This window comes from Pseudomonas sp. BCA17 (assembly GCF_004519405.1).
Classification (GTDB): domain Bacteria; phylum Pseudomonadota; class Gammaproteobacteria; order Pseudomonadales; family Pseudomonadaceae; genus Aquipseudomonas.
Map to the genome: position 1 here is coordinate 1 of NZ_SGWI01000010.1, position 56,519 is coordinate 56,519.

General features: G+C 60.0%; 50 protein-coding genes and 3 pseudogenes (1 of these 53 running past the window's edge). 25 read left to right on the forward strand and 28 right to left on the reverse strand.

Annotation, left to right across the window (positions count from 1 at the left end; genetic code table 11):
- Positions 1-114 precede the first annotated feature (114 nt).
- The 3 genes from queD to EXW71_RS27250 form a co-directional block, all read right to left on the reverse strand.
- Entirely contained in the window at positions 115-471 is a 357-nt protein-coding gene (queD, locus tag EXW71_RS27235) for a 6-carboxytetrahydropterin synthase QueD (protein ID WP_003190259.1), read from the reverse strand.
- A 350-nt stretch (positions 472-821) separates the two neighbouring features.
- Positions 822-1,331, reverse strand: a complete 510-nt coding sequence (locus tag EXW71_RS27245) for a DUF4142 domain-containing protein (protein ID WP_123715266.1) — start codon at positions 1,329-1,331, stop codon at positions 822-824.
- Positions 1,332-1,543: 212 nt separating this feature from the next.
- Positions 1,544-2,623 carry a patatin-like phospholipase family protein gene (locus EXW71_RS27250; protein WP_134660668.1) on the reverse strand — a complete coding sequence of 360 codons (1,080 nt, stop codon included), beginning with the start codon at positions 2,621-2,623 and terminating at the stop codon, positions 1,544-1,546.
- Between the two features lie 149 nt (positions 2,624-2,772).
- Between EXW71_RS27250 and EXW71_RS27255 the strand changes: the two genes are divergently transcribed.
- From EXW71_RS27255 to EXW71_RS27265, 3 genes are read left to right on the forward strand one after another with little or no spacing between them, the layout of a single operon-like run.
- Entirely contained in the window at positions 2,773-3,096 is a 324-nt protein-coding gene (locus EXW71_RS27255; RefSeq protein WP_134660669.1) for a PepSY domain-containing protein, read from the forward strand.
- Positions 3,096-3,764: a response regulator transcription factor gene (locus EXW71_RS27260; protein ID WP_134660670.1), complete on the forward strand. Its 669-nt coding sequence runs from the start codon at positions 3,096-3,098 to the stop codon at positions 3,762-3,764. The genes EXW71_RS27255 and EXW71_RS27260 overlap by 1 nt, the downstream gene beginning before the upstream one ends.
- Positions 3,761-5,080 (forward strand): sensor histidine kinase, encoded by a 1,320-nt coding sequence (locus tag EXW71_RS27265; RefSeq protein WP_134660671.1) that lies wholly within the window; start codon positions 3,761-3,763, stop codon positions 5,078-5,080. The genes EXW71_RS27260 and EXW71_RS27265 overlap by 4 nt, the downstream gene beginning before the upstream one ends.
- 24 nt (positions 5,081-5,104) lie before the next feature.
- Here the strand turns inward: EXW71_RS27265 and EXW71_RS27270 are convergent, their stop codons facing one another.
- Entirely contained in the window at positions 5,105-7,252 is a 2,148-nt protein-coding gene (locus tag EXW71_RS27270; protein ID WP_134660672.1) for a methyl-accepting chemotaxis protein, read from the reverse strand.
- Positions 7,253-7,490: 238 nt separating this feature from the next.
- Here EXW71_RS27270 and EXW71_RS27275 point away from each other — a divergent pair, with 238 nt between their 5' ends.
- The 3 genes and pseudogenes from EXW71_RS27275 (at position 7,491) to EXW71_RS29515 (ending at position 10,561) form a co-directional block, all read left to right on the forward strand.
- On the forward strand, positions 7,491-8,810 hold the full coding sequence (locus EXW71_RS27275; protein WP_167659701.1) for a Na+/H+ antiporter family protein: 1,320 nt from the start codon (positions 7,491-7,493) through the stop codon (positions 8,808-8,810).
- Positions 8,811-8,881: 71 nt separating this feature from the next.
- A pseudogene (locus EXW71_RS29510) lies at positions 8,882-9,703 on the forward strand (cache domain-containing protein); the annotation flags it as partial.
- 102 nt (positions 9,704-9,805) lie between these two features.
- Complete coding sequence (locus EXW71_RS29515) at positions 9,806-10,561, forward strand: methyl-accepting chemotaxis protein (RefSeq protein ID WP_372241348.1); 756 nt, start codon at positions 9,806-9,808, stop codon at positions 10,559-10,561.
- On the opposite strand, the gene yegQ is transcribed toward EXW71_RS29515, so the two are convergent.
- Positions 10,558-11,877 (reverse strand): tRNA 5-hydroxyuridine modification protein YegQ, encoded by a 1,320-nt coding sequence (gene yegQ, locus EXW71_RS27285; RefSeq protein WP_134660675.1) that lies wholly within the window; start codon positions 11,875-11,877, stop codon positions 10,558-10,560. The two genes, EXW71_RS29515 and yegQ, sit on opposite strands and share 4 nt — an antisense overlap.
- 266 nt (positions 11,878-12,143) lie before the next feature.
- On the opposite strand from yegQ, the pseudogene EXW71_RS27290 reads away from it, so the two are divergent.
- Positions 12,144-12,593, forward strand: a pseudogene (locus EXW71_RS27290) (thioredoxin family protein); the annotation flags it as partial.
- A gap of 80 nt (positions 12,594-12,673) precedes the next feature.
- Complete coding sequence (locus EXW71_RS27295; RefSeq protein ID WP_134660677.1) at positions 12,674-13,741, forward strand: AI-2E family transporter; 1,068 nt, start codon at positions 12,674-12,676, stop codon at positions 13,739-13,741.
- Between the two features lie 3 nt (positions 13,742-13,744).
- Here EXW71_RS27295 and EXW71_RS27300 read toward each other — a convergent pair whose 3' ends face one another.
- The 3 genes from EXW71_RS27300 to EXW71_RS27310 form a co-directional block, all read right to left on the reverse strand.
- Positions 13,745-13,927 carry a hypothetical protein gene (locus EXW71_RS27300; protein ID WP_123715277.1) on the reverse strand — a complete coding sequence of 61 codons (183 nt, stop codon included), beginning with the start codon at positions 13,925-13,927 and terminating at the stop codon, positions 13,745-13,747.
- Between the two features lie 91 nt (positions 13,928-14,018).
- A complete protein-coding gene (locus EXW71_RS27305; protein ID WP_123715278.1) occupies positions 14,019-14,213 on the reverse strand; it encodes a hypothetical protein in 195 nt (64 codons plus the stop codon).
- A 231-nt stretch (positions 14,214-14,444) separates the two neighbouring features.
- Entirely contained in the window at positions 14,445-14,798 is a 354-nt protein-coding gene (locus EXW71_RS27310; RefSeq protein ID WP_060752428.1) for a hypothetical protein, read from the reverse strand.
- 156 nt (positions 14,799-14,954) lie between these two features.
- Here EXW71_RS27310 and EXW71_RS27315 point away from each other — a divergent pair, with 156 nt between their 5' ends.
- Positions 14,955-15,773, forward strand: coding sequence for a shikimate 5-dehydrogenase (locus tag EXW71_RS27315; protein ID WP_123715279.1), 819 nt, complete (start codon positions 14,955-14,957; stop codon positions 15,771-15,773).
- A 113-nt stretch (positions 15,774-15,886) separates the two neighbouring features.
- On the opposite strand, the gene EXW71_RS27320 is transcribed toward EXW71_RS27315, so the two are convergent.
- Positions 15,887-16,534, reverse strand: coding sequence for a YceH family protein (locus EXW71_RS27320; RefSeq protein ID WP_123715280.1), 648 nt, complete (start codon positions 16,532-16,534; stop codon positions 15,887-15,889).
- A 117-nt stretch (positions 16,535-16,651) separates the two neighbouring features.
- Between EXW71_RS27320 and EXW71_RS27325 the strand changes: the two genes are divergently transcribed.
- Positions 16,652-17,161, forward strand: a complete 510-nt coding sequence (locus EXW71_RS27325) for a DUF1993 family protein (RefSeq protein ID WP_123715281.1) — start codon at positions 16,652-16,654, stop codon at positions 17,159-17,161.
- A 63-nt stretch (positions 17,162-17,224) separates the two neighbouring features.
- Here the strand turns inward: EXW71_RS27325 and sstT are convergent, their stop codons facing one another.
- Positions 17,225-18,445, reverse strand: a complete 1,221-nt coding sequence (sstT, locus tag EXW71_RS27330; RefSeq protein ID WP_134660678.1) for a serine/threonine transporter SstT — start codon at positions 18,443-18,445, stop codon at positions 17,225-17,227.
- A 240-nt stretch (positions 18,446-18,685) separates the two neighbouring features.
- On the opposite strand from sstT, the gene EXW71_RS27335 reads away from it, so the two are divergent.
- Positions 18,686-19,843, forward strand: coding sequence for an MFS transporter (locus tag EXW71_RS27335; protein ID WP_134660679.1), 1,158 nt, complete (start codon positions 18,686-18,688; stop codon positions 19,841-19,843).
- 4 nt (positions 19,844-19,847) lie between these two features.
- Here EXW71_RS27335 and nhaR read toward each other — a convergent pair whose 3' ends face one another.
- On the reverse strand, positions 19,848-20,750 hold the full coding sequence (nhaR, locus tag EXW71_RS27340; RefSeq protein ID WP_134660680.1) for a transcriptional activator NhaR: 903 nt from the start codon (positions 20,748-20,750) through the stop codon (positions 19,848-19,850).
- Between the two features lie 134 nt (positions 20,751-20,884).
- On the opposite strand from nhaR, the gene EXW71_RS27345 reads away from it, so the two are divergent.
- From EXW71_RS27345 to mnmH, 4 genes are all read left to right on the forward strand, one after another.
- Positions 20,885-21,136, forward strand: coding sequence for a hypothetical protein (locus EXW71_RS27345; RefSeq protein WP_123715285.1), 252 nt, complete (start codon positions 20,885-20,887; stop codon positions 21,134-21,136).
- Between the two features lie 31 nt (positions 21,137-21,167).
- The gene (locus EXW71_RS27350; protein WP_134660681.1) at positions 21,168-21,917 is read left to right on the forward strand and encodes a TerC family protein; all 750 of its coding nucleotides are present in this window, start codon (positions 21,168-21,170) and stop codon (positions 21,915-21,917) included.
- A 93-nt stretch (positions 21,918-22,010) separates the two neighbouring features.
- A complete protein-coding gene (gene selD, locus EXW71_RS27355; protein ID WP_134660682.1) occupies positions 22,011-23,045 on the forward strand; it encodes a selenide, water dikinase SelD in 1,035 nt (344 codons plus the stop codon).
- Positions 23,045-24,139, forward strand: coding sequence for a tRNA 2-selenouridine(34) synthase MnmH (gene mnmH, locus EXW71_RS27360; RefSeq protein ID WP_134660683.1), 1,095 nt, complete (start codon positions 23,045-23,047; stop codon positions 24,137-24,139). The genes selD and mnmH overlap by 1 nt, the downstream gene beginning before the upstream one ends.
- Before the next feature lie 29 nt (positions 24,140-24,168).
- On the opposite strand, the gene EXW71_RS27365 is transcribed toward mnmH, so the two are convergent.
- On the reverse strand, positions 24,169-25,224 hold the full coding sequence (locus EXW71_RS27365; protein ID WP_134660684.1) for a permease: 1,056 nt from the start codon (positions 25,222-25,224) through the stop codon (positions 24,169-24,171).
- Positions 25,225-25,268: 44 nt separating this feature from the next.
- Positions 25,269-25,970 (reverse strand): histidine phosphatase family protein, encoded by a 702-nt coding sequence (locus EXW71_RS27370; protein ID WP_134660685.1) that lies wholly within the window; start codon positions 25,968-25,970, stop codon positions 25,269-25,271.
- 166 nt (positions 25,971-26,136) lie between these two features.
- Here EXW71_RS27370 and EXW71_RS27375 point away from each other — a divergent pair, with 166 nt between their 5' ends.
- The 3 genes from EXW71_RS27375 (at position 26,137) to hemB (ending at position 28,792) form a co-directional block, all read left to right on the forward strand.
- Positions 26,137-26,835 (forward strand): glutathione S-transferase N-terminal domain-containing protein, encoded by a 699-nt coding sequence (locus EXW71_RS27375; protein ID WP_134660686.1) that lies wholly within the window; start codon positions 26,137-26,139, stop codon positions 26,833-26,835.
- An 18-nt stretch (positions 26,836-26,853) separates the two neighbouring features.
- Positions 26,854-27,696 carry a PhzF family phenazine biosynthesis protein gene (locus tag EXW71_RS27380; protein WP_134660687.1) on the forward strand — a complete coding sequence of 281 codons (843 nt, stop codon included), beginning with the start codon at positions 26,854-26,856 and terminating at the stop codon, positions 27,694-27,696.
- A 121-nt stretch (positions 27,697-27,817) separates the two neighbouring features.
- Entirely contained in the window at positions 27,818-28,792 is a 975-nt protein-coding gene (gene hemB / locus EXW71_RS27385; RefSeq protein ID WP_123715293.1) for a porphobilinogen synthase, read from the forward strand.
- A 1,214-nt stretch (positions 28,793-30,006) separates the two neighbouring features.
- On the opposite strand, the gene EXW71_RS27390 is transcribed toward hemB, so the two are convergent.
- Positions 30,007-34,602, reverse strand: a complete 4,596-nt coding sequence (locus tag EXW71_RS27390; RefSeq protein WP_167659699.1) for an RHS repeat-associated core domain-containing protein — start codon at positions 34,600-34,602, stop codon at positions 30,007-30,009.
- A 302-nt stretch (positions 34,603-34,904) separates the two neighbouring features.
- Here EXW71_RS27390 and EXW71_RS27395 point away from each other — a divergent pair, with 302 nt between their 5' ends.
- Positions 34,905-35,990, forward strand: a complete 1,086-nt coding sequence (locus EXW71_RS27395) for a DUF1615 domain-containing protein (protein ID WP_134660688.1) — start codon at positions 34,905-34,907, stop codon at positions 35,988-35,990.
- On the opposite strand, the gene EXW71_RS27400 is transcribed toward EXW71_RS27395, so the two are convergent.
- Positions 35,991-36,776 (reverse strand): DUF4349 domain-containing protein, encoded by a 786-nt coding sequence (locus EXW71_RS27400; RefSeq protein ID WP_134660689.1) that lies wholly within the window; start codon positions 36,774-36,776, stop codon positions 35,991-35,993.
- A 154-nt stretch (positions 36,777-36,930) separates the two neighbouring features.
- Here EXW71_RS27400 and EXW71_RS27405 point away from each other — a divergent pair, with 154 nt between their 5' ends.
- Positions 36,931-37,350: a PaaI family thioesterase gene (locus EXW71_RS27405; RefSeq protein WP_123717723.1), complete on the forward strand. Its 420-nt coding sequence runs from the start codon at positions 36,931-36,933 to the stop codon at positions 37,348-37,350.
- 186 nt (positions 37,351-37,536) lie between these two features.
- On the opposite strand, the gene EXW71_RS27410 is transcribed toward EXW71_RS27405, so the two are convergent.
- Genes EXW71_RS27410 through EXW71_RS27420 form a run of 3 tightly spaced genes read right to left on the reverse strand, consistent with a single transcriptional unit; the run spans position 37,537 to position 40,123 of the window.
- Positions 37,537-38,718 (reverse strand): acetyl-CoA C-acetyltransferase, encoded by a 1,182-nt coding sequence (locus EXW71_RS27410; RefSeq protein ID WP_123717722.1) that lies wholly within the window; start codon positions 38,716-38,718, stop codon positions 37,537-37,539.
- Between the two features lie 11 nt (positions 38,719-38,729).
- Complete coding sequence (locus EXW71_RS27415) at positions 38,730-39,389, reverse strand: CoA transferase subunit B (RefSeq protein ID WP_032886654.1); 660 nt, start codon at positions 39,387-39,389, stop codon at positions 38,730-38,732.
- Positions 39,390-39,424: 35 nt separating this feature from the next.
- Complete coding sequence (locus EXW71_RS27420) at positions 39,425-40,123, reverse strand: CoA transferase subunit A (RefSeq protein WP_010211319.1); 699 nt, start codon at positions 40,121-40,123, stop codon at positions 39,425-39,427.
- Between the two features lie 133 nt (positions 40,124-40,256).
- On the opposite strand from EXW71_RS27420, the gene EXW71_RS27425 reads away from it, so the two are divergent.
- Positions 40,257-41,159: a LysR family transcriptional regulator gene (locus EXW71_RS27425; protein WP_134660690.1), complete on the forward strand. Its 903-nt coding sequence runs from the start codon at positions 40,257-40,259 to the stop codon at positions 41,157-41,159.
- A gap of 67 nt (positions 41,160-41,226) precedes the next feature.
- On the opposite strand, the gene EXW71_RS27430 is transcribed toward EXW71_RS27425, so the two are convergent.
- From EXW71_RS27430 to EXW71_RS27455, 6 genes and pseudogenes are all read right to left on the reverse strand, one after another.
- Positions 41,227-41,556, reverse strand: coding sequence for a hypothetical protein (locus tag EXW71_RS27430; RefSeq protein WP_060756451.1), 330 nt, complete (start codon positions 41,554-41,556; stop codon positions 41,227-41,229).
- Between the two features lie 461 nt (positions 41,557-42,017).
- A complete protein-coding gene (locus EXW71_RS27435) occupies positions 42,018-42,863 on the reverse strand; it encodes an NAD-dependent protein deacetylase (RefSeq protein ID WP_134660691.1) in 846 nt (281 codons plus the stop codon).
- Between the two features lie 8 nt (positions 42,864-42,871).
- Complete coding sequence (locus EXW71_RS27440; protein WP_123717719.1) at positions 42,872-43,312, reverse strand: CBS domain-containing protein; 441 nt, start codon at positions 43,310-43,312, stop codon at positions 42,872-42,874.
- 130 nt (positions 43,313-43,442) lie between these two features.
- Positions 43,443-45,391, reverse strand: a pseudogene (locus tag EXW71_RS27445) (DNA topoisomerase III).
- Between the two features lie 165 nt (positions 45,392-45,556).
- Complete coding sequence (locus EXW71_RS27450; RefSeq protein WP_134660692.1) at positions 45,557-47,179, reverse strand: MFS transporter; 1,623 nt, start codon at positions 47,177-47,179, stop codon at positions 45,557-45,559.
- A gap of 120 nt (positions 47,180-47,299) precedes the next feature.
- On the reverse strand, positions 47,300-48,961 hold the full coding sequence (locus EXW71_RS27455; RefSeq protein WP_134660693.1) for a GMC family oxidoreductase: 1,662 nt from the start codon (positions 48,959-48,961) through the stop codon (positions 47,300-47,302).
- 129 nt (positions 48,962-49,090) lie between these two features.
- Here EXW71_RS27455 and EXW71_RS27460 point away from each other — a divergent pair, with 129 nt between their 5' ends.
- Positions 49,091-49,984 carry a LysR family transcriptional regulator gene (locus tag EXW71_RS27460; protein ID WP_134660694.1) on the forward strand — a complete coding sequence of 298 codons (894 nt, stop codon included), beginning with the start codon at positions 49,091-49,093 and terminating at the stop codon, positions 49,982-49,984.
- 62 nt (positions 49,985-50,046) lie between these two features.
- Here the strand turns inward: EXW71_RS27460 and EXW71_RS27465 are convergent, their stop codons facing one another.
- The 4 genes from EXW71_RS27465 to EXW71_RS27480 form a co-directional block, all read right to left on the reverse strand.
- Positions 50,047-51,906, reverse strand: coding sequence for a DUF3857 domain-containing transglutaminase family protein (locus EXW71_RS27465; protein ID WP_134660750.1), 1,860 nt, complete (start codon positions 51,904-51,906; stop codon positions 50,047-50,049).
- A 156-nt stretch (positions 51,907-52,062) separates the two neighbouring features.
- Positions 52,063-53,163 carry a DNA alkylation repair protein gene (locus EXW71_RS27470; protein ID WP_134660695.1) on the reverse strand — a complete coding sequence of 367 codons (1,101 nt, stop codon included), beginning with the start codon at positions 53,161-53,163 and terminating at the stop codon, positions 52,063-52,065.
- Between the two features lie 30 nt (positions 53,164-53,193).
- Positions 53,194-54,540, reverse strand: coding sequence for a glutamine synthetase family protein (locus EXW71_RS27475; protein ID WP_123717715.1), 1,347 nt, complete (start codon positions 54,538-54,540; stop codon positions 53,194-53,196).
- Between the two features lie 11 nt (positions 54,541-54,551).
- The gene (locus EXW71_RS27480) at positions 54,552-55,109 is read right to left on the reverse strand and encodes a helix-turn-helix domain-containing protein (protein ID WP_123717726.1); all 558 of its coding nucleotides are present in this window, start codon (positions 55,107-55,109) and stop codon (positions 54,552-54,554) included.
- Between EXW71_RS27480 and EXW71_RS27485 the strand changes: the two genes are divergently transcribed.
- From EXW71_RS27485 to EXW71_RS27495, 3 genes are all read left to right on the forward strand, one after another.
- Positions 55,108-55,524, forward strand: coding sequence for a DUF4440 domain-containing protein (locus EXW71_RS27485; RefSeq protein ID WP_256657141.1), 417 nt, complete (start codon positions 55,108-55,110; stop codon positions 55,522-55,524). The genes EXW71_RS27480 and EXW71_RS27485 overlap by 2 nt on opposite strands.
- Before the next feature lie 135 nt (positions 55,525-55,659).
- Positions 55,660-55,968: an RcnB family protein gene (locus EXW71_RS27490; RefSeq protein ID WP_123717713.1), complete on the forward strand. Its 309-nt coding sequence runs from the start codon at positions 55,660-55,662 to the stop codon at positions 55,966-55,968.
- Between the two features lie 76 nt (positions 55,969-56,044).
- A protein-coding gene (locus EXW71_RS27495; protein ID WP_134660696.1) for an MFS transporter crosses the window boundary here: on the forward strand, positions 56,045-56,519 show its beginning. The gene runs 719 nt beyond the window's last position; 475 of the gene's 1,194 nt are visible here — the first part of the coding sequence; it begins with the start codon at positions 56,045-56,047; its stop codon lies beyond the right edge, outside the window.

The following is a 56,519-nucleotide window of genomic DNA, read 5'->3' on the forward strand; positions in this document are numbered from 1 at the left end:
CAAAGAGCGGGGCCGCTTCGCGGCCCAACGGGAGCAAGCTCCCTCGCCACAAATACAGTGTTCACTCTTAACTGACTGGCATTAACCGCAAGGGTGGTTCTTTATATCGCTGGTCTATTCGCCGCGATAGATGCAGCCGCTGGTGCATGTCTCATGGATGCGGATCGCACTGAGTTCCGGCAACAGGGGTTTCAACTCGTTCCAGATCCACTTGGCCAGTACTTCACTGGTAGGGTTTTCCAGGCCAGGGATGTCATTGAGGTAGTTGTGGTCGAGACGTTCGTAGAGCGGCTTGAAAATCGCCTTGATCTCCGAGAAGTCGCGAATCCAGCCGGTATGCGGGTCCAGGTCGCCGCTCAGATGGATTGCCACCTTGAACGAGTGCCCGTGCAGGCGCCCGCATTTATGGCCTTCCGGCACGTGCGGCAGGCGGTGGGCGGATTCGAAAGTAAACTCTTTGAAGATTTCCACGGTGTGACCTGTAGGGCTTGTGTTGCGTGGGTTTGAGAGGATCGTCAGTTTCTGTAGAACTGATCGATGTACCGATTGGTCGTTGCTGGAGGTGATTGAGCTCATCCATTCAGCAATTGCCGACTGACGTCAGGCGACCGAATTGGGGGGCATTCTAACCTGTTTTGGCGATGTGCCCTCGCTGATCCGACGATAAAAGGTATTTCGGCCCACGCCGGTGGTGTGAAGCCCTCGTCGAGGCACAGGAACAAGTTGATATTTCTCGCCCGGCCTCTTCCCCTATAGGCGGTTGCTTTGAGTCTTCATATCAAAGCAGGGGAGAGGAGCCTCCCTGGGAGGCTCCGATGATTTTACTTGGCATCACCGTCGTGAGCCTTGGACAACGTCTTGGCATGCTCCAAATGGGACTTCAGCTTAGGCAGCGTTTCGGTGGCGAACGCCTTGATTTCAGCATCTTTGCCCTCGGAAATTTCCTTCTCGAAAATTTCAATCGTGGCTTCATGCGCCTTGACCTGATTGTTGGCATAAGCCTGATCGAAGGATTTGGCACTGCGCAATTCCAGGATCATTGCCTTGGCCTTATCCATAAGCTCTGCACTGTCCGAAACTTTCAGATTCTTGGCGTCTGCGATGGATTTGAGCTTGGCGTTCGCTGCCGTGTGATCCTTGACCATCATGTCTGCAAAACTTTTGACATCGGCGGCACTGCCTTTTTCCAGGGCGAGCTTGCCTGCCTCGACTTCAGCGACTCCTTTGGCGGAGGCGTCTTCTACAAAATCGTCATCCTGTGCTGCGAATGCACCTTGGGACGCCAAGCCGACAAGCAGGGTAAGCGCGCAAGTTTTCAGTACGTTTGCCATGATTCAGTTCCCTCTTCATATCTGCTGGGCAATAGCGCCCATAAACGTGTGAGCACGTGGTCGCGGAATACGTTCAAGTTTCTTTACCGCGACAGCCCTGCGCATGCAGTCGTCTCCGCTTGTCGGAGCCTATGAATAGTGAGGGGCAGCCTATTTCTGGTAGATCAACGGCGTGGGTGGCAACGGCGCCGCGTGCTAGCGCCGAGCCTTCATCAAAGCGCCTGCAAACGATCGCCCAGCCCACCCTTATCGGCCAGTTCCAGGAACTCATCGCCCAACCGCCGGCTTTCGCTCATTGCCGTTTGCCAGTATCTATTGCGGCTCGGGTCGTCGCCCATGAAGCGCTTGAAGTCGCTGCGATCCGGCAGCTTGCCGTGGGGCAGGCGAGCCAGGTAGTCCCTGGATGGCGCCAGCAGCAGCACATCCTGCAAACCCTGCTGGTTGCTGCGCCGCCACGGCAGGCCCTTATCAAACCAGCCAGGGATGACCCGGTCGGTAAAGTGCGGGTACAGCACGATGTCGTCGCCGTGGTAGGGCAGGTCGAGGTGGTAGTCCACCAGGCCGCCGTCGCGATAGGTCCCCTGGCCTGCGCCGGGCAGGTCGCGCACGCCTTGCATCACCATGGGGATGGAGCCTGAGGCCAGCAATGCCTGGCGCAGGTTGCCCAGCTCCAGTTCCAGGAAACGCGACGGGAAATCCGTCAGCGGATGCACCGGCGGCGCCTGGCGCGGGTCGTGGATGATCAGTCGCTCAAAATGCCGTGACAACCGCGCGCGACCGCGCAAGTTATCCGCAATCACCGATGTCAGCCCCAGGCCCAGACGCCCGCGATGGTCATCGGCGAGCAGGCCGTGGCTTTTGACCACCATGATGTTCAGGCGATAGTGGGGGTTGGCCAGCACCTGCGCATCGCGGCCTGCCAGCAGGTCATCGAGCATGCGCTGGCAGCTTCGCGTGACTTCGGCCATGGTCACGCCTTTGGCGAAGCTCTGTTCGTTGTACAGGCGGCCGAGGTCGAGCAAGCCTTGTACCGGGTCGGGCAGGCAGGCGCTGGCAAATCGCCAGGAGCCGATGGAGGCGCCGATCAGTGCGCGCTCACGGGGCGCGCGCGCCAGCCAGTCGCCGAACAGCGCCAGGTCCAGTCCCTGAATCCCCAAGGCCTTGGGGCCACCGGCCGCACCGGGTAGGATGCCGACATCGGCAGGCTTGAGGCCCTGTTCGCGAATGCGTGCCAGGGCACGCCGGCCGGCCTTGAGGGTCAAGGCGGGAAACTCGATGTGGATGGCTGTCATACCGGTCTCTTTTGAAGCAAGCGGGGCAGTATAGGAAATCTCGCCTGGCGATGGGGGCGTCGATCGATGAAAATTGCCATGGTGGCAATTCAGTTTCAGTTAAGTTGCGACGGTTAACGTGGTGACCTCAAGGAACAGCAGGATACGCAATGAAGGTAAATCTACGTGTGGGCAGTCCAATGGCGTTGGTATTGCTATTGGCCAGCTCCCACTTGACGGCCCATGACCTCGGCCAGGACGAAGCCTTGCGTCTGCGCCAGAAGGGCATCATCGCCCCCCTGGAGCACTTGCTGGGCCCGGCGTTCGAACGCTACCCCGGTGCCAAGTTGCTCGATGCCGAGCTTGAAGAGCACAAGGACCGCGCGGTGCCCTATATCTACGAAATCGAGTTGCTGACGGTGGAAGGAGTCGTGCGCGAAATCGAACTCGACGCGAGCACTGGAGCGCTGCTCAAAGATAAGGAAGACGACTGATGCGCCTGCTTTTGGTAGAAGACAACGTCCCTCTGGCCGATGAGTTACTGGCCGGCCTGCAACGCCAGGGTTATGCCGTCGACTGGCTGGCCGATGGCCGTGATGCTGCCTATCAGGGCAGCAGCGAGCCCTATGACCTGATCATTCTTGACCTTGGCTTGCCCGGCCTGCCCGGGCTTGACGTATTGGCGCAATGGCGTGCGGCGTCCTTGGTGACGCCGGTGCTGATTCTGACCGCCCGCGATTCCTGGGCCGAGCGCATCGAAGGGCTCAAGGCCGGCGCGGATGATTACCTCGCCAAACCCTTCCATCCTGAAGAGCTGTTCCTGCGTATCCAGTCGCTGTTGCGCCGCTCCCACGGCCAGGCCAACCAGCCCACCTTGCAAGCCGCCGGCCTGCATCTGGATGAAGGTCGCCAGTGCGTGCTGCGAGAGGGCGACGAAATCCAGCTGACCGCCGCCGAGTTTCGCCTGCTGCGTTACTTCATGCTGCACCCTCAGCAGATCCTGTCGAAAAGCCACTTGGCTGAGCATTTATATGACGGCGAGAACGAGCGCGATTCCAATGTGCTGGAAGTCCACGTCAACCATCTGCGCCGCAAGTTGGGGCGCAGTGTGATCGAAACCCGGCGTGGCCAGGGTTACCGGTTTGGCGCCAGCCCTGCATGAAGTCCATTCAGCGGCGCCTGAGCCTGGGCCTGATCAGTGTGATGGTGGTTGTTGGCGTGGTGCTGGCGCAGACCAGTCTGTGGTTATTCGAAGCCGGGTTGCAGCGCTACCTGGAGGCGGGGCTGCGCAACGACAGCGAGAACCTGCTGGTCGCCCTGGTGCGTGAGCCCAATGGAATGCAACTTGATGAGCAGCGTTTGTCACCCGCTTATCAACGGCCGTTTTCCGGTCATTACTTTCGTATTGATTTTGCCGATATTCACTGGCGCTCCCGTTCGCTTTGGGATCAGGAGCTGCCGCGTCTCCCTCAGATCGGTCTTAAAGGCAATCTGCAATTGGGGCCGGAGGGCCAACAACTGCTGGTATTGCGTTCGGACTACAAACGCTTCGGCCAGACGATTTCCATCAGCGTGGCCCAGGACTACACGCCTGTGCGGGAAAGCTTTCGCCTGATGCGTCAGATCGGCCTGGTGCTGGGGCTGGCGGCGTTATTACTGGTGTTGGTCCTGCAACGAGTGACCGTGCGTCGCGCCTTGCGCCCGTTGGAAACTGCGCGCGAACAGATCGCCCAACTGCAACAAGGCCAGCGCTCCCAACTCGATACCCAAGTGCCGCTGGAACTGGAGCCGTTGGTCGCGCAGATCAACCATCTGCTGGCCCACACTGAAGACAGCCTCAAGCGTTCACGCAATGCCTTGGGCAACCTCGGGCATGCCTTGAAAACCCCACTGGCCGTGTTGTTGAGCGCAGCGTCCAGCGAGCCGCTCAAGGACCATCCGCAACTGAGCAAGTTGTTGCGCGAGCAGCTTGAGCAAGTGCAGCAACGCCTCAATCGTGAACTCAACCGTGCGCGCCTGGCCGGTGAAACCTTGCCCGGCGCATTATTCGACTGTGAAAAAGAACTGCCCAGCCTGTTGGCCACGCTCAACATGATCCACGGTGAGCACCTGGACTTGAGCTACCAGGTGTCGCCCGGCCTGCAACTGCCCTGGGACCGCGAAGACCTGTTGGAACTGCTCGGCAACCTGCTGGACAACGCCTGTAAATGGGCGGACGCCGAAGTCCGCCTGATCATCAGCGAAACGGCGCAGGCCTATCTGTTGGCAGTGGAAGACGACGGCCCCGGTATCCCCGAGACCGATCGCGACAAGGTGCTTAGCCGAGGTATGCGCCTGGATGAGCAGATCGACGGCCATGGCCTGGGGTTGGGGATCGTGCGGGATATCGTTGAGGTGTGGGGCGGGGTGTTGCAGTTGCAGGAGAGTGAACTGGGCGGGTTGAAGGTGTTGATTGAGTTGCCCAGGCGCCAGGCTTGAGCCCGGCGCCTCGACAGCGCGGCATTACACTTTGAATTGGTCCATCAACCCCTGCTGTTGATTCGCCAGGCGGTTCAGCGCCTGGCTGACCCGCGCCGACTCATTGGCCTGCTCCGACAACGATTCGGTCACATCCCGGATCGTCGCCACATTGCTGTTGATCTCTTCAGCCACTGCGCTTTGTTCCTCGGCGGCGCTGGCGATCTGCAGGTTCATGTCGCTGATCACGGTGACCGCGTCGCCAATCTGGCGCAAGGCACTCACGGCCTGGCCCACCTGTTCGACACTGCCCTGGGCCTGGCGGTGGCTGTTGCCCATGGCGCCGACCACCTCGGTGGTGCCGCTTTGCAATTGCTCGATCACCAGGCGGGTCTCTTCCACCGATTCCTGGGTACGTTGCGCCAGGTTACGTACCTCGTCGGCAACCACGGCAAACCCACGGCCAGCTTCACCGGCCCGGGCCGCTTCGATGGCGGCGTTGAGCGCCAGCAGGTTGGTCTGCTCGGCGATGCCGCGAATCACTTCCAGCACCGAACCGATTTGCGCGCTGTTGGCTGCCAAGCCTTCGACCTGGGCCATGGCGGTACTCATGTCGGCGGCGAGTGCGCCGATGTTGCTGGTGGTGCGGTCGATCACGGTCAGGCCTTCGCGGGTGGCCTGGTCGGCATCGCGTGCGGCCTGGGCGGCTTGGGCCGCGCTGCGGGCGACATCCTGCGCGGTGGCGCTCATTTCATGGGAGGCGGTGGCGACCTGATCCACCTGGCGGTATTGCTGTTCCATACCGGCGCTGGTTTCGGTGGCAATCGCGGCGGATTGGTCGGCGGTACCACGGGCGTCCTGCACTGACCGTTTGACCTCGGCAATGATCGGCTGCAGCTTGTCGAGGAAGCGGTTGAACCAGCCGGCCAGTTGGCCCAGTTCGTCTTTTTTGTCATAGGCCAGGCGGCGGGTCAGGTCGCCTTCGCCACTGGCGATGTCTTCGAGCATACGTGCCACACCGAGAATCGGACGGGTCACGCCGCGCGCCATCAGCCATACCAGGGCCAGGCCGGCCACCGCAGCCAACAGGCCCAGGCTCAGTTCCAGCAGGGTGCCCTTGGCATTGTCGGCGTCCAGTTGTGCTTTCAGGGCTTCGGCAGGGGCGACCAGGACTTTTTCCGGTACGTCCAGCAACACACCCCAGGGCTTGCCGCCCGGGATCGGTATAAATGGCGCCAATACCTTGAGTTGGTGGTCGGTACGCAGGCTGCGGGTTTGCGTGCTGCTGGCCAGCGCGCTGATCAACTGCGCGCCGCTGACGGTATCGACCTGGTCCAGGCGTTGGCTGAGTTTACCGGCGTCCGGGCTGTAGCCGGCAAGCAAGCCGGTCGGGCTGAGGATGCTGACCTGAGTCTGGCCGTCATACAGTTTTTGGCTCGCCTGTCGGCTCACGGCCTGCAAGCTGTTGAGGTTGATGTCCACCGACAGCGAGGCGATGACTTTGCCGTTGACCATCAGCGGGAACACGATGCTGGTCATCAGCACGTTCTGCCCGTCGATCACATAAAAGTAGGGTTCGATCACACAGGGTTTAAGGGTCGCGCGCGGGCAGGTGAACCAGGCATTGGCTTTCTCGCCGCTGGGGCCGACGCTGGTGTCGGCCATGTCACTTTCGGGCAGTGGCATCGAGGTCAGTTTGCCCGGGGTGGGCTGCGACCAATACAGGGCAAAGCGGCCTTTTTCGTTGCTGCCCAATTCTTTCTGATTGGCGAACAACTCGTCCTTGCCATCCAGCGCATTCGCTTCAAACACCAGGGACAAACCAAGCAGGTCCGGGTTGGCTTGCAGCGCGGCCTTGACCTGGCGAGTCAGGTCTTCACGGGTGTCGAAGGCATCGAGGAAGCGCTTTTCAGCCTGTTCGCGCAGGAACAGCACTTGGCGGGAAAAGCCATGGCCGTACTGGTAGGCATCCATGAACTGCTGGCGAATGCCCAGTGACTGCACTTCACCCTGCGCCTCGATGCGCGCCTGGGCCGCGGCATCAAGCATCTGCATGCTGGATGCCTTGACCTGCTCGGAGCTCTGCCCCATGCGATACAGCGACAGCCCCACCAGCAGGGTTACGATCCCCAGCAGGCAGAGACCGGCGAGCAGGGTGATTTTCCATTGAATGGAGAGCTGCCTAAGCGACATCGGGACATCCTTACCTGAAAACACGTAGAGATCCGTTATCGGCTGTGCGGTTTATTTCTTTATTCAAACGTTCAATAGAAAGCTCAAAGCGGCGTCGTTTTTTGACATGGCCGCCCGCCTGCTGCAAAGTGCGCGCCCTCTAATAAGACCTCCTCAGCCTGCACGTCGGCCACCCTGTTTGATGGCCGCCTGGGCGCCGCACGCCTGTTCTTCTGTTTTTTGTCTTGAGGTAACCATGATTAACGCAGTAATCGCCGCGGTCGGCACCATGCTGGTGCTCAGCCTGTCCCGCGTGCATGTGGTCATCGCCATTATTGTCGGTGCCCTGGTGGGTGGCCTGACCGGTGGCCTGGGTATCGACGCCACGCTCAAAGCGTTCAACGGTGGCTTGGGCGGCGGCGCCACCGTGGCTTTGTCTTACGCTTTACTCGGTGCTTTCGCCGTGGCGATTGCCAAATCCGGTCTGGCCCATGCCCTGGCGGACAAAGCGCTGCTGATGGTGGACCGACAGGAAGCGACCGGTGGCAGTCACGTCAAATGGTTGTTGATCGGCCTGCTGTGGGTCGTAGCGATCGCCTCGCAGAACATCCTGCCCATTCATATTGCCTTTATCCCGTTGTTGGTTCCGCCGCTGTTGTACGTGCTGACCAAGCTGCAACTGGACCGCCGCCTGATCGCCTGCGTGATGACCTTCGGCTTGATCACGCCCTACATGTTCCTGCCGGTAGGTTTCGGCAACATCTTTCTCAACCAGATCCTGCTGGCCAACGTCGCCAAGAGCGGCGTAGACATCAGTCAGGTCAATGTCACTCACGCCATGGGCTTGCCGGCGCTGGGCATGGTGGTCGGCCTGTTGATGGCAGTGTTTGTCAGCTACCGCAAAAAGCGTGTGTATGACTTGGAGAAAATCGAACGGGTCGAGCAAGTGGCGGTGCAGTACAACCCGTTGACCCTGCTGGTGGCCGGGCTGGCGATTGCCGCAGCATTCATCATCCAATTGTGGCTGGACTCGATGATCATCGGCGCCCTGGCCGGGTTCCTGATCTTCTCGGTGTCGGGCATCGTGCGCTGGCGCGAGACGGACGACCTGTTCACCGAAGGCATGAAGATGATGGCGATGATTGGCTTCATCATGATCGCCTCGTCGGGTTTTGCCGAAGTGCTCAAGGCTACCGGCGACGTGCGTTCGCTGGTTGAAACCTCGGCGGCATTCATCGGCCATAGCCGCGGTGTGGGTGCATTGCTGATGTTGCTGGTGGGGCTGCTGGTGACGATGGGGATCGGTTCGTCGTTCTCCACGGTGCCGATCCTCGCCGCGATTTTCGTACCGCTGTGCGTGCAACTGGGCTTCAGCCCGTTGGCCATCGTGTGCATCGTCGGTACGGCGGGGGCCTTGGGCGATGCCGGGTCGCCGGCGTCGGACTCTACCCTCGGCCCGACCTCCGGGCTGAACATTGACGGCCAGCATCACCATATCTGGGACACCGTGGTGCCGACGTTCTTGCACTACAATATCCCATTGCTTGCGTTTGGCTGGATTGCCGCGATGACCCTCTGACAGGATCGTCCTACAGAAATCGGGCAATGGGCCGTTAACCTCTCAAGTCGCCACGAATAAGAGAGAAAGCCATGCGTCTGAGTTTAAAGGCCAAAGTCCTGTCCCTGGCCATCGTGCCGGTGTTGCTGTTTGCCGTGGTCATCAGCCTGACCACGGTGTGGATCCTGAAGGGCCAGGCGCGCAACGAGGTGGACGAAACCCGCCAGCGCCTGCTCAACGACGCCAAGGCAACTCTGCAGAGTTACGTGGAAGTGGCCATGACCACCATCAAGCCGCTCTACGACGCGGCGGCTCCCGGCGATACGGCGGCGCGGGCCGAGGTGGTCAAGCTGCTGTCCAGCACCAGCTACGGCAAGGATGGCTACTTCTTCGGCTACGACTCCGAGACCATCCGCCTGTTCAAGGGCAACAGCCCCGACGGCGTAGGCAAAAGCTTCAAGGACAACCGCGATCCCAACGGTGTCTACGTCAACCGCGACCTGGTCAAGGTCGGCAAAGACGGCACTCACTACCTCCAATACAGCTCCACCCAGCCCGGCCAGACCGAGTTGGTGCCCAAGCTCGGCTACACCGAGTACTTGCCGAAATGGGACATGGTGATTGGTACGTCGGTCAACCTGGATGGCATCGAGGCCCAGGTGGCGGTGGTCGAGGCCAAGGTCGAGAAACGCATGGAAGGTGTAGTGCTGAGTATCCTCGGCGTCGCCGTCGTGGTGCTGCTGGTGATTGCCGTCGTGGGCATGATGGTAGCCAATACCATCCTGCGTCCGCTGAGCCTGATGAAAGCCAACCTTGACGACATCGCCGCCGGTGAAGGCGATTTGACTCGGCGCCTGGCCATTACCAGCCAGGATGAACTGGGCGATCTTGCCGGTGCGTTCAATCGTTTTGTCGACAAGATCCACGGCCTGGTGCGCCAGATCACCGAGATGACCACCCAACTGACCGGCCTGGTCAGCCAGGTTTCCGATCAGGCCCAGCGTTCCGAGCAGGCCATGGAGCGCCAGCGCCACGAAACCGACCAAGTTGCCACGGCGATTAACCAGATGTCTTCCGCCGCCCAGGAAGTGGCGCGAAGTGCCCAGGGCGCCTCAGTCGCGGCCCAACAGACCGACGCCGAAGGCCAGGCGGCCAAGCGTGTGGTGGACGGCAGCATCGCGCAGATTCACGCGCTGGTGAACGATATCCGCAGCAGCGGCGTGTCCCTCGACAGCTTGCAGCAGGATGTGTCGTCGATTGTCAGTGTGCTGGGTGTGATCCGCTCGATTGCCGAACAGACCAACCTGCTGGCCCTCAACGCCGCGATCGAAGCCGCGCGGGCAGGGGAGGCCGGGCGAGGTTTTGCGGTGGTGGCCGACGAAGTGCGTGCCCTGGCCAGCCGCACCCAAACCAGCACCCAGGAGATCCAGGGCATGATCGACCGCCTGCAAAAAGGCACGGTCGCCGCCGTGGATGCCATGCGCCGCTCCAGCGACGCGGGCGATGGCACCTCGGCCCAGGCCAATGAAGCCGGGGCCTCACTGGACACCATGGCGCAACTGATCGGCACCATCAACTCGATGAACGCCCAGATCGCCAGCGCTGCCGAGGAGCAGACCGCCGTGGCCGAAGAGATCAACCGCAGCGTGCATCAGATCGCCGCAGCGGTGGACAGTGTGGCCGATGAAACCCAGTTGGGCGCCCAGACCTCGCGCAGTCTGGCGGATCTGGGGCAGCGTCTGGGGCAGTTGGTGGGGCAGTTCAGGATCTAGAGATCGCGCATCAATAAGCCAAAGCGCACGTCCATGTCGGCTGGCAGTGGCACATACACGGTGTGTCCATCCCCTGGCGCCACGTCGATGGTTTCGCCTTTGGTATTGTGCAGAGAGGCCAGGTCAAAGTGAAAGTTGCCGGCGGGGGTCATCAACTCCAGGTGATCGCCCACGGCGAAGCGATTCTTCACCTTGACTTCGGCCCGGTCGCCACGGCGCTCGCCGGTGAGCTCCCCGACAAACTGCTGACGCTCCGACACTGAACTGCCGCTCTGGTAGTTCTGGTATTCGTCATGCACATGACGGCGTAGAAAGCCTTCGGTGTAACCGCGCTGGGCCAGGGATTCGAGGTTGGTCATCAGGTTGCGGTCGAAGGCGCGCCCGGCCACCGCATCATCAATGGCCTGGCGGTACACCTGGGTGGTGCGCGCGCAGTAGAAGTGGGACTTCGTGCGGCCTTCGATCTTCAGCGAATGCACGCCCATGTGTGTCAGGCGCTCCACATGCTGCACGGCGCGCAGGTCCTTGGCGTTCATGATGTAGGTGCCGTGTTCGTCTTCGAAGGCGGGCATCTGCTCATCGGGGCGGTTGGCCTCCCGCAGCAGAAAGACCTGGTCGGTCGGCGCGCCGATCCCCAGGGTGGGTTCCGGATGGTAGTGCCGGACGATATCGCCCGTGGCGTTTTCCACCGCCGGCGTGGCCTGGTATTTCCACCGGCACGCGTTGGTACAGGTGCCCTGGTTGGCATCGCGCTTGTTCATATAGCCCGAGAGCAGGCAGCGCCCGGAGTAGGCCATGCACAAGGCGCCGTGCACGAACACTTCCAGTTCCATGGCCGGTACCTGCTGGCGGATTTCGCCGATCTCTTCCAGGGACAACTCCCGCGACAGAATCACCCGGCAGATGCCTTGCTGTTGCCAGAACTCGACACTGGCCCAGTTCACCGTATTGGCCTGCACCGACAGATGAATCGGCATCTCGGGAAAGTGGCGGCGCACCAGCATGATCAAGCCTGGGTCGGACATGATCAGCGCATCCGGGCCCATGGCGATCACCGGCGCCAGGTCTTTGAGGAAGGTTTTCAGCTTGGCGTTGTGCGGCGCGATGTTGACCACCACGTAGAAGCGTTTGCCCAGTATGTGGGCTTCCTGAATACCCAGGGCCAGGTTGGCGTGGTCGAACTCGTTGTTGCGCACCCGCAGGCTGTAGCGCGGCTGGCCGGCGTAGACCGCATCGGCGCCGTAGGCGAAGGCATAGCGCATGTTTTTCAGGGTGCCGGCGGGGGCGAGCAGTTCGGGGGCGATCACGGGGGGCATGGGCTCAAGTCGCAAAAGGTCGCGAGGGTAAAGGAGCTGGGGGCGGGGTTTATTGATCCAGGTCGCCCTTTGCTGATTTTGTATCGCTGTGTATCGGCAGCGGGTGTTCGACACAGGTGGGATACCTCAGGGGGTTCCAATGGGCGCTCTGAGTACCGAAAAGGTAATGATCCATGCGGTCTATCACATTGCTGTTCGCCGGCCTGTTGCTGACTGTTGCGCTGTTCTTCAGCGTGGTGGCCAGCCGTGAAACCCAGGCTGGCAACATGGGCGCCATGCCATCACTGGCGGGTGCGACCGAATGGCTCAACGCCTCACCACTGAATGCGCAGGCGCTCAAAGGCAAAGTGGTGCTGGTGGATTTCTGGACCTACGACTGCATCAACTGCCGGCGCGCGCTGCCGTACGTAAAAGAGTGGGCGAAGCGCTACGAAAAGGATGGCCTGATGGTCGTTGGCGTGCACACCCCGGAATACGCCTATGAACATGTCAGCGGTAACGTCAGGGAGCAGGTGCGCCAGTTGGGCATCACCTACCCGGTAGCCCTTGATAACAACTATGTAATCTGGCGCAGTTTCGATAACCAGTTCTGGCCGGCCCATTACCTGATCGATGCCAAGGGCCAGATGCGTTACCGCCACTTTGGCGAGGGTGATTATGAAGCCCAGGAGCAAGTGATCCAGGCGCTGCTGCGCGAGGCGAAGGCTATTGATTAAAGGGATGGCACTCCCGGGTTCGCCCGCGGACTAAGCAGAAGGGCCGATGAAGGCCCACTGTTTTCTGACACGGACCGGACATGAACCAAACCAACCTGCAATTCAAAACCCTATTGTTGTTGCTGGCCCTGGTGACCATTGCCTTTATCTGGATATTGCTGCCGTTCTACGGCGCGGTGTTCTGGGCGGTGATCCTCGGCGTCATCTTTGCACCCATGCAACGCCGGCTGCAGCGACGCTTTGGCTGGAACCGCAACCTGACCTCTTTGGGCACGTTGACGGTGTGCCTGGTGATCGCGATTCTGCCGGTCATCATCACCAGCGTATTGCTGGTGCAGGAAGGGGCGACGCTGTACAAAAACGTCGAAAGCGGCAAGCTGGACGTCGCCGGTTATATCGAACAGTTCAAGAACGTGTTGCCGCCGTATTTCCAGCACCTGCTGGATCGGTTCGGCATGGGTAACCTGGAAGGCTTGCGCGAGAAGATCGTCAAGAGCGCGATGCAGGGCAGCCAGTTCTTTGCGACCCAGGCGTTCAGCTTCGGCCAGGGTACGTTTGATTTCCTGGTGAGCTTTTTCATCATGCTGTATCTGCTGTTTTTCCTGCTGCGCGACGGTCCGGAACTGGTGCGTAAGGTACGCACGGCGGTGCCGCTGGCCGAGCCCCAGAAACGTCGCCTGCAACTCAAGTTCAATCGGGTGGTGCGCGCTACTGTCAAAGGCAACGTGCTGGTGGCCGTGACTCAAGGCGCACTGGGCGGTTTGATCTTCTGGTTTCTGGACATTCCCAGTGCGTTGCTCTGGGCGGTGTTGATGGCGTTTCTATCCCTGCTGCCGGCGGTGGGCGCGGGGATTGTGTGGGGGCCGGTGGCCGCTTACTTCCTGTTGAGCGGTTCGGTCTGGCAGGGCGTGGTGCTGGCGTCGTTTGGCGTTTTGGTGATCGGCATGGTGGACAACGTGCTGCGCCCGATTTTGGTGGGCAAGGACACGAAAATGCCTGACTACCTGATCCTGATCTCGACCCTGGGCGGCCTGTCGGTGTTCGGCCTCAACGGGTTCGTGATCGGACCATTGGTGGCGGCGTTGTTCATGTCGTGTTGGGCGCTGTTTGTGGAAACCAAGCCGCGGGTCAAGCTGCCTTTGCCGTAGTTTTCAGGCGTTGAGACTGAAATTGGCTGCGCATTGCAGTTGTTTTTCAGCATCGGATAACGACGTCAGCGGGCCGCTGATAGCCTCGCCATCGCGTACCACGTACCAGCAGGCAAGCAGGCCCAGCTCCCGAAGTGAGGTGGGGACGGCGCTACCGATGACGGACATGATTTGAACAGTGGGCATAAGGACCTCCAATCGCTATTGAGGTCACCTTACGGGGCTCTGCGGTGCAGGAAAAATCAACTGGCTTGATAGTCGACATCGACGCGAGGCGTCAGTCCACGACCTGATCGAGCATGTTCATCACTTCTTGCTCATTGAGCAGACCCTTGCGCACCAGGTTTTCCGCAAGCAGCGCGAGGAATTTGGCGCTGCGGTGGCCTTCCAGGTGCTTGAGTTCCGTGAGGGCGCTGTAGACCTTGCTGGAGGTGCAGAGGCCGGCGGTACGGTGCGGGTTTTGCGTGGGCATGGTCAGTCGTCCTTAATTGTTATTGGCTGGACAGGTCGATAGTGAGTCCGTTTCGTGACGTAAACATGACAGGGCGGGCCTCGATCGAGCAAGAAGACATTCAACCCTCATGATGTGGGATTACCGCCCGGGCATTGTCCTCACTGCGACCTTGGCAAGATAAATCCAGACTTTAAAGGCAAAAAAAGGCCCCGCGTGTGGGCGAGGCCTGTTCAGTCAATCTGTTCGAGGTTACCAGCCGCGGCCGTAATAGCCGTGAGGAGGGCCGTAGTAGCCGCGTGGAGGGCCGTAATAGACCGGCGCCGGGCGGTAGTAAACCCGTTCTTGCACATACACCGGTGGCGGCGGTGCGTAGTAGACCGGCGGCGGAGCGGCATAGACCGGTTGCGGCTGGACATAGACCGGCTGCTGCACGTAGACCGGTTGGGATTGGCTGGCCACCACCGAGCCCACTACAGCGGCGCCGACTAAAGCACCCAGAACGGCCGGGCCACCCCAACCACCACCGTGGGCGGAGGCTTGGCCTGCCATAGCGAGTGCGCCGACAAGCAAGGCGATTTTGGGGATTTTACGAATCATGGTCATTCCTCGGTTAGCCCCTGCGCTTGTGGTCTGCAATCAATAGACTCAAGGATTGTCGCGGGGATACTTTTAAGACAACGTATTTCTGAAAAACAGCACGGCCGATAGGTAAATGTTGTGTAAGGTCTGTACCGATTTGCTTACTCAAAGGAGTTATCCATGCAGATGCACCCCAACAAAGACACCAAACTGTGTATGTCATTGTCGGCGCGTCCCGGGAATTTCGGTTTGCGGTTCCACAACCACCTTTACGAACAGTTGGGGTTGAACTTCTACTATAAAGCGTTCAGCAGCCAGGATTTACCCGGGGCGATAGGTGGCATCCGGGCGCTGGGCATTCGTGGGTGCGGTGTGTCCATGCCGTTCAAGGAGGCTGCTATCGCCCTGGTCGACGAGCTGGACGATTCGGTCCGGGCCATTGATTCCCTGAACACCATCGTCAACACCGACGGCCGCCTCAAAGCCTACAACACTGACTATATCGCCATCGAGCAACTGCTGAAAAAGCACGCGGTGCCCAAGGACTCGACCTTCGCCTTGCGTGGCAGCGGCGGCATGGCCAAGGCCGTGGCCAGCGCCTTGCGTGACGGTGGTTATGCCAATGGTGTGATTGTGGCGCGCAACGCAGTGGCTGGGCGCGCGCTGGCGCAAAACCTGGGGTATGAGTGGCAGGCCGACCTGGGTGACTTGCGCCCGCAGATGCTGGTCAACGTGACGCCGATCGGCATGAGCGGTGGTGCCGAGGCCGATCAATTGGCCTTCGAGGCTGACGCTGTGGATGCTGCAGACACGGTGTTTGATGTGGTGGCGATCCCCGCCGAAACGCCGCTGATCGTGCGTGGCCGTGCCAAGGGCAAGCGGGTGATTACCGGCTTGGAAGTGATCGCGATCCAGGCGCTGGAGCAGTTTGTGTTGTATACCGGCGTGCGGCCGACGCAGCAGCAGTTTGAGGCGGCCGTAGCTTTTGCCCGAGGCTGAAGCCCGCTTGAGAACCAATGTTGGAACGGGCTGCATCGCCAATGCGGTAGATCAGTTGAAGGTCAATTGACACCGCGTTGGCGAGCAAGCCCGCCGCCACATGGTTAATCCAATTACGCCTGTTCCAACTGCGTCAGTCGTTCTTCCAGTGCTGCAATCCGCGCTTCCAGCTCTTCAATACGGTCCACAGACGCCCCGGCTCCACGCTCGGCCGGATTCCCTCGCGCCGCGATAATCGCCTCGATATCCGCCGGATCGCCCAGCGCGTGGGTGTACCGATCTTCCCGCTGGCCCGCCTGGCGTGGCACCAGTACCGCCAGCCCGCGCGCAATCAGACGTTCAAGCTGGTGCACCACCTGCTCGGCATCTTCGAAGTCATGCATGCGCCCGCTGCGGGTCAGCAGCTCATTGACCGTCTGTGGCCCGCGCAGAAACAGCAGCCCGATCAGGATCACCTGGGCCGGCACCAGTTCCAGCGCCTTGTCTACACGGTGTTCCCAGCGGTCGGCGCGGCTGCCCATTACCAGCCGGGCGAAACCTTGGCCTTCCAGTGCACGCAGGCTCTGGCCGACCTGGCCCTGGGAAAGGTTGGTCACAGGTTCGCGGCTGGTCTTCTGGTTGCAGGCCAGTACCAGGGCATTGAGGGTCAGGGGGTAGGTTTCCGGGTTGGTCGCCTGTTTTTCGATCAGGCAGCCCAGGATGCGGATTTCCGTGCTGGTGAGGCGCGGCTCAGGGGTTTCGGTGTCATGCTCAGCGGTCATCGCGCTTTTCCCTATGCAGTGAGCCCACTAGCCTATGCCGGAAAAAATAAAAGACAAGCGGCGGGCAGGTCTATAATCGCTGCTGGCTTCAAACCCTGCCATAACCGTGAGACTGTCATGACTATTTCTCTGTACGCCGCGTCTGTCCCTGTCTTCAAGCAAATGCTCACCGCGCTGAGCGATGTGCTGAACAAAGCCGAAGCCCACGCCACCGCCCGGAACATCGAGCCCAACGCCTTGCTGCAAGCGCGCCTGTTCCCTGACATGTTCCAGCTGGTACGCCAGGTCCAGATCGCTGTCGACTTCGCCAAAGGCGTCAGCGCCCGCCTGGCCGAGATCGAAGTGCCCAAATATGAAGATAAGGAAGTCACCTTCGCCGACCTGCAAGCGCTGATCGCCAAGGTGCTGGCCTTCATCGACACCCTCAAGCCCGAGCAGATCGACGGCAAGGAAGGCATCGAGATCATCACCCGTCCAGGCACGCCGAAAGAGAAGCGCTTCAGCGGCCAGTCCTACCTGTTGACCTACGGCCTGCCGCAGTTCTTCTTCCACGTCACTACCGCTTACGCGTTGCTGCGCCACAACGGCGTGGAAATCGGCAAGCGCGACTACATGGGCGCTTTCTAAGCGCAAAAAAAAGCCCGGGGCGGTTCGTGCTCGAACCGGCCCGGGCTTTTTCTTGCCTGACCGTTAAGCTGGCTGCTCGTCCTGGCCCAGGCACGCCGCAGCGGTAAACAGCACGTCGGTGGACGAGTTCAGCGCGGTTTCCGCCGAATCCTGGAGTACGCCGATGATGAACCCGACGGCAACCACCTGCATGGCGATCTCACTGGGAATACCGAACAGGCTGCATGCCAGGGGAATCAGCAACAGCGAACCACCGGCCACACCCGAGGCGCCGCAGGCGCACACCGCCGCCACTACGCTGAGCAGCACCGCGGTAGGCAGGTCGACCGCAATCCCAAGGGTGTGTACGGCTGCCAGGGTCAACACGGTGATGGTGATGGCGGCGCCGGCCATGTTGATGGTGGCACCCAGCGGAATCGACACCGAGTAGGTGTCTTCATGCAGGCCCAGGCGCTTGCTCAACGCGAGGTTCACCGGGATATTCGCCGCCGAACTGCGGGTGAAGAAAGCCGTGATGCCACTTTCACGCAGGCACATCAGCACCAGTGGGTAAGGGTTGCGGCGCAGTTTCCAGTACACGATGGCCGGGTTCATCACCAACGCCACAAACAGCATGCAGCCGATCAGCACGGCCAGCAGGTGAGCGTAGCCGAGCAGGGCGCCGAAGCCGGAGGTGGCCAGCGTCGACGCCACGAGACCAAAGATGCCCAGAGGCGCGAAGCGGATCACCACGCGCACTATCAATGTCACGCCATTGGACAGGTCGTCGAGCACCGTGCGGGTCGTCTCACCGGCATGGCGAATGGCGACACCCAGGCCGATAGCCCAGGCCAGGATGCCGATAAAGTTGGCGTTCACCAGGGCATTGATCGGGTTATCCACCACGCTCAGTAGCAGGCTTTGCAGCACTTCGCCGATGCCGCCCGGGGCGCTGACTGTGGCGTCATGGGTGGCTAGCACGAGCGTCGAGGGGAACAGCGTGCTGCCGATCACCGCCACCACGGCGGCGGCAAAGGTGCCGAGCAGGTATAGGAACAGTATCGGCTTGATATGGGTTTGCTGGCCATGTCTATGGTTGGCAATCGACGCCATCACCAACACAAACACCAGGATCGGCGCCACGCCCTTGAGTGCGGCGACAAACACCTTGCCGATAAAACCGGTGGCCCTGGCGGCCTCAGGTGCAAGGAGTGCCAGGAGGATGCCTGCTGTCAGGCCGAGGACGATTTGCGTGACCAGGCTGACACGGGCCAGTCGTTGTAAAAGGGAAGGGGCAGCAGTCATAAACACTTGTCTCTAATTTTTTGAAGGTACAGCGGCGCACGCAGAAAAGGCTGTAGGACGCGAGGGCGCGAAGTCTAGCATGCCGTCATCCGTGCCCCAGGCGCTGCGACATCGCGTCACCCACGTCCCAGGGCCTTCGCCAAACCTGGACACACTCTGTTAAGATTCCTGTCTCTCATCTTTCCTCTCTGTCAGCGAGCCCCTCGGGCTGTCGTTGATGTCGTTGTTTCTGGAGTTTTCATGCTGTTTCCCATCCTGCTGCTGTCGGCCGCCGGCTTTACCGTGCTGACCACAGAATTCGTCATCGTCGGTTTATTGCCATCCATCGCCCGCGACCTGCACGTCAGCGTGTCCCAGGCGGGGCTGCTGGTGACATTGTTCGCCTTTACCGTGGCGGCGTTTGGTCCGTTTCTGACGGCGTACTTCGCCCGTTTCCCACGCAAACGCCTGTTTATCACCATCCTGATCATGTTCGGCGTGGCCAATACCGTGGCGGCCCTTGCGCCGAATATCTGGATGATGGCGCTGGCGCGCTTGATTCCGGCCCTGGGGCTGCCGGTGTTCTGGGCCTTGGCCAGTGAGACGGCGGTGGATATCGTCGGCCCGGAGTACGCCGGGCGTGCGATCGAGAAAATCGGCTTCGGCATCGTCTGCGCCACAGTGTTTGGTATTCCCGTGGGTACGCTGATTTCCGACATGTTCGGCTGGCGCACTGCGTTTGCCATCCTTGCAGTGGTGGCTCTGGCCAAGGCGCTGCTGCTGTTTCTGTATTTGCCGGCAACCGAACCGAAGCGCGACCAAGTGACGTTGCGTTCGCAATTCAAGATCCTGCGCAACCCACTGATGCAGGGCCATATCCTGTTATCGATCCTGGTGTTCAGCGGCATGTTCACGGCCTACACCTACCTGGCGGACATCCTCGAGCGCCTGGCCGGGTTCGACGGTACGCTGGTGGGCTGGTGCCTGATGGGTTTTGGTGCGGTCGGCTTGATCGGCAATTCCCTTGGCGGGCGTGCGGTGGACCGGCACCCCTTGATCGCGTCCATGGTGTTCTGCGGCTTCATGATCGCGGGCATGGTGGCGCTGGTGCCGGCGATTCACTCTACGGTCGGCCTGGCTGCGGCGATGGCGGTGTGGGGCGTGACCCAGGCGGCGATGTTCTTGGTCAGCCATGTGCGCTTGATGAAGGCCGCGCCCCATGCACCCGCGTTTGCCGCGTCGTTGAATATCGCCGGGGCCAATCTGGGGATTGGCCTGGGAGCGATGGTCGGGGGGCATGTGATCGACACCCTGGGCCTGGGCAGCCTGGGTTTCGCGGCCTCCGGGTTTATTCTGGTGTCGATCCTGCTGGCGCTGTGGCTGATGAGCGCCCGACCAACCCACGCGGCCAACGCCTGAGGCCTCAGGGCAGCGTGGTAAACAATTCCCGTCGAGCACCCTCGGTAATGGCCACGATGCCAGGGTGCTTGACCTTGCGCTCTACCGAGATCGCGTAAAACGACTCGGTCACCGCATCGGTCTGGCCGATCAGCGCCACACCGTATTGGCGCACCACCTCGTCGGCGATCACGCTTGGCGCGATGAAAATCCCGCTGCCGGATTGGCCAAACGCCTGCATCAAGGCGCTGTCGTCAAACTCGCCAATGATCTTCGGTTGAATCTGCTGCTCGGCAAACCAGCGCTGCAAACGGCTGCGCACGACGGTTTCTGCCCCAGGAATCAACAGCGGCGCGCCCTGCAAGCACTGTGGGAAGTCGCCACTGTATTCGTCAGCCAATGCCTGGGTGGCGAAAAAACTGATGCCGCACTCGCCCAGCTTCTGACTGTAGCCCTTGATATCCAGGTGCGTAGGCATCGGACTGTCGGAAATCACCAGGTCCAGGCGTTGGATCGCCAGGTCGGCCAACAGGCGTTCGAGTTTGTCCTCGCGACAGGTGATACGAATAGGCTCGCTTAGCTCCATGGTCGGCGCGATCAGCCGATAGACGATGGACTTGGGCACCACGTCCGCCACGCCGACCCGAAACAGGATCTGCTGCTCATTGGGCTGGGCGCGCAACATCGCCTCCAGTTCATTGCCGGTCTGGAACATTTGTTCGGCATAGGGCAGCGCCCTGCGCCCGGCTTCGGTCAGTTCCAACTGGCGCCCTACACGCTGAAACAGCGCTACACCGAAGGCTTGCTCCAGCAGGCTGATTTGCCCGCTGATGGTCTGGGGCGTGAGGTTCAACTGCTCGCAGGCGCGCACGATGCTGCCGGTCTTGGCCACCACCCAGAAGTAATGCAGTTGTCTGTAATTGAGCATGTGGGTCTACAGTTCGTTAAACCCGAAGTATATGTCATAAAAATACGAATTTTCCTGAACTGTTTGCCTCCCTAGAATGCGTCGCTATCGCGGGGCCACTATTTGGGCTCTCTGGTTCTAAGGAGAAATACATCATGAAACTCAATTCCCTGGGCGCGGCATCGTTGCTTGCGCTTTCATTGGTAATGGTTGGCGGCTGTGATCAAGTTGAAAAAAGTGCGCAGCAGGTGATGGGCAAGGCTACCGAGTCGGCCAAGCAAGTTATCGATGAAACCCATAAGGCCGCCGAGCAGGCCCTGAGCGAAGCGACCCAGGGCTTGATCAGCCCTGAGAAGAAAGACCAGGACGCCGAAAAGGCGTCTGAATCCGATACCAAAGAAACCTAATTCCCCAGCCTCACCACCTCAGGACTGACCTATGGATTATCTTTTACAGCTGGCTGCAAGCCCCACTGCCTGGGTAGCGTTGGCCACCTTGATCGTGATGGAAATCGTGCTGGGCATCGATAACCTGATCTTTATCTCGATTCTCACCAACAAGTTGCCGGAGAAACACCGGGCGAAAGCGCGACGTATCGGCATCAGCATGGCATTGGTCCTGCGCCTGGGCCTTTTGAGCACCATCGCGTTCATCGTGCAGTTGACGACGCCGGTGATCGAAGTCTTCGGCCAGGCATTTTCGTGGAAGGACATGATCCTGATCGCCGGTGGCTTGTTCCTGGTATGGAAGGCGACCACCGAAATCCATCACAGCATGGACCCGGAGCCGGAAGAGAAGGTCAGCGCCGGTAATGGCGTGTCCATCGGTTTTGCGGCTGCGATCGGCCAGATCCTGATGCTCGACCTGGTGTTTTCCATCGACAGCATCATCACCGCCGTGGGCATGACCGAGCACTTGCCGATCATGATCATTGCCGTGGTGGTCTCGGTGATCGTGATGCTGGTGGCGGCGGAACCGTTGGCCAAGTTCATCAACGACAACCCGACGGTGGTGATGCTGGCCCTGGGCTTCCTGATCATGATCGGCATGACCTTGATCGCCGAAGGCTTCGGCGCCCATGTGCCAAAAGGTTATGTATACGCGGCCATGGCGTTCTCGGCGGCGATCGAACTGCTGAACATGGCGCGACGTAATCGCCACAAACGCTTGCTCGCTGCCAGACAGTAAGAGGTGATAGGCAAAGGCCAACTGTGCTCCACGAGCCCAGTTGGCCTTTTGCTGTCTGGTAGACTCCACTCACTTGTCAGCTTGAGGACCACCATGAACGAGCCTATTCGCCTCACCCAATACAGCCACGGCGCGGGTTGCGGCTGCAAGATTTCGCCCCAGGTACTGGAAGTGATCCTTGCCGGCAGTGGTGCGCAGAACCTCGACCCCAACCTGTGGGTGGGTAATGCCTCGCGCGATGATGCGGCGGTCTACGCCATCGACGACGAGCGTGGCGTGGTCTCCACCACTGATTTCTTCATGCCGATTGTCGATGACCCCTTCGACTTCGGCCGCATTGCCGCGACCAATGCCATCAGCGATATCTACGCCATGGGCGGCGACCCACTGATGGCCATTGCCATTCTCGGCTGGCCGGTGAATGTGCTGGCGCCGGAGATTGCCCGGGAGGTCATTCGTGGTGGCCGTTCGGTGTGTGACGCAGCGGGCATCCCTCTGGCCGGTGGCCACTCCATTGATGCGCCGGAGCCGATCTTCGGTCTGGCCGTGACCGGTATCGTGCAAAAGCGCCATATGAAACGCAACGACACCGCCACTGCCGGCTGCAAGTTGTATCTGACCAAACCACTGGGCATCGGCGTTCTGACTACCGCTGAAAAGAAGGGCAAATTGCGCGAGGCCGATGTGGGCCTGGCCCGCGACTGGATGTGCACCCTCAACAAACCGGGCAGCCGTTTCGGTAAGCTGCCCGGCGTGACGGCCATGACTGATGTGACCGGTTTCGGCTTGCTGGGGCACTTGGTGGAAATGGCCGATGGCAGTGGCCTGACGGCGCGCATCGAATACGCCAAAGTACCGTTGCTGCCGGGCGTAGAGTATTACCTGGACCAAGGCTGCATGCCCGGGGGTACGTTGCGTAACTTCGACAGCTACGCGAGCAAACTCGGGCGCCTTCAGGAATTGCACAAGCGCGTGCTGTGCGATCCGCAGACCAGTGGTGGCTTGTTGATTGCCGTGACGCCCGAGGGCGACGCCGAATTCCATACAGTCGCCGCCGAACTGGGCTTGAGCCTCGAATCGATCGGCGAGTTGGGTGAGCGACAGACCCATGCGGTAGAGGTGTTTTGATGGCTGCTGACATCACCGACTACCGCGATATTTTCCTCAATGATCGGCCGATGATGGATACCCGTGCGCCGATCGAGTTCACCAAGGGGGCGTTCCCCGGGGTGATCAACTTGCCGCTGATGACCGATGACGAGCGGCAACGGGTCGGCACCTGCTACAAGCAGCAGGGCCAGCAGGCAGCCATTGTGCTGGGGCATGAACTGGTGTCCGGGGCGATCAAGGCAGAGCGCATCGAACAATGGGCGCAGTTCGCCAAGGCCAATCCCGACGGCTACCTGTACTGTTTTCGGGGTGGGTTGCGCTCACAGATCGTGCAGCAGTGGCTGAAGACCGAAGCTGGCATTGAGTATCCACGGGTCGGCGGTGGCTACAAGGCCATGCGCACCTTTCTGTTGGAGACCTTGGAGCAGGCGACGCACGCGTGCGATTTCGTGTTGCTGGGCGGCATGACGGGCACCGGCAAAACCGAAGTGCTCAGCCAGCTGCACAATGCGCTGGATCTGGAGGGGCATGCCAATCACCGCGGCTCCAGCTTCGGCAAGCGTGCTACGGCGCAGCCGTCCAACATCGATTTCGAAAACCGCCTGGCGGTGGACCTGCTGAAAAAACGCGCCGGGGGTATCGAACAGTTTGTGGTCGAGGACGAGAGCCGCATGATCGGCAGTTGTGCGCTGCCACTGCCGTTGCACAAAGGCATGCAGACGTTTCCGATGGTCTGGCTCGAAGACAGCCTGGAGGGTCGTGTCGAGCGGATCCTGCGTGATTACGTGGTCGAACTCTGTGCCGAATTCATCAAGGTCTATGGCGAAACCGGTCAGGTACGGTTTGCCGAGCGCCTGACCCAGAGCCTGGCCAATATTCACAAGCGCCTGGGCGGCGAACGCTTCCAGCGGCTACAGGCAATCTTGCAGGACGCCTTGGCGGAACAGGCCCGCACGGGTGCAGTGGACCTGCACCGAGACTGGATCGAAGGGCTGCTGCGCGAGTATTACGACCCGATGTACGCCTTTCAAAAGGAAAGCAAAGGCGCTCGGATCGAGTTTTCGGGAGAGCAGGGGGCCGTGGTGGAGTATCTGCGTGAAAGGACGGGGTGACCTTTCTGGCCCCCCATGCCTGAGAGTAACTAGAGGATGACCGCCCCGATCAGCCCACACACCACACCCACCAACATGGTCAACCCGGCCACCGTCACCAGCACCCGCGCATCGAAATCCTTGCGCAGCATCAGCAGTGAAGGCAGGCTCACGCTCGGCAAGGTCATCAGCAAGGCCACGGCCGGGCCGGTGCCCATGCCCAAGGTCATCATGGTTTGTACGATAGGGATTTCGGCGGCGGTCGGAATCACGAACAAGGTGCCGACAATCGCTAATGGCACCAGCCAGAGCAGGTTGTTGGCCATGGCCCCATCCACATGGGGAAACAACCAGACCCGCGCTGCGCCCAGGAGCAGCACGGCCAGGATATAGACCGGGATGGTGCTCCAGAACAATTGCCACAGGGTGCGCAGCCAGCGGCTCAGGAACGGCTGCGACTCCACCAGGCTGACTTCTGCCACCGCCTCCAGTGCGGCATCCGGCACCTGCTCCGGACGCGCAATACGTTGGGCCACCAGGGACACGCCCACCACCAGCACAATTCCCGCCACCAAGCGCAGCGCGGTAAACCCCCAGCCTAGAACAAAGCCCATGAATACCAACGTGGCCGGGTTCAGCACCGGATTGGCAATCCAGAACGCCAACGCCGCACCCACTGAAACCTGCTGACGACGCAGGCCCGCCGCCACTGGCGCCGCGCAGCAACTGCACATCATCCCGGGCAGGGCGAACAGCCCACCGCGCACGGTCGACCCCAACCCGGCCTTGCCAAACAGACGTAGCAGCCAGTCGCGCGGAATCAACACTTGCAGCAGCGAGCCGAGAATCACCGCCAGCACCGCGGCTTTCCAGATCGCCAGGAAATACACCTGGGCATACGCCAGCGCCGCCGTCAGAGGCGCCGTTTGTTGATCGTTGAGGATTGACGCGCCGATGCTGTGGTTATCCGCCGCCACGAATGCCTTGAAGTAATAGGGCGACCACTTCACGTAGTAAAGGCCGACGCAGGCAACCAGGAGGAACAGGGCGGGCTTCCACCAGAAAGACCAGCCCCGGGCGGGCTGGGTGGACGTGAGGTTGGGCATGCTGATGATCCGAAGGTGAGTCAATATCGGTGCATCATACGCCCTCAGATGTCAGCGCTCACCTGGGTTGCTTCCGGGCAGGTCTGTTGGCCGTTGTTCAAACCCTGCTGGTAGTTGCGGCTCAGCAATGATGCTTTGCCGTTGTGCCAGGTCAATGTCAGCACGTACAACGTATCGTAGTCATTGCCGGACCAATCGTGGGCGATGGTGTACTTCGAGCCCACCGCTTCGCTGGCCACTTTGTTGATCAGCTCCGGCAGGTAGCCGTGGGACCAGGCGGTGTAGATGATCGCATTGTGGTACTTGTCCTCCACCAATTCGTCGGCGAGGGCGCTGGTGTCGTTGGCGGAGTACTTGATATTCACCGGCAGGCCGAGCTTGATGGCGCTGGGCCCGATGGTCATCAATGGACGAATGTAGCTGTAGGAATTGTCATGCTCACCTTCCTCGACATTGCGCGTCGGGTTGGAGGCAAACACATAGTTGGCCTTGCCGAATTTTTCCGGCAACACGGTGGCCAGGTTCATCGCGCGGTTGAGGCCCTGGCAGTTGAGCTGGCCCAGGCCGCCGGCAGGTTTTTCACCATGGCGCAGGAACACCAGGGTTTGCACGCCATCCACCGGCCCGGCATTGATGAGCGGGGATTCAAGGGTCAAGCCGATTGCACCGCCGAGTAATAACAATGATGGCAGCACGTAGGTGTAGCGTTTGAGTCGTTTTACAAGGCACAAAGGTGAGATTGTCATTGTCGGTTCGAGTCTGCATTTCAACGTTTTGGCGCACGTAAGAGTGCACTTTGGCGCTTTGGTTCGCCTGTGCGGCAGCCTAGCGTGGCTATGTTGCGTAATGATGACCCATGCAGGGCGAGGCCCAGATGACTATGATGAGGGCTTTCAGCCTGGGGATTTTCCGATGAATGCACTCGCCGCTTTCCCGATCAACAGCAAATGGCCTGCCCAGCACCCGGAGCGCTTGCAGCTGTATTCGTTGCCGACGCCCAACGGCGTCAAAGTGTCGATCATGCTTGAAGAGTTGGGGTTGCCGTATGAGGCGCACAAGGTCAGCTTCGAGACGCAGGACCAGCTATCCCCCGAGTTCATGTCCCTGAACCCCAATAACAAGATCCCTGCGATCATCGACCCGAATGGCCCCAGCGGCCAGCCGCTGGCGTTGTTCGAGTCCGGTGCGATCCTGATCTACCTTGCGGAAAAGACCAGCCAACTGCTGTCCGAAGACCCTGCTACCCGCTATGAAACGATCCAGTGGCTGATGTTCCAGATGGCCGGTATCGGCCCGATGTTCGGTCAGGTGGGTTTCTTCAACAAGTTTGCCGGCAAGGCTTATGAAGACAAGCGCCCGCGTGACCGCTACATCGCGGAGTCCCGACGTTTGCTGGCGGTACTGGAAAAACGCCTGCTGGGCCGCACCTGGATCATGGGTGATGACTACAGCATTGCCGACATCGCGACGTTCCCGTGGATCCGCAACCTGATCGGCTTCTATGAAGCCGGCGACCTGGTGGGTATTGCCGACTTCCCTAACGTGCTGCGTGCACTGGACGGGTTTGTGGCACGTCCGGCGGTGATCCGTGGCCTGAGTATTCCTGGCTGAACCGCAAAGAGTTGAAGTATGCCGACTTTCGATTTCAAGCAATTGGATGTGTTCAGCGCCGTGCCGCTCAAAGGCAATCCACTGGCCGTGGTGCTGGGCGCCGACAGCCTCACCGACCGGCAGATGGCTGATTTTGCCAACTGGACCAACCTCAGCGAAACCACCTTTTTGCTGGCGCCGCGTGATGCGCGGGCCGATTACCGGGTAAGGATCTTCACCACCCTCACGGAGCTGCCATTTGCCGGGCATCCCACGCTGGGCAGCTGCTATGCGTGGCTGCAGGCAGGGGGCATTCCGAAAGGCGAAGAGATTATCCAGGAGTGCGAAATCGGCCTGGTGCGTATCCGTCGTCAAGGCGAGGCGTTGGCGTTTATTGCCCCGCCCTTGTTGCGTTCCGGCCCGGTCGAAGGCGCTTTGGTGGAGCGTGTCCGCCTGGGTTTGGGCTTGCCTGCGCAGGCGATTGTGCGCAGTCAGTGGGTCGACAATGGGGCGGGATGGATGGCCGTGATGCTGGCTGACCGCGACCAGCTGTTGGCCCTGCAACCGGACTACACGCAACTGCAAGGTTTGGTCGTGGGCGTGATCGCACCCTGTGACCCTGAGCGTGATGAGGTCGACACGCAATTTGAAGTACGCGCTTTCATTGCCGGCGACGGTGCCCCGGAAGACCCCGCTACCGGTAGCTTGAACGCCGGCGTGGCTCAATGGCTGCTGGCTGAAGGCCTGGCGCCCGAGCGCTATAAGGTCAGTCAAGGCACGGCCATCGGGCGAGCGGGGCGCATTCATGTTGAACGCCACGGCGATGAAGTCTGGATTGGCGGTGCGGTGGCGGCATGCATCGAAGGGCGGGTACAGCTCTAGATCAATGAATTGTTACGAGCCGCGCAATACACTGTTGGCCCCTTGGCGTTTGTGCTGCCGGGGCCTTGGGGCATAAGCTTTCGCCCCAACTATTTTTGCCTCTACTGTTTTCAGGAAAACCATGACCAGCCAGTTCCCCCAAGCCCGTCCACGCCGCCTGCGCCGCTCCCCGGAACTGCGCGGCTTGTTCCAGGAAACCGAATTCACCCTCAACGACCTGGTGCTGCCGATTTTTGTCGAAGAAGAAATCGACGACTTCGTGCCGATCACCAGCATGCCGGGTGTCGTGCGTATTCCCGAGAAGAAGCTGGCCAGTGAAATCGAGCGCTTTGCCCGCGCCGGGATCAAGTCCGTGATGACCTTCGGCGTGTCCCATCACCTGGACGCGAACGGCAGCGACACATGGAAGGAACGCGGGCTGGTTTCGCGCATGTCGTCGACCATCAAGGATGCCGTGCCGGAAATGATCGTGATGTCCGACACCTGCTTCTGTGAATACACCGACCACGGCCACTGCGGCGTGATGCACGGTGCCCATGTGGACAACGACGCCACCCTGGTCAACCTCGGTAAGCAAGCCGTGGCCGCCGCCCGTGCCGGTGCCGACGTAATCGCACCGTCGGCGGCAATGGACGGCCAGGTCCAGGCCATCCGCCGCGCCCTGGACGATGCCGGCTTTACCCATATCCCGATCATGGCCTACTCCACCAAATTCGCTTCGGCCCTCTATGGCCCGTTCCGCGAAGCCGGCGGCAGCGCGCTCAAGGGCGACCGCAAGAGCTACCAGATGAACCCGATGAACCGCCGCGAAGCCGTACGCGAATCCCTGCTGGACGAACAGGAGGGCGCGGACGCCTTGATGGTCAAGCCAGCCGGCGCCTACCTCGACATCATCCGCGACATCCGCGAAGCCTCACGCCTGCCGGTGGCGGCGTACCAGGTGAGTGGCGAGTACGCGATGATCAAGTTCGGCGCGCAAGCCGGGGCGATCGATGAAGCACGTGTAGTACGAGAGACGCTGGGGTCGATCAAGCGTGCCGGAGCGGATTTGATTTTTACGTACTTTGCGATGGATCTGGCGTTGGCGGGGATCTAAAGCGATTGCGCAAGCCTGTGGCGGGGGAGGTTGCTCCGCACAGGTTTGGTTTGCTTAACTTCGAACCTATGTAGGCTCTCATTTTGGTGAGCCTAAATAAATTCGCTAATTTCTAGTTTAGTGTCGAGGAAGTAATTAGATGCTTGTTGGATATAAGTGAATTTTGGTCGCTTTTAGCTCAACAAACCCGGACTTCTGAGTGGGTGCCTCATCAAGCTCAATAAGGACTATTGAGTCTCCGAGCTTTAGTGCTGTCCATTCGCCATCTGGGTTTTGGATGATTTGAGCCGTTATTTGGGTAAGGCCGTTTATAATATTCATTTGTGGGGGCTTACGTGAGGAAGGGGTGATATTTTCCCCCAAGTAAAAACTTCATCCAAATCGAGTTCGACATCCTGCTTCTCGCCGATAGCTGGTGAGATACCCATCCAGAGAGCAGTGCCACTTCCAGCAGGTGAGTGGAAGTACACACGTATAGTGTCAGCATCAGAAACTACTTCGCTAACTTGTATCTTCATTGAACTTTTTTGATAGTGTGCAAAGGGGGCGGGTTTGTTTAATTGTCGGATTCAGAAGTGCTAGCTATGAATGTATTCGTACACGTCGCTTTGACAAATTTCCCTGAGTCTCAAAGTTTTGATTGCATGCTCTAATTTTTTTAAGTGTTTAGAGTGGCATATGAGCTGAGCAACACCGTGCGTTTCAGCGTCGTAAAACCTGAATGCCAGAATTTCGTTGTCGGTTAGTATTAACTTGAAGTCATCAGGTGTGGATATGTGGTTTAAATGACTTAGAAGCCGCCATAGTTGATCTGACTGACTCTTGTTTTTCATCATTAAAGTCACTGATCTACGGTATGTCTTGAGTCTTGCCGGCTCTATGTGATATGGGTTGTGGTTTAAGTGTTCTATACCTGAGTAAACTAATGTTGTTTCATTTTTTTTGAATATGTCTCTAGGTCCCAAATTTTTCGTGAAGCGTTTTAATGTAAGGTACTCTTGGGTCTTATTGTATTGGGGGTAGCTCGTGGAGTACCACATTGCTATGGTTGGCCAATTATTTATTAACAGAGATGCGAGTGCGCACCAAGTTTTCCAAACGCTTTCAAAGTCTTGGTTTAGCAGCGAGAAAGTGGCATATTCTTTTTCGTCTGCTGAATGTGGTTGCTCCCAAGGGCGTATGCCGGTGTCATATATAAATACAGTGTCCATCATCTATCTCTTGAAATATGTGTGAGAGTCGTCACCTATAGCCAGCGGATCTTTCTTTTTTTCGATGTTAGTGACCTTGGTATTAAAGTGTGGGGCATGATTTCCTTTCTTGTGACCTAGTGAGTGTTCACGAATCTCTACTATTTTACCCTGTAACTCAAACTCATATACTCTTCCTTGTACGTAGAGATTTTGATCTGTGATGGTTTCTCGGAAGACACGTTTGGGATGCTGGGTTTTAGGAACCCCTCCAATTAATTTTGCTCTCTTATAAGCACCGCTCCTTGAAAGCTCGCTTTCAGCACCTTTAGGTACCTCCGCATCGCCTTCGCTGACCCTAGATTTGGCCGTTGGTTCTTCAGCGTTGTGTGTCGGCTTGCATCCATCTCCACCAGGACACGTACTCAATCCCAGCGGATCCACCCACCCCGTAGGATTCGGCACGTACTGGTACGCATTGGTCCCACCCGCCAGCTTCACCGGATCCGGCGTCAGGTACCGACCAATATCCGGATTGTAGTAGCGATGGCGATTGTAGTGCAGCCCACTCTCCGCATCGTAGTACTGGCCTTGGAAGCGCAACGGGTTATCGATTTTGCCGACATCAAGGCGTGCGACTTCTCCGTAGGCGCGGTAGTGCGCGGACCAGACGATTTCGCCGTCGGCGGCGGTGAGTTCCTGCGGGGTGCCAAGGTGGTCAAGTTGGTAGTGGTAGGGCTTCGTTTCCTTTGGGCCAAAACCTTCCAGCATTGCGAGCGGGCGAAAGGTGCCAGGTTCGTAGAGGTAGCTGCGATGGCGACCCACATGGTGCTCGGCAATCAGCTTGTCGCCCTGCCAGAAAAACTCCGTGGTTTTGTCATCCACGGTTTTGCTGATGCGCCGCCCAAACGGGTCATAGCGATAGCGGGCGGTTTGGCCGTTGGGTTGGGTGATGCCAATCAAACGGTGCTGGCAGTCGTAGCGGTATTCGGTGACGAGTTGCTGGCCCTTGCCGCGTCGCTCGTGGATCAGGTTGCCGAAGGCGTCGTAGTCATAGTGGTGGTCGCCCTGGATCATCAGGCGATTGCCGGTAACGATGTCCGGGCCCGGGCGGTTCTGCATCAGCAGGTTGCCCGCCGGGTCATGGCCGAAGCGTTCCTGCACGTCTTGCGAGTGGTTGGCGCGGGTCAGGCGGGCGAGGGGGTCGTAGTGGTAGTCGTGCTGGCCCTTGCGGGTGTCGAGCAGGCGGGTGAGGTTGCCGGTTTTGTCGTAGTCGTATTGGCGCTGGTAAAGAATGTGCTCCTGCTGGGTGATGGCATGAGCATGCAGGCGGTGTTGGTCGTCGTAGTGGTAGTGGCTGAGCAACTGGCCTTGTTGACGTTGGTGTTCGCGGCCGTTTTTAAACAGGTGTGAGGTGAGTAGCGCACCATTGAGTTCGACGGTGGAAAGGTGGCCGCCTTTGTCGTGGTTGAACACCAACCGGTTGTTGTCCGGCAGGCGCAGGTGTTTTAACTGGCCGCAGGCGTCATAGCCATAACGCAGGGTGCCCCAGCCCTGGTGCTCGGCGGTGAGGCGATTTTGCATATCGTATTCGTAGGCCAGCGCCCAGTGGCCGTCGTCGACGCTGAGCAGGTTGCCTTGGCGGTCGTAGGCGTATTCAACCACCTCGCCATCGGGGAGGGTTTTTCGTACGAGGCGACCGGCGTGATCGCGCTCGTAGCGGGTAACCAACTGAGTGCTATCGTCGCCATGCTCGGTCTTTTCCAGCAGGTTGCCGTTGAGGTCGTAGGCATACGCTGTGCGTTGGCCGTCAAAGCCAATCTCTTGCTGGATCAGGCCATTGGGGTGGTAATCAAGCTGATAGGTTTCGCCGACTTCGTTTTCAATCTCGGTCAGCAATAACCGCACGTTGTCGTAGCGGTACTTGACCTGGGTGCCGTCGGCATTGAGGCGGCGGCTGATCAGGTGCAGGCCTTCGGCGTATTCGTAGCGGGTGACGTGGCCGAGTTCGTCGCGTTCGGCGGTGATTTTTCCGTAGGGGTTGTAGCTGTATTCCCGACACGCGCCGCCCGGCAGTACCACACGCGCCAGGCGACCCACGCTGTCCCACTGGTACTGGGTCAGCGCACCGTGCTCATCCTCACGCGCCACCTGCCGCCCAAGATCGTCATAGCGATAACGCTTGATCCCGCCATTGGGTAATTGCTCCTCCAGCAACTGCCCGCGTTCATTCCACACCAGCCGATGACAGCTGTGATCGGGATACCCAACCGCCGTCAGTTGCCCGCGCTTGTTATAGCTGTAGTCGGTCATGTGGCCGTCGGGATCGATCCGACGTGTCACATCACCCTGATCATTGCGCTCATACTTCCAGACCGCCTGGCCCCGTCGCACTACGCGTACGAAGCCGTTGTCATGCTCGTAGGACGTTGGTTCGTCATCCCCCGGAAACACCGCCACCAAGCGTCCGGCGTCGTCGTACTGATACGCCGTCACCGCGCCCAGCGGGTCCTGCTCAACCGTCAGCCGGCCTTTGGCGTCATAGGATTTGAAGTGCTTGGCACCGTCCGGATCGATACGCTGCACCAGGCGTGCCCGCTGGTCGTGCACGTAGACTTCCTGGCTGCCATCGGCGTTGTGCACGGTGACCTGGCCGTCGTCACCCCAGGCGTAACGCGCGTCCATCTGCGCGAAGCTCGCCCAATGCCGGACACACCGCGCCGCCTTGCCCGCCCGTTCCCACTCCCAGTAGAAAATCGCGCCGCCGGCCAACTGCCGCTCAAGAATGACGTGCTGATCGTCGTACCGGTAAACCTCGCATTCACCGACGGCATTGGTCGCCGACACCAGTCGGCCAAGAGCGTCATAGGCGTAGGAAACAACGGTCTGCTCCATCATCCAGGCGAAGGACTCATGCCCCTTGGCGCGCTGAACCTGATAGTCCACCGCCACAATGCGGCCCAGCTCATAGCGCAAACACAGCGAGCGGCCGACGCCGTTATCCAACCGCTCAATGCGCCCCGAACGATCCCGCACAATGCGCAGCCGGTTGTCATACGCATCGCTGATGGCCGTCAGCACACCGTCGCGAAAGTGGTAGAACCGCGACGCCTGGGCCAGCACTAATTCATCGGGCAGAGCGCCCAGATAGATCGCCGCTTCGGCCAGGCTATTGGTGATTGCAGGCCGTAGCTCAGTGGGCAGTGGAAATGCAGTGGAGCGGTTTTCATGATCCGTCCACAGCACCGAATCGCCCGACACTGCAAGCCTGTGCGCCAGCGCATGGCTCCAACCAAACCCCAGCCCGCAATCCACCTCCACGGCACTGGTGCGATATAACCGCGTCCACTCAAACGGCAACACGCCATCCAGCGTGCCATCGGTGAGGGTCAGTAATTCCTCGCCGGTGACCATCGACACCGGGCAGCCATGGGAGGCGGTTTTTCCCGCACTGGCGGCGGCGTCGCCCTGTGGGTTTTTCGCCGAAGCCGGTACGTCGTCGACAGACTCTTTCTGCCTCAGCACCGCATTCTGCCGCGCTCGCCAGCGCATCTGCATCCGGCCTTGTTTCAGCCCGCCGACCGCACCACGAACCGCGACCGCCTTGTAGCGACCCACGGCTTGCATAAACTTTTTCAGAATCGCCAGCAGGCCTTCGACAAAGCCCATCGCCGCCTGAAGAATGCCTTTGCCGTACTTGACCAGGCGCAAGCTCAAGTACGCCACGCCTGCCGCCGGCAACGCGATCGTCAGCACCACGCCGATCACCAGATCAATCAGCAGCGAGACCACAAAACCGGCAGCCGCCTCGGCCATTTCCTGGGGCGGCAACGCGTCCAGCCAGATCATCGCGGTGCGCAACAACAGGTACAGCGCGGCTTCATCACTGGCGAGCAACATCGCCTGTTCCATGACCTTGGGCGCATCGGTGGCGATCTGTGCCAACTTCGCCGCCTCGGCCCCCAGCTGTTCGGCAAATTTCAACGGGTCTTCAAGAATCGCCTGCACCAGCTTGATGCTGTCCCACACATCCCTGATCGCCGCCCAACTGCCCGCCAGCACACCGCTGCCAACCGCACTGGCTGTCGCCACCTCCCAATGCGGCCGGAAACCCTTCCACTGTGAGCGCAGCCATTGCTCCAGATCCGCCGTCAGCCCGGTGTAGGAGGCGAACAAAGCGTCTACCTGCTCTGCTGAAACGCCGCCTTGTACCCGTACCTCGTATCGCCCACCCGCTGCACAAACGTGCGAGCCTTTGCCATGCTCATCCAGCACGACCACGGCAGAGCTGCCGTCATCCAGCCCGATGACTTCAACGGGAATATTGCCGATCGGTACGTCGTACACCGACTCGAACTGGCTCTCGATCTGCAGCACACCGCCCGCCGGGCAACGGGCTACGGTAGAAAAGTCCGCATCGGAAAGGCTAACCGAGCGCTGTGAGTCTCCCACCCGCAACACCCGATCCATTCCCAGCAGCGATGGCATATCCGCGACATGGCTGACTGAGTCCAGTGCCTGCGCGTACCAGGCGCTCATCTGTCGGCGGTAGTGCGCCAGGCTCTGATGAAAGCCATCCAGCTCGTGTTCGATATGGGTGATGTGGAAGGCGTGGGTCATTGGCGGCTCCTTCCCACGCAAGGAGCATCTAAGGTCGTCGAGTCATTCAACGCACAAAAAAGAAACAACATCTGCAATCCCTCGCACTGTGTGATCAGGCGACGGACTTTGCAGAGGATCTCGGCGGCGGTATGCAGAGCTCATCCGGCTATTACGTGGGATGTTTCAGCGGCTTGTGTGCGCCTTGGGCCAAGGCCCTGAACACGGTGCTGCGAAGGGGGAGACAGCAAGTCGGCGAACCCCGGTTAGACTTACCTGTCGATATCCGCAATGCCCGGTCCGTCGTCGTTCAAGGAAGCCCCATGTATTCAAGCCGCATGATCCTGTGTCTCACCACCTTGCTGGTGCTGGCCGGTTGTTCCACCACGCGCAACCCGCTGCAGCCGGAGCGCAGCGAGGCCGATGTGAAGGCTCAGATCGTGCGCCTGCTGCCAGCGTCAGTCCCGGACCGCAACGGTTGGGCTCAGGATATCTACACGGCCTTCGACACCCGGAAGATCTATCCCAGTACCGAAAATATCTGTGCCGTGCTGGCGGTCACCGAGCAGGAGTCCACTTACCAGGTCGACCCTGTGGTGCCGAACATGGGCAAGATCGCTCAGGATGAAATCCTGCGCAGGGCCGGCAAGGTCCACGTGCCGGCGTTCGTGATACGCACCACGCTGCAATTGCGCTCGCCCAACGGCAAGTCCTACGCCGAGCGCCTGAACGCCGCGCGCACGGAGAAGGACCTGAGCGGGATATTCGACGACTTCATCAGCATGGTGCCGCTGGGAAATACCCTGTTCGGCGGCTTCAACCCGGTACACACCGCCGGCCCGATGCAGGTGAGCATCGAATTTGCGCAGCAACATGCGCGGGATTATCCCTACACGGTGGATGGCTCGATTCGTCGGGAAGTCTTCACCCGACGTGGCGGCATGTATTTCGGCATCACGCATCTGCTCGGCTACCCGGTGAATTACGATCGGCCGCTGTACCGTTTTGCCGACTTCAATGCCGGTTGGTATGCCAGCCGCAACGCCGCGTTCCAGGCCGCCGTCAGCCGTATCACTGGCACCGAACTGGCGTTGGATGGGGACTTGATTCGTTACGGATCATTGCTGCCGGGTACCACTGAGCTGGCGGTGCGCTCGCTGGGGTCGAAACTGGACATGCGCAACCCGAGTATCCGCAGCCAGTTGGAGCAGGGCGAGCAGTTGGATTTTGAGGACACCACGCTCTACAAGCGCGTGTTCGCCCTGGCCGACAAGGCCGCCGGCAAGCCGATGCCGCGGGCGATCCTGCCGGGCATCGTGCTCAAGAGCCCGAAGATCACTCGCAACCTGACCACGGCGTGGTTTGCCCAGCGGGTGGATGAGCGATATCAGCGCTGTATGAAGCGTTGATCAGGTGCGCCGTTTGACGAACCGGCGCCACAACCCTACCCATAGCCACACCACGGGGAACGCCAGGATCACAAAGGGCAATACATAGCTGGCACGCTCCAGGGCGTCAGCCGTGCCGTTCACCAGGTTGTCGCCCAGGTTGCTGAACATCCGACTAAAGCGCGACTGCTGGTTCGCACCGTCGGACGAGCGGAAGTTAAGGGTAACGCGGTTGGTATCGAGGCGACGCTGCTGGCCGGCAGCGAGCTGGGCTAATTCCTGCAGTTCATTCTCGATGGACGCCTGTTCCTTGCTCAAGGCGATCAGATCGCTGACGGTGATGTCCTTGCGCTTGGCCAGTTCATCAAGGCGCTGCTGCTGGGCTTGCAGGCGCGCCTGGCGACGCTTTACGTCATTGACCGCATCGGCCAGGTCTTCGGCGGTGGTGATGCGCTGGCCGAGTTTGCCGCCTTCAGCCGCCATCGCGACCAGCGGTTCCACACCGGCAGGCGCTATGCGCAGGATGATCTCGCCGCCGTTGCCGTCTTCGGTGATGCCCAGAATATTGCAGGCACCAAAGCGTGCGGTTTCACAGGCTTCGCGAGTGGCTTGCATGCGCGGTGCGAGCAGAGCGCCGGGCAGTGCCAGGGTCAGCTCGTGTTCGTAGGCCAGTTGCGCGCCGGCCCGGCCTTGTTCGCCGTTGATCACCGTAGCGCGGGTGTGGTCCTTGGGCGAACAGCCGGCCAAGGTCAGCCCGGCCAGTAACAGCATGAAAAGCGGGCGAGATTTGCCGTCCAGATGGCGCATTGCAGTTCCTTGGGGGGAGGGGGAATTGACGGCGATTAAACCGGGTCTGGCGGATTAACGCAAAGCATCAGAGGGGATATGCGTGGCTGATGGTGATGGCCCTCACATCGGCCCTGGAGTACACCTCAAACCTCACTCCAAGGACGAATTCATCATGAATGTTCATGCCGTGCCCGAAGGTTTTATTTCGCTGCCGCGCAGTAGCCCACTGCTTGATTTGCTGGGCCCTGCCTATGGCCGGGGTGAGGGGCTGCACCTTGAAATTGGTCTGCGTGCGGATAACCGCCACGCCAACGGGCGCGGCACGGTGCATGGCGGCGTGTTGGCGACCCTGGCGGATGTCGGCATGGGGTATGCGATGGCGTTTTCCAGCGAGCCGCCGTTGCCGTTGATTACGGCGAGCATGACATTGGATTACTTGGGGGCGGTGCGGGTGGGGGATTGGATTGTGGTGCGACTGGAACACCATAAACGCGGTCGGCAGCTGGCGTTTGCCACCGTGAGCCTGCAGGTGGGGGGTAGGGTGGTGGCCCGGGCGAATGCGGTGTTTGCGGTGCCACAACCTGACAGCTAACGCAGATCAACCGTGGGAGAGGGCGTGCTCCCGATGGGCATGGATCAGTTGATATATAGGGTGGCTGATCCAGCGAATCGGGAGCAAGCTTCTCCCACAGTCGGGTTGTGTTTTTCTGACGCGACCGCAAAAAAGAAAAGGCCCGGTTTTTCGTGGAACCGGACCTTTTCCGTACTGCGCGTTGAATCAGTTGCGTTCGAGGGCGAGGGCTACGCCTTGGCCACCACCGATGCACAGCGTCGCCAAGCCTTTCTTGGCATCGCGTTTGATCATTTCATGCAGCAGGGTCACCAGCACACGGCAGCCTGACGCGCCGATCGGGTGGCCGATGGCAATGGCGCCGCCGTTGACGTTGACCTTGTCAGCGTCCCACTCCAGCTCTTTGCCCACCGCCAAAGACTGTGCAGCGAAAGCCTCGTTGGCTTCGATCAGGTCCAGGTCGGCCAGTTTCCAACCGGCTTTATCCAGGCAGCGGCGCGTCGCCGAGACCGGGCCGATGCCCATGATGGCTGGGTCGACGCCCGCATTGGCATAGCTGGCAATACGCGCCAATACGGGCAGGCCGAGGGCGCGGGCTTTGTCGGCGCTCATCAGCAGCACCGCAGCGGCGCCGTCGTTGAGGCTGGAAGCGTTGCCGGCAGTGACGCTGCCGTCTTTCTTGAACGCCGGTTTGAGCTTGGCCAGGGATTCGGCAGTGGTGCCGGCGCGCGGTTGTTCATCCACGGCGAAGGCCACTGGGTCGCCTTTGCGCTGGGGGATCAGGATCGGCGTGATTTCATCAACAAAGCGCCCGGCTTCGATAGCCGCGGCGGCTTTTTGTTGCGAGGCGGCGGCGAAAGCGTCCTGAGCCTCGCGGCTGATGCCGTACTTGTCCACCAGGTTCTCGGCGGTGATGCCCATGTGGTAGTCGTTGAACGCATCCCACAGGCCATCGGTGATCATGCTATCGATCATCTTGGCGTGGCCCATGCGCAAACCGGTGCGCGCGGCCGGCAAGACATACGGCGCCAGGCTCATGTTCTCCATGCCGCCGGCGATGATCACGTCGGCGTCACCGCAACGGATGGCCTGGGCGCCCAGGTGCAGGGCCTTGAGGCCCGAGCCGCAAACCTTGTTCAACGTCAGGCTTGGCACCGCGTGGGGCAAGCCGGCCAGGATCGAGGCCTGGCGCGCCGGGTTCTGGCCGGAGCCGGCGGTGAGTACCTGGCCGAGGATGACTTCATCCACCTGGGCCGGATCCAGGCCGGTCTGCTCCAGCAGGCGGCGGATCACCGCAGCGCCGAGTTCCGGTGCCGGGATGCTTGCCAGTGAACCTTGGAAGCTGCCCACGGCGGTGCGGGTGGCAGCAACAATCACGACGTCTTGCATGGAATCTGTCCTCACTGGAAATGCATTTCCGGAACGTGGTCCGGGACGATCAGTTTACCGGCGGTCTTGCTCACAATCTCCTCGACGCTGACGCCAGGTGCGCGTTCCTTGAGGACAAAAGCGCCATTTTCGATTTCCAGGTAGGCCAGGTCCGTCAGTACACGCTTGATGCAGTTCGCGCCGGTCAGCGGCAGGCTGCATTGACTGAGCAGCTTGGACTCACCGTCCTTGGATGCGTGGGTCATGATCACGATGATGTTTTCCGCCCCGGCCACCAGGTCCATGGCACCGCCCATGCCTTTGACCAGTTTGCCTGGGATCATCCACGAGGCGATGTTGCCGTGTACGTCCACTTCAAACGCGCCGAGTACGGTGAGGTCGACGTGGCCGCCACGAATCATCGCGAAGGACTCGGCGGAGGAGAAGATCGAGGCGCCGATACGTGCGGTCACGGTCTGTTTGCCGGCATTGATCATGTCGGCATCGATGGTTTCTTCGGTCGGAAACGGGCCCATGCCCAGCAGGCCGTTTTCCGACTGCAGCATCACTTCCATGCCTTCGGGAATGTAGTTGGCCACCAGCGTCGGAATGCCGATGCCGAGGTTGACGTAGAAACCGTCCTGCATTTCACGGGCGACGCGTTGAGCCATTTGTTCGCGGGTAAGAGCCATGTTCTTTTCCTCTTATTGTCTGGGCTGGAGGTGGATTATTTGCGGACGGTGCGCTGTTCGATGCGCTTCTCGAAGGTGCCGCAGATGATCCGGTCGACGTAGATGCCAGGGGTGTGGATCTGCGCCGGGTCCAGCTCGCCCGGTTCGACGATTTCCTCGACTTCAACCACGGTGATCTTGCCCGCCGTGGCGGCCAGCGGGTTGAAGTTCTGAGCGGTGTGACGATAAATGACGTTACCGAAGTGGTCGGCTTTCCAGCCTTTGACGATGGCGAAGTCGCCGGTGATGGACTCTTCCATCAAGTAGGGGCGACCGTTGAATTCGCGGGTTTCCTTGCCCTCGGCAACCGGAGTGCCGACACCGGTTGCGGTAAAGAAGGCCGGGATGCCGGCGCCGCCGGCGCGCATTTTTTCCGCCAGGGTGCCCTGGGGGGTCAATACCACTTCGATTTCGCCGCTGAGCAGTTGCTTCTCGAACAGCGCGTTTTCACCGACGTACGAGGCGATCACCTTGCTGATCTGCTTTTCTTCCAGCAGTACGCCCAGGCCGAAACCATCCACGCCGCAGTTGTTGGAAACCACGGTCAGGTCTCGGGTGCCTTTGCGCTTGATCTCGGCGATGAGGTTTTCCGGAATGCCACAAAGGCCAAAACCACCGGACAGCACGGTCATACCGTCTTCCAGGCCTGCCAGGGCTTCTTCATAGGACGCCACGCGTTTATCGAAACCTGCCATACGCACCTCTTTTATTGTTTGTGGGCCAGCCAATGAACCGAGTGTTGCGCCGAAGCATTGATTTGTTAAGTTGTTTTTTAAGGTTGATTGATTTAAAAAACAGCATAGTTGCCTGGCCGTTCGGAGTCGCCTCATGACAGTTAAACAGATGCGTGCCTTCCTCGCCGTGGCCCAGAGCCTGAGTTTTGCTGCGGCCTGCGAGCGCCTGCACCTTTCCCAATCGGCACTGAGCCTGACCATCAAGGGCCTGGAGGAGGGGCTGGGCGGGCGCTTGTTCAGCCGCAATACCCGCAACGTTGCGCTGACCCCTGAAGGTGAATCGCTGTTGCCTCTGGCGCGCCGACTGATTGCTGACTGGGACAACGCCGAAGATGAACTGCGCCAGCGCTTCACCTTGCAGCGCGGACGGGTGACGGTGGCGGCGATGCCGTCGTTCGCGGGCAACCTGTTGCCGCCGATCCTCAAGATATTTCGCGAACGTTACCCCCAGGTGAACGTGACAGTGCATGACCTGATCAACGAGCAGGTGCTGGAGATGGTCCGCGACCGCCAGGTGGAGCTGGGTGTGGCGTTCGAGCCTTCAGAAGGGTCTTCGTTGGCATTTACGCCGTTGTACCTCGATCGATTCGTTGCAGTGGTGCCGGGTGAGTCACCTTTGGCCGAGCGTGCCGAAGTCGACTGGAAAACCTTGCTGGAGCAACCATTCATTACCTTGCAACGGCCCTCCACGGTACGGGTCATGCTGGAGGAACACCTTGGCGCCCTGCAGATGAAGCTGCCGGTGGCTTTGGAGAGTCATCAGCTGGCGACGGTGGGCAAGATGGTTGCCAGTGGGCTGGGTGTCAGTGCCGTACCCGCGTTATGTGCACGGCAGATGGAGGAGGCGGGCGCTCGTTGCATCACTTTGAGTGACCCGGTGATCGAACGGCCGATTGGCGTGCTGACCAAACCGGGACATGAACTCTCGGCGGCGGCGCAAGTGTTGTTTGATATTTTTCGGGATGAAGCGGAGAAGGGCAGGTTTCCAACTTTTTGAGCATGCCAGATACAAGTATGGGAGCTGGCCAGCCAGCTCCCATAAAGAGGTGAGTACTACTTGTCAGTTAGTAGTAACGGTCGATCACCTTAACTTGCGAGTTGTCTTTGAATGACGCCCAGGCATTGTTAAGTGTGTCGAATACTTGCTCGATAAAGTTGCGGTCAGCGGCCGCCTTTTTGCCGACATAACCCTGGCCGCGGCGGTACATCTTCAGGCGCGCCGCCAGTTCGCGGTTATTTCGGTCGAACTCGGCTTCTTCGGTGTGGGGCGCCAGGCAGTCGATTTTCACTTCGCCCGATTTACCTACCCACAGGATATGGTCGTCGAGTGTGTCTTTCTGCGCTGCGAACATTTCAGCCAATTCATTGATAGTTGGTTGGTTGTTCAGATTCATGTGTAAGCCCCTTGACCAGTTGGCGATCTATCAGTTGATTCACGTTAGTTGTCTCCGGTTCCGAAAACCGGGCGTCAGCGACTGTCTGCCGAATACGGGCAGGGTCTTGAACCTGATGCATGTAGTCTTGCTGATGAACTGCTACGCAATGGTTTCATAACGAAGACAAGCAGCGTTTGAGCTCCTTGTACCGAACCTTGCGGGCCGGTCAGCTTCATCAATCTGCCTTGTGGGCAGTGCACATCCGGAAAAAACAGCTCGGCGGTCAGACGAGCTTGTTCAAAACACGGTTACCAACGCTCCCGATCCGGGAGACGTCTAGATCATGCAAGGACAAAAAGGTTACGTCAACGATTATGTAGTGATTTTTTTTGCGCACTACAAAAACCGTTGTGGGGACGGGAGAATGCGATAAAACGTGACTTGGGCGTCATTTTTTGAAAGACAGGTCGAACGCAAAATCAAGTCAATCGTGCGGCCAACAGCGGCAGCAGCCGCTCGCATGATGCTTCGATCTTTACCTGCAGAAGGTCATCTGCGCGGGTCTTGCCCAGGTTGATGGCAATCACCGGTTTACCTTGCTCCACCATCGCCTTGCACAGGCGAAATGCTGAATAGGCCATCAGTGAGGAGCCCACCACCAGCAAGCCCTCGGCGTGCTCCACCGCAGCCATTGCTTTGGCAGCCGTGACTTGGGCGACATTCTCGCCAAAAAACACCACATCCGGTTTCAACCGCTGGCCATCGCAATAAGGACAGTGGGGCACTTGGAAGCGCTCCTCAAAGGCAGGATCGAGCAAGGTGTCGCCGTCGGGCGCCTGTACGGCATCGACACCCGCCAGGTACGGGTTCTGGTGTTCCATCACCCGCTGGATCACATCGCGCTCGCTGCGTTGCTGGCAGTCCAGGCACAGTACCCTGTGCAGGTTGCCGTGCAGTTCAATCACATCATGACTACCGGCCTGATCATGCAGCGCGTCGACGTTTTGCGTGATCAAGCCGCTGATCCGTTCGCGGTGCTGCAACGCGGCCAGTGCCAGGTGGGCTCTGTTTGGCTGAGCAATACGCACCCTTGGCCAGCCCAGCATGGCGCGAGCCCAATAACGCCGCCGCGCCTGCGGGGTGGCCAGGAACTCCTGATACATCATTGGCGCCTTGCCCCGGCGTACGCCTTCACTGTCGCGATAATCGGGAATGCCCGACGACGTACTGATCCCCGCACCGGTCAGTACCAGAAAGCGCCGTTCGGCCATGGCCCGGTGCAGGGTGTCGAGGTGGTCTTCTTGATGTTCCAGCGTGTCCAGCATGGGTCCCCCTATTCGCCGCGGATGTATTGCTCCAGTTGCTTGATCAGATCAGCCTGGTCGGCGATGGCTTCCTTCACCAGGTCCCCGATGGACAGCAGGCCCAACAGTTGACCGTCCTCGACCACGGGCAGGTGCCGAAGGTGGCTGTCGGTCATGATATTCATGCACTCATCGACCTTTTTATGGGTGTCGACGGTTATCACCGGAGAACTCATCACCTCATGCACTTTTGTAGTGACCGAAGACAGGCCCTTGAGCATGATTTTGCGTGCGTAATCCCGTTCGCTGATGATCCCTACCACTACGCCTTCCTTGACGACCGGCAAGGCCCCGACGTTTTTTTCCGACATCCGGACCAGTGCCTCAAATACGGTGTGGTCCCATTGGATGGTATGGACGTCCTGGTTTTTCTGGTCCTTGGCTTTAAGCACTTGTGCAACGGTTTTCATGGCGGCCACTCCGGTGTTGTTGTTAGGAAGTCAGGGTCCTCCTAAAGAATCCTAGACGCGCCACCGTGCCGCAAGGTGCAAAGCGGCGTTAAACCTGTCGAAAAACGTCATTTGCCGATTTTTTTAACGGTTATCCGGTGTTTGTCGGCTTTTTCCCCGCCTGGGGGCGGTAGCCGCCTTGCGTGGTGCGTTCTTTCGTTTCTTTTTCCACGCAGGAGCGTTTTTGCCGGCAGGGCTTGCCGGGCCGGTAATCGTCATGCGCATGCCGTTACAGCGGGCCACTTGTTTGCTCATCCAGGCTGCCTGTTTGGCGACGAATTCTTCCAGGCTCATTTCCCCGCTTTGCACCATGTCCAGCGCCTGTTCCCAAATTGCGGTAGTGCCGGGATCGGCGATCGCGCGGGGCACTGCATCGATCAGGCTGAATGCCGCCGGGGTGGCAGAGAGCGCCTTGCCGTTTTTCACCAGATAACCACGGTCCAACAACCCCTGGATAATCCCGGCGCGAGTGGCCTCGGTGCCGATACCGGTGGTGTCCTTGAGCTTTTGCTTGAGCAGTGGGTCTTCCACCAGTTTGGCGACGTTTTTCATCGCCTTGATCAGGTCGCCCTCGGTGAAGGGCTTGGGTGGCTGGGTCCATAGGTCTTTCAGGTTGACCTTGGCGACGCTGTAGTCCTGACCTTGCGCCAGTGGCGGCAAGGCTTGCGGGGCCGGTGCCTCTCGGCCTTTGGCGGGCGCCAGGGCTTCGGGCAAGGCGCGTTTCCAACCCGGCTCAATGATGACTTTACCGACCGCGCGTAACGCCTGGCCCGCACAGTCAAAATCCGCCTGGGTACGATCGTACTCGTGGTTGGGCAGGAACTGCGCCAGGTAACGTGCGCGAATCAGGGTGTAAACGGCGCGGTGTTTGCCGGTCAGTTGCGTGACATCCTTGCCGGCCCCCGTGGGAATGATGCCGTGGTGCGCGCTGACCTTGGCGTCGTTCCACGCGCGGGAGCGGCGTTGGGGGTCGATATGAGGCATCAGTTCATTCACCGTCGCATCCGCACGCCCCAGTGCCGCAAGAATACCCGGTGCTTCACGGTGCTGGCTCAACGGCAAGTAGCCGCAATCACTGCGCGGGTAGGTGATGACCTTGTGGGTTTCGTAAAGCGACTGGGCGATATCCAGGGTTTCCTGGGCACCGAGGCCGAGCTTCTTCGAACAGATCTCCTGCAGGGTGCCCAGATCGAAGGGCAGGGGCGCCACTTCGCGCATGCGTTCGGTACGCAGCTGCATCAGTCGCGCGGTGCCGGCATTGCTCATGGCGTCGGCCGCCTCCCGCGCCAGTTGTGGGTTGAGGCAACGCCCCTGGTCGTCGCAGGCATCTTCGGCTGCCCGCCATTGGGCCATGAAGGTCATGCGCTCGTGGCGCAGGTCGACATCGATGGCCCAGTAGGCCACCGGCACGAAGTCGGCGATGCTGCGGTCGCGGTCCACCACCAGGCGCAAGGTCGGCGTTTGTACCCGGCCGACGGGCAATACGCCCTGATAACCGGACTGGCGCCCGAGCAGGGTGAACAAGCGGCTCATGTTCATACCGATCAGCCAGTCGGCGCGTGAACGGCCGAGGGCCGAGTGATACAGGCTGAAGGTTTCAGCACCGGGCTTGAGCGCAGCCAGGGCCTTGCGGATGGAGGCGTCATCCAGCGCCGATAACCACAAACGCTGGATTGGCCCGCGATAGCGGCAATGCTCTACCAGTTCACGGGCGATCATTTCGCCCTCGCGGTCGGCATCGGTGGCGATCACCAACTCCTGGGTTTCTCCCAGTAAGCGCTTGACCGCCTTGAACTGACTGGCGGTCTTGGGTTTGACCAGCATCTTCCATTTTTCCGGGACAATCGGCAGGTCGGCCAGTACCCAGCGCTTGTATCGGGTGTCGTAGGCATCGGGCGGGGCGGTTTCCAGCAGGTGGCCGATGCACCAGGTGACTGTGACCCCATTACCCAGCCAGCACCCGTCGCCGCGCCGGCTGGCGCCGAGCACAGCCGCGATATCTTTGGCCTGGGAGGGTTTTTCACAGAGGTACAGCCGCATGGTCATCACATCAGATCGGGTTGATGCCTTGCAGGATGCGCAGTCGGAGGAATTTGATCAACCATTATCTGTATGGATGTACAGCTTTAAGTTTCCAGCTGCAAGCTGCAAGAAAGAGCCAATGGGCTTTTACTTGCCGCTTGCCGCTTGCTCCTTGACGCTCATTCAGTTGTTATCGATATCCACATGCCGCGTTTCCTTGAGGCAGAACAAGCCCACGATCAAGCTCACCCCGGTCACCACCACCGGGTACCACAGGCCGTAGAAGATATCGCCGGTGTACACCACCAACGCAAACGATACGGTTGGCAGGAACCCGCCAAACCAGCCGTTACCGATATGGTAAGGCAGCGACATCGAGGTATAGCGGATACGCGTCGGGAACAGCTCCACCATCAACGCCGCGAGCGGGCCGTAGCACATGGCGGCAATCAGGATCAGCGCTACGATCAGCACCACCACCATCACCTTGTTGACCTGGGCCACGTCCGCCGAAGTGGGGTACCCGGCCAATGTCACCGCGCCACGCAGGGCGGCTTCGTCGAAACCGTCGATGCGCACATCGCCCACGCTGACTTGCACCGGGCTGCCCGCCGGGGCGGCGGCGCTGCTGTACGGCAGGCCTTGTTTGACCAGGAAGGTCTTGACCTTGTCGCACGGGCTGTCAAAACGCGCCTTGCCCACCGGGTCGAACTGGAAGGTGCAGGTGGCAGGATCAGCCAGCACGGTGATGGGTGCCTGGCGGCTGGCCTGGTCCATCGCCGGGTTGGTGTAATGGGCCAGGCCCTTGAAGATCGGAAAGTACAACACGGTCGCCAGCAACAGGCCGAGCATCAATACCGGCTTGCGGCCTAGCTTGTCCGACAGCCAGCCAAACAGAATGAAGAACGGCGCGCCAATCACCACGCTGATGATCAGCAGCATATTGGCCAGCGCCGGGTCCATCTTCAGGAATTGGGTGAGGAAAAACAGCACATAGAATTGTGCCGCGTAGAAGGTCACCGCTTGCCCGCCGTTGATGCTGAACAGGGCGATCAACACCACCTTGAGGTTTTCCCATTTGCCGAAAGATTCCCGGATCGGCGATTTGCTGGCCTTGCCTTCTTCTTTCATTTTCAGGAACGCGGGCGACTCGTGCAGGCTCATGCGGATCCAGGTGGAAATGCCCAGCAGCACGATGGAGAACAGGAACGGTATACGCCAGCCCCACACCTCGAACTGGTCGCCGGTGAAGTAACGGCAGGCCAGCACCACCAGCAGTGAGAGCAGCAGGCCAATGGTGGCGGTGGATTGAATCCAACTGGTGTGCAAACCGCGTTTACCGGTGGGAGCATGTTCAGCCACGTAGGTGGCCGCGCCGCCGTATTCGCCGCCCAGCGCCAGGCCCTGCAGCATGCGCAGCACAATCAGGATGATCGGCGCGGCGATGCCGATGCTGGCGTAGTTCGGCAGCAACCCGACACAGAAGGTCGCCACGCCCATCAGGATGATGGTGACCAGGAAGGTGTATTTGCGCCCGATCATGTCCCCCAGACGGCCGAATACCAGCGCGCCGAACGGCCGCACTACAAAGCCAGCTGCAAAGGCCATCAAGGCGAAGATAAACGCGGTGGTGTCGTTGACCCCCGCAAAGAACTGCTTGCTGATCACCGCCGCCAGGGCGCCGTAGAGAAAAAAGTCATACCACTCGAACACCGTCCCGAGGGATGAGGCAAAGATGACTTTCTTCGAGTCGTTGCTGGTGCTCGCGTTGATTGCCGAGCCCAGGGGTTGAGCATGTTCTGACATCGGGTAGCCCTCACAGTGATTATTTATTGTTGTTCCACTGTCGGCGCCGGGGGCGGCGCCGCTATTGCTTCATTTATCCGTAGGCGCGGGTTTGCTCGCGAAAAAACCGGGAGCGCCAGGTTAAGCCGGATGTGCTGCTTTTTCGTTGAGGTTCTTCACGAGCAAGTTCGCTTCTACAGTATTCGGCGACAAGATGAGCTGCGCAGCTTTCTCCGCGATCATCAAGGTAGGTGAGCAGGTGTTGCCGGATGTGATGCGCGGCATGATCGAGGCATCGGCGACGCGCAGGCCGGGTACGCCGTGTACGCGCAGTTGCGCGTCGACCACCGCGTCCTTGTCGTCGCCCATGCGGCAAGTGCCCACCGGATGGAAGATCGTGGTGCCGATGCGCGCGGCGGCTTCGTGCAGTTGTTCTTCGGTTTGCAGCGCATCACCGGGTAAGTATTCCACCGGTTTGAACTGGCTCAGCGCCGGCGCGGCAACGATCCGCCGGGTCAGGCGAATAGCGTCGGCGGCCACCTGCAGGTCCTGCGGATGGCTGAGGTAGTTGGGCCGGATCAATGGCGCATCTGCCGGGTTGGCCGAGCGAATATCGACGCGGCCACGGCTTTGCGGACGCAGGTCGCAGACCGATGCGGTAAACGCCGGGAACCCATGCAGCGGTTCGCCGAAACGCTCCAGGGACAGCGGTTGCACATGGTATTCGAGGTTGGCCGAGGTCTGTTCCGGGCCGGAGCGGGCAAACGCGCCGAGCTGGCTGGGCGCCATCGATAACGGGCCGCTGCGGTCATACAGGTAGCGCAGGCCCATGCCCATCTTGCCCCACAGGGTGCCCGCGATCTGGTTCAGGGTGCGTGCATTTTCCAGTTTGTAGATCAGGCGCAACTGCAGATGATCCTGCAGGTTGCCGCCGACGCCCGGCAGGTGATGCAGCACATTGATGCCCAGAGGCTTGAGCACGTTGGACGGACCGATTCCCGAACGCTGCAGAATGCCCGGCGAGCCCACGGAGCCGGCACACAGCACGATCTCCTTGCGCGCCTTCCAACTGACCTGCAGGCCATGCTGGCGGCCGAGGACGGTAGTTGCCCGGCCGTTTTCCAGCAACACGCGGTCGACGTCCACTTCGGTCAACACGGTGAGATTGGGTCGCTGACGAATCGGCTTGAGAAAGGCCTTCGCCGCATTCCAGCGTACGCCGGCCTTCTGGTTGACCTGGAAGTAGCCGCAGCCTTCGTTATCGCCCTGGTTGAAGTCGTTGATCGGCGCGATGCCGCTTTGCGCTGCCGCGTCGCGGAACGCATCCAGGATCGGCCAGTGCAGACGCTGTTGTTCAACGCGCCACTCGCCACCCTCGCTGTGAAACTCGGAGTTGCCGGCAAAGTGGTGTTCGCTTTGCTTGAACAGCGGCAACACGTCCTTCCAGGCCCAACCCGAATTGCCCGCCGCCGCCCAGCCGTCGTAATCCTGGGCCTGGCCGCGCATGTAGATCATGCCGTTGATGGATGAGCAGCCGCCCAGCACCTTGCCGCGCGGGTAGCTCAGCGCACGACCTTGCAGGCCCTCCTGGGCTTCGGTCTTGAAGCACCAGTCGGTGCGCGGGTTGCCGATGCAGAACAGGTAGCCTACGGGGATATGAATCCAGGGGTAATTGTCACGACCGCCGGCTTCGAGCAGCAGCACGCGGTGGGCCGGGTTGGCCGACAGTCGATTGGCCAGCAGGCAGCCAGCCGGGCCGGCGCCGACTATCACGTAATCGTATTCAGCAGTAGCAATGGGCATCTCGGGCCTCGCTTGTTTTTCTTATTGGCTTCATCCTAGTTGTTAGTTTTCGTCTTAAAAATGTTAGTTTTTACCCAGCTGCTGTGCGTTTTTAAACAGCGTGCAGCGGACTTACGCAAGGGAGGCGATATGTTCGACTGGAACGACCTGCGGTATTTTCTGGAGTTGCAGCGCAGTGGCCGCCTGCTCACCGCCGCGCAACGCTTGAAAACCACCCACGCCACCGTCGCCCGGCATATCGAAGCCATTGAAAAAAGCCTTGGCACGGCGTTGTTCGTGCAGCACGCCCAGGGCTACGAACTGACGCCCGCCGGCGAAGCGCTGCTCAAGCATGCCGAGGCAATGGAAAACGTCGCCTTGCTGGCCGAAGACGAACTCACCCATTCGGCCGCGCCCCTGGGCAAGATCCGCCTGGGTGTGGCGGAGGGGTTGGGGGTGATGTTCCTGGCCGGACGCATGGGCGGGCTATTCGAGCGGTATCCGGGGTTGGAAGTGGAGCTGGTGGCCGTGCCGCGCTTCGTCAGCATCCTCAACCGTGAAGCGGAAATCAGCATTCACCTCGAACGTCCCAGCGTCGACCAACTCGTCACCCGCAAACTCACCGACTACCGCCTTGCGCTCTACGCCAGCCGTGCCTACCTGGACCGCCATCCGCCAATCGAAAAACGCGAAGACCTCGCCGCCCATTCATGGATCGATTACGTGGATGACCTGCTGTTCAGCCAGGAACTGAAATTCCTCAGCAGCTTTTGCCGAAACCCTAAAGTGGTGTTCCACAGCACCAGCGTGATCGCCCAGCACCAGGCCGCGCGCTCGGGGTTGGGAATCGCGGTATTGCCGTGCTTCATGGCGGCAGGGGACGCGGATCTGGTGGCGTTGTTGCCGGGGGAGAGTATCCAGCGCAGTTACTGGATCAGCTCAAGGCGCGAATTGCACAAATCTGTGCGGTTGCGGGTGTTGTGGGATTACGTGGTGGAGTTGTGCGCGCAAGAGCAAAGCCTGCTGCTGGGCGAGGCCAGCTGAAAAAAATGTGGAAGGGGGCTTGCTCCCCTCCCACATTTTGCGGGTGTCGGGTCAGATGAGGTTTAGAGCTTGACCACCTGATGCACCTGCTCGGCACAGGACCGGGCGTCCTCAATCATCTTGCCAAACGCCTCACTGGCAACCTCGTCATGGGTCAGCCAGCGCTTTTTCTGACTCAGGCGATACTGATAGCGCAGTTCGCCGTCCTTGCGGGTTCCACTCAGGTCCATGTCGTACCAGGGCGAGCGCACTTGGCATCCGGGAATGGCTTTTTCCATCTGCCCGCCCGTGAGGGTGATGGTGTAGTCATGGGTTTCGGGGTTGCCCAGGTCCAGGTCAGCCTGTTGCCCGTGGCGGCGGTAGTTGATGAAACCGTCCCAGCGGTCTTTCAAGGATGGGTCGGTGTAGACGTAGTCGTTCGCCAGTTTTTCCAGGGCACGTTGGTCGTTCAAGGTGGCCTTGACGGTGTAGCCGTCGTGCACGACGAAGGCGGTGGGCTCGCGAGTGATGTGGCAGTCGCTGATCTCGTTGCCGAAGTTGGCGCAGATGTTCTGGTCGGTGGCGGTGGCGCCTTGCTGGCGGTCGGCGACGCTCAGTTGCATCAGCGGCAGGCGGCTGAAGGTGATGGTGGCCTGGGTAGCGCCGTTGCCCTGTTTGTCGAGATGGACTTTTTTATCCAGGAGCAGGGTGGTTTCGGGGCGTTCCAGTGGGATGTGCTCTTCGCGTACCTGGCCCTGGGCATCGTTGACCAGTACCCAGCGATCCTGGATGTCCGGCATGACCTGGCCGGGCGCGAACACCGGGTTGGTCGGGTCGAGCCACCACACCTGGTCATTCACTTCGGCGCGGACAATGGCGTGGTTCGGTGCGAGGGTACCGGGGATCAACAACGATTCGGCCACATCGCCACGGCTGACCCAGGCCGTCTCGGCCTTGATGCCACGGGCTTTGAGCATGGCGGTCAGCAGAATCGCCAAGTCTTTGCAGTCGCCATAACCGTGCTGCTCAATTTCCTCCAGGCTGAACGGCACGTAGCCGCGCTCGGTGGCGCGCCAGTCGCCCAGGTAGCGGTAGTGGTCGTTGATGTGCTGCATCAGTGCGGCGACTTGCTCGGCCGGTGCCAGGCCACGTGCAGCGACCACGGCGGCGGCACTTTGTGCAGGCAGGCTGGCGTCGAGGATCTGGTTGTAGCGCTGGGCGAAATCGCCGAAGTAGGCCTGGCGATCCAGGGCACTGCCCACTTCCAGGCGCGGAATACGCAACAGTGCGGCGCTGGAGGATTCGTTGATGTAGTTGAGGTAGACCGGGGCTTTTTGCACCACGTCCAGGGTCTTGCCGTTGGCCGATGGCGTCACTTTAAAATCATCGAACAGTTCGCTGCGCCATTGGATCGGCCGCTCGGCGGTAAAGCGCGCCTTGAAGCGGTCGCGTCGCGCTGCGCTGGGGCCGAACTTGAGCGCGTAGTGAAACTGAGTCATCAGCGGTTTCGCCGGATGATGTTCGCGCACGGTGTAGCGGATCTGGGTGCCGACGCGCAGGTTGGGAAAGGCCAGGGAGGTTTGCTTGTCGCGCTTGAAGCCCTGGTCCGGGTTGGGTGCGGTGCGTGTGTCGATCTGCGCGGCACCCAGTGCTACCGGCTTCGCACCGGGTTGGGTGGATTGCGCGCTGATCACTTCGAAGGTGTCGCCTTCGGAGTAGTCGAAATCGATGCGCGACAGCATTTCGCGGCCGTTGGGCTTGAGGATGGTGTAGTGGTAGGTGGTGGTGCAGTCGGTGCTGGCGTCGCGGTTGAAATGGCAGTGCAGTTCGGTGTCGCTGGCCAGCGGGGCTTCGGCCATGGGTTGTAACGCTGCGTAAGTGGACTGGGCAACGAGCCCCAGACTGAGGGCAAGCAAGGGGCGGTGAAACGAAAAACGGTACAAACGGTACATTGGCGCCTCGGGTGACACATTGAAACAACTACCCGACGGGTAGTGAGAAGGCGCTGGATGATAATGGATCGCAACAACAAAAGCCAGGATTGTTCGACAATATGTTCAGCTGAAAGGCCCGAGATAGAGCCTTTTGTGTGATTTATGTCAGGGTTTCAGCAATTCGAATTCGGCGCTGGCGAGCTTCTCGCCATTGATCAGTACATGCACCGCGTGCTTGCCGGGGTAGTGCTTGCGTGTGGTCAGCTCACGGATATGTTGTTCGCGGCGCAGGCTGCAATGTTCGCCCGCCTCGAGGGTCATTGTCTTGAGCTTGAACACCTTGGCTGCGCTGTGCCCGGCGCTCTTTACGTAGTCGATGGCGTAGTCCACCACCAATTTTTGCGCGGTGGCGGCGGTGGATTCCAGGCTGAAGGACAGGTTGATGCGTTCGCCCAGTCTGATCACCGCCGGCGTGACACTCAGATGATGAATCTTTACCTCGGCCCTGGCGCCCGCACCCATGATCGCCAGTGCGCGGGTATTACCTTGTTTGATCAAGCCGCGCAGTGCATGGCGGGCGATCCAGGCGGTGTGCGGGTTATCCAGGGACCAGCCTTCGAGCAGGCTGAGCACCCAGTCGGGATGGTCCTTGGTGATGTCGTTGAGGTGGTTCGCCACCGACTTGCGCACGTACAGGCTGCTGTCGGCCTTGAGGTTGTCGAGGATCGGCGCGCACAGCTCGGGGTCGGCTTGCACTGGACCCAGGCGAAAGGACCAGGGCAGGCGAGGGCGCGAACCTTCGCTGGCCAGGCGGCGCACGTGTTCGTTGTCATCCAGCGACCAGGTTTGCATTACCGCCAGGGTGCGTTCGAAGTCGTCCAGCAGAAACCGGCGGATGCCGAATTCGGAAGAGCCAAAAGTCGTGAAGTATTTGAGCGCCGCCATGGAGCGCTTGAAGTCGTCGCGCCCGTAACTGGCCACGTATTGCGGCAGGAACAGGCTGACGAACCCGCTGTTCAGGCGCGGGGCCAGCGCATACAGGCGCTTGAGGGTGTGCGGGTAATCCAGTGGGATGACCGCATGCAGGCTTTCGCTGACCCGCGCCATGCGCTGCATCACCGACAACTCGGCAAGCCCCGCGTTGGCATGTTCGAGGAAACCCTTGGCGTCGAAGGCCGGGTACACCGCCGTCATCTCGGTGGCGATGTGTTGCAGGCGTTCGAGGTTGAAGATTTCCTTGAGGGCCGGGGCGCTTTGGTCGGTCATCGGTGAGTCCATGCAGTGATAGGGGGCGGTTTAGAGAAACCAGCGATATTCCCGTGCCGCGATCTCTTGCTGGAAGGCCAAATGATCCTGGCGCTTGTTTTCGCAATACACGTCGACAAATTCGCCGCCCAGCTTATCGCGCACGACCGGTTGATGCTGCATGGCGCGCACGGCGTCGAGCATTTCCAGGGGGAAATCGGTGCCGCTGGTGCGGTCTTCGTTCAGCGGCGCGATAGGTTCACGCTTGGCTTCAAGGCCATGTTCCAGACCGGCGAGGATAGCTGCCAGCACCAGATACGGGTTGGCATCGGCACTCGCCAGACGGTGCTCGATACGCAGGTTGCGCGGGTCGGACTCGGGGATGCGCACGCACGCGTCGCGGTCTTCAAAGCCCCAGCTGGCACGGGTCGCCGCGTTGACCGTGCCGCCGAGGCGGCGGAAGGCGTTGTGGTTGGGCGAGAAGATCGGCATGCAGTGCGGCAGCAATTCCAGGCAACCGGCCACGGCATGGCGTAGCGGCTGTTGCTGGTGCGCCGCCAGCAGATTGTTACCCGCCGCGTCATAGAGGCTCACATGCACATGCATGCCACTGCCGGGGTATTGCAGGTACGGCTTGGCCATGAAGCTGGCGCGATAACCGTGCTTGAGTGCGACGCCACGGGTGCTGCGGCAGAACAGGGCAGCCCAGTCGGCGGCGCGCAGGCCGTCGTCCAGATGGCCGAAGTTGATCTCGAACTGGCCGGGGCCGAGCTCGGCGGTGATCACTGTGATGTCGATGCCTTGGTCCTTCGCGGTGTGTGCCATGTCGTCCAGCACGTCGCTGAAGCGCGACAGGCGCTCGATATGCAGGTTGGGCTGGTCATCGAGGTCGTCGCTCAGCGGGTCGCGGGCAAATTGCGGCAGGCCGTTGTCGAGCTTCTTGTCGAACAGGTAGAACTCCAGCTCGAACGCCACCACCGGGTGGATACCCTTGTGTTGCAGGCGTTCCAGTACCTTGGCCAGGACCTCACGGGGTTCGAATTCGATGGGGGCTTCGGTGCCGTCCGAGGTGATCAGCATCTGCCCCAATGGCTGTTTTTCCCAAGTGACGGGTTTGAGTGTGCCCGGCACCAGGCGGCGGTTGGCATCCGGGTCGCCGTCGTTGAAGCAGTAATCGCCGATCTTGAACAACCCACCCTGAACCCCCAGCAGCACGGCGTTTTGCGGCAGCTTCAAGGGGCCGCCGGCGGCAACCTTTTCCAACATCTCGACCGGGTAGCGCTTGCCGTAGAAATGCCCGGGAATGTCCAGGGCGATCAGGTCGACATAACGTACGTCGGGGTGGTTCTGGCGGAAGGTCCGTACTTCGGCCAGCAACGTCGAGGAATGGCTTTTCACGGGTGCAGCTCCTAGTTGTAAACCCACAGTACGCGGGCGGGCAGGTCGGTCAGGTTGGCGTAGCGACAGTGGGCGAAGCTGGCCAGGTGGAAGCTGTCACCGACGCCAAGGGTGACCGGCTCGGCCTCGTCCTCCACCCACAGCGTCAGCTCACCCTCCAGCACAAAACCGGCCTGCTCGGCGCGGTCGCTCATGCTTTGTTCGCCGCTGTTGGCGCCGGGTGCCAACAGGCTGTCGAGCATCGAGAAGGCGCCATTCATGCTGGGCGAAACCAGGATGTCGGTGATGCCGTTGGCGTAATACACCGTGCGCCGCTCGTTGGGGCGAGTGACCCAATCCACCGCCTTGGGTTTGGGCAGGCTGTAGAAGTAGGTGGTGGGCACGTCGAGTGCGTGGCTGATGGCGGTCAAGTCCGCCACAGTCGGTCGCGACAGGCCACGTTCGACCTGGGACAGGAAACCCACCGAGCGCTCGATTTTTTGCGCCAGCTGGGCGAGGGTGAGTTTCTTGTGCTTGCGCAGGTCGTGGATGAGGACGGCCAGAGTGGCAAGTTCTTCTTGTTGGTTCATGAAATTTACGTCGAATAATTTCATGAAAAATTACAGGATTTATTTCATGCGAGCAATGGGAACGACATTGGAAGCGCTTTTGTTCCAGCTGGAGCGGGAGCTGCAAGGCAGTACCACCCGCTTGGATGCGGTGCGGCTGTCGCAGTTACTAGCGGATGATTTCGTTGAGTTTGGTGTCAGCGGCAATGTTTGGGGTAGTAAGGCTCAGGTGATTGCCGGGTTGCGCGATGAAGTGTTTTCCGAACGCCTTATGACTGAGTTTGCGCTCAACCTGTTGAGCAATGGCGTTGCACTGGTGACTTATCGCTGCCACCGGGAAGGCGTGGGAGATTCACTGCGCAGTTCGGTGTGGCGAGAGGAGGAAGGGCAGTGGCGGATGGTGTTTCATCAGGGCACACCAGCTGCGGCCCTATAACACCTTATGGCGAGGGAGCTTGCTCCCGCCGGGCAGCGGAGCTGCCCAGGTCCCTTTATCGCGAATTCTGGGTTGAATGTTCACATCGGCCGGCGGTCGTAACCTGGGTATGCATCATTCATTGAAGGAGTACCTATGAATTCCAAAGCCCTCGTTGCCTGCCTGCTGCTCACTGCCGGCCTGTCCACCGCCAGCTTCGTCGTGCAAGCCGGTGATACTCCGCAGGAAACCGTACAACCTTCAAACATCAACGCTCGCGATTTGAAGGAGGGCGACCGTGCCCCGGACATGCTGATGCGCAAGGAATCGGCGGTCAGCAATTGGAAAAAGCACGGCCTCAAGCAACCTGAAGCCGACAGCCAATGGGCGCGGGTAGGCGATAAATTCGTGCTGCTCAAGACCACTAACGGCACCATTCTTGAAATCACGCCCGTAAAAAAATGACCTCTCGTTAAGCGCTGCTCTTGAGTTAAGGTAACCGGCCGGAAGGGTCGCGTTACCTTCAAAGAAAGAGAGCAGGATGCTGGCCACAATAAGAACCTACCCGCGCACCGTTAACCTGTTGCTGTCCGCCACGTTGATGCTGACCCTGGCCAAGGCGATCACCTTTCCGTACCTGGTCATTTACCTCACCAGCCGCTTTGGCCTCGATATCACCGAGGTGGGCCTGGTGATCGGCAGTTCGCTGATTGTCGGCTCGCTGCTCAGTGTTTACGGCGGCTTTCTCGTCGACCGTATCAACAGTTATCGCCTGCTGCTCGGCTTGAGCATGGTGTTTGTCGTGGGCTTTATCGGCACGGTGCTCGCGGGGAATATCTGGGCGTTTTACAGTTGCCTGATACTGATCAACCTGGCCCACGCCGTCATCGATATTGCGGTGAAAGCCGGCTTTGCCAGCCTGTTGCCGGAAGACGCGCGCAGCGAAGTGTTTTCCATCAAGTACACCCTGACCAATATCGGTTACGCGGTCGGCCCGGCGGCTGGGGCAATAGTGG

Coding starts and splice junctions, on each gene's coding strand:
- EXW71_RS27260 (WP_134660670.1), top strand. CDS start 3,096: ATGCGCCTGCTTTTGGTAGAAGACAACGTCCCTCTGGCCGATGAGTTA.
- EXW71_RS27380 (WP_134660687.1), top strand. CDS start 26,854: ATGCCGACTTTCGATTTCAAGCAATTGGATGTGTTCAGCGCCGTGCCG.
- EXW71_RS27455 (WP_134660693.1), bottom strand. CDS start 48,961: ATGCCCATTGCTACTGCTGAATACGATTACGTGATAGTCGGCGCCGGC.
- mnmH (WP_134660683.1), top strand. CDS start 23,045: ATGGCTGCTGACATCACCGACTACCGCGATATTTTCCTCAATGATCGG.
- EXW71_RS27415 (WP_032886654.1), bottom strand. CDS start 39,389: ATGGCTCTTACCCGCGAACAAATGGCTCAACGCGTCGCCCGTGAAATG.
- EXW71_RS29515 (WP_372241348.1), top strand. CDS start 9,806: ATGGAGCGCCAGCGCCACGAAACCGACCAAGTTGCCACGGCGATTAAC.
- EXW71_RS27315 (WP_123715279.1), top strand. CDS start 14,955: ATGCAGATGCACCCCAACAAAGACACCAAACTGTGTATGTCATTGTCG.
- EXW71_RS27255 (WP_134660669.1), top strand. CDS start 2,773: ATGAAGGTAAATCTACGTGTGGGCAGTCCAATGGCGTTGGTATTGCTA.
- EXW71_RS27430 (WP_060756451.1), bottom strand. CDS start 41,556: ATGAATCTGAACAACCAACCAACTATCAATGAATTGGCTGAAATGTTC.
- EXW71_RS27405 (WP_123717723.1), top strand. CDS start 36,931: ATGAATGTTCATGCCGTGCCCGAAGGTTTTATTTCGCTGCCGCGCAGT.
- EXW71_RS27300 (WP_123715277.1), bottom strand. CDS start 13,927: ATGCCCACTGTTCAAATCATGTCCGTCATCGGTAGCGCCGTCCCCACC.
- EXW71_RS27305 (WP_123715278.1), bottom strand. CDS start 14,213: ATGCCCACGCAAAACCCGCACCGTACCGCCGGCCTCTGCACCTCCAGC.
- EXW71_RS27375 (WP_134660686.1), top strand. CDS start 26,137: ATGAATGCACTCGCCGCTTTCCCGATCAACAGCAAATGGCCTGCCCAG.
- EXW71_RS27480 (WP_123717726.1), bottom strand. CDS start 55,109: ATGAACCAACAAGAAGAACTTGCCACTCTGGCCGTCCTCATCCACGAC.
- EXW71_RS27245 (WP_123715266.1), bottom strand. CDS start 1,331: ATGGCAAACGTACTGAAAACTTGCGCGCTTACCCTGCTTGTCGGCTTG.
- EXW71_RS27250 (WP_134660668.1), bottom strand. CDS start 2,623: ATGACAGCCATCCACATCGAGTTTCCCGCCTTGACCCTCAAGGCCGGC.
- EXW71_RS27370 (WP_134660685.1), bottom strand. CDS start 25,970: ATGACAATCTCACCTTTGTGCCTTGTAAAACGACTCAAACGCTACACC.
- EXW71_RS27390 (WP_167659699.1), bottom strand. CDS start 34,602: ATGACCCACGCCTTCCACATCACCCATATCGAACACGAGCTGGATGGC.
- EXW71_RS27395 (WP_134660688.1), top strand. CDS start 34,905: ATGTATTCAAGCCGCATGATCCTGTGTCTCACCACCTTGCTGGTGCTG.
- EXW71_RS27440 (WP_123717719.1), bottom strand. CDS start 43,312: ATGAAAACCGTTGCACAAGTGCTTAAAGCCAAGGACCAGAAAAACCAG.
- EXW71_RS27485 (WP_256657141.1), top strand. CDS start 55,108: ATGAAATTTACGTCGAATAATTTCATGAAAAATTACAGGATTTATTTC.
- EXW71_RS27450 (WP_134660692.1), bottom strand. CDS start 47,179: ATGTCAGAACATGCTCAACCCCTGGGCTCGGCAATCAACGCGAGCACC.
- EXW71_RS27425 (WP_134660690.1), top strand. CDS start 40,257: ATGACAGTTAAACAGATGCGTGCCTTCCTCGCCGTGGCCCAGAGCCTG.
- EXW71_RS27295 (WP_134660677.1), top strand. CDS start 12,674: ATGAACCAAACCAACCTGCAATTCAAAACCCTATTGTTGTTGCTGGCC.
- EXW71_RS27470 (WP_134660695.1), bottom strand. CDS start 53,163: ATGACCGACCAAAGCGCCCCGGCCCTCAAGGAAATCTTCAACCTCGAA.
- EXW71_RS27350 (WP_134660681.1), top strand. CDS start 21,168: ATGGATTATCTTTTACAGCTGGCTGCAAGCCCCACTGCCTGGGTAGCG.
- selD (WP_134660682.1), top strand. CDS start 22,011: ATGAACGAGCCTATTCGCCTCACCCAATACAGCCACGGCGCGGGTTGC.
- EXW71_RS27435 (WP_134660691.1), bottom strand. CDS start 42,863: ATGCTGGACACGCTGGAACATCAAGAAGACCACCTCGACACCCTGCAC.
- EXW71_RS27325 (WP_123715281.1), top strand. CDS start 16,652: ATGACTATTTCTCTGTACGCCGCGTCTGTCCCTGTCTTCAAGCAAATG.
- EXW71_RS27310 (WP_060752428.1), bottom strand. CDS start 14,798: ATGACCATGATTCGTAAAATCCCCAAAATCGCCTTGCTTGTCGGCGCA.
- EXW71_RS27400 (WP_134660689.1), bottom strand. CDS start 36,776: ATGCGCCATCTGGACGGCAAATCTCGCCCGCTTTTCATGCTGTTACTG.
- EXW71_RS27335 (WP_134660679.1), top strand. CDS start 18,686: ATGCTGTTTCCCATCCTGCTGCTGTCGGCCGCCGGCTTTACCGTGCTG.
- EXW71_RS27365 (WP_134660684.1), bottom strand. CDS start 25,224: ATGCCCAACCTCACGTCCACCCAGCCCGCCCGGGGCTGGTCTTTCTGG.
- EXW71_RS27460 (WP_134660694.1), top strand. CDS start 49,091: ATGTTCGACTGGAACGACCTGCGGTATTTTCTGGAGTTGCAGCGCAGT.
- EXW71_RS27410 (WP_123717722.1), bottom strand. CDS start 38,718: ATGCAAGACGTCGTGATTGTTGCTGCCACCCGCACCGCCGTGGGCAGC.
- hemB (WP_123715293.1), top strand. CDS start 27,818: ATGACCAGCCAGTTCCCCCAAGCCCGTCCACGCCGCCTGCGCCGCTCC.
- sstT (WP_134660678.1), bottom strand. CDS start 18,445: ATGACTGCTGCCCCTTCCCTTTTACAACGACTGGCCCGTGTCAGCCTG.
- EXW71_RS27265 (WP_134660671.1), top strand. CDS start 3,761: ATGAAGTCCATTCAGCGGCGCCTGAGCCTGGGCCTGATCAGTGTGATG.
- EXW71_RS27270 (WP_134660672.1), bottom strand. CDS start 7,252: ATGTCGCTTAGGCAGCTCTCCATTCAATGGAAAATCACCCTGCTCGCC.
- EXW71_RS27420 (WP_010211319.1), bottom strand. CDS start 40,123: ATGGCAGGTTTCGATAAACGCGTGGCGTCCTATGAAGAAGCCCTGGCA.
- yegQ (WP_134660675.1), bottom strand. CDS start 11,877: ATGCCCCCCGTGATCGCCCCCGAACTGCTCGCCCCCGCCGGCACCCTG.
- EXW71_RS27490 (WP_123717713.1), top strand. CDS start 55,660: ATGAATTCCAAAGCCCTCGTTGCCTGCCTGCTGCTCACTGCCGGCCTG.
- EXW71_RS27345 (WP_123715285.1), top strand. CDS start 20,885: ATGAAACTCAATTCCCTGGGCGCGGCATCGTTGCTTGCGCTTTCATTG.
- EXW71_RS27320 (WP_123715280.1), bottom strand. CDS start 16,534: ATGACCGCTGAGCATGACACCGAAACCCCTGAGCCGCGCCTCACCAGC.
- nhaR (WP_134660680.1), bottom strand. CDS start 20,750: ATGCTCAATTACAGACAACTGCATTACTTCTGGGTGGTGGCCAAGACC.